Source organism: Pseudomonas sp. LAIL14HWK12:I7 (assembly GCF_000483465.1).
Lineage (GTDB): Bacteria > Pseudomonadota > Gammaproteobacteria > Pseudomonadales > Pseudomonadaceae > Aquipseudomonas > Aquipseudomonas kermanshahensis.
Genome location: NZ_AXYZ01000022.1, coordinates 54,685 through 109,410 on the forward strand (window position 1 = coordinate 54,685; position 54,726 = coordinate 109,410).

General features: G+C 61.9%; 50 protein-coding genes (1 of these 50 only partly in view). 25 read left to right on the forward strand and 25 right to left on the reverse strand.

The annotated features are described in order from the left end of the window. Positions 1–135, reverse strand: the start of a protein-coding gene (locus tag D886_RS0118260) for a LysR family transcriptional regulator (RefSeq protein ID WP_027595283.1). 813 nt of this gene lie to the left of the window's left edge; only the first 135 of its 948 coding nucleotides appear in the window; the start codon lies at positions 133–135; the stop codon falls past the left edge of the window. Between the two features lie 191 nt (positions 136–326). Between D886_RS0118260 and D886_RS0118265 the strand changes: the two genes are divergently transcribed. From D886_RS0118265 to D886_RS0118280, 4 genes are read left to right on the forward strand one after another with little or no spacing between them, the layout of a single operon-like run. Continuing rightward, the gene (locus tag D886_RS0118265; protein WP_027595284.1) at positions 327–1,856 is read left to right on the forward strand and encodes an efflux transporter outer membrane subunit; all 1,530 of its coding nucleotides are present in this window, start codon (positions 327–329) and stop codon (positions 1,854–1,856) included. Then, the gene (locus D886_RS0118270) at positions 1,853–4,030 is read left to right on the forward strand and encodes an FUSC family protein (RefSeq protein ID WP_027595285.1); all 2,178 of its coding nucleotides are present in this window, start codon (positions 1,853–1,855) and stop codon (positions 4,028–4,030) included. Before D886_RS0118265 ends, D886_RS0118270 begins: the two co-directional genes overlap by 4 nt. Before the next feature lie 4 nt (positions 4,031–4,034). Next, the gene (locus D886_RS0118275; protein ID WP_027595286.1) at positions 4,035–4,235 is read left to right on the forward strand and encodes a DUF1656 domain-containing protein; all 201 of its coding nucleotides are present in this window, start codon (positions 4,035–4,037) and stop codon (positions 4,233–4,235) included. A 10-nt stretch (positions 4,236–4,245) separates the two neighbouring features. Next, the gene (locus D886_RS0118280; RefSeq protein ID WP_027595287.1) at positions 4,246–5,106 is read left to right on the forward strand and encodes an HlyD family secretion protein; all 861 of its coding nucleotides are present in this window, start codon (positions 4,246–4,248) and stop codon (positions 5,104–5,106) included. Between the two features lie 42 nt (positions 5,107–5,148). On the opposite strand, the gene D886_RS0118285 is transcribed toward D886_RS0118280, so the two are convergent. The 3 genes from D886_RS0118285 to D886_RS0118295 form a co-directional block, all read right to left on the reverse strand. After that, on the reverse strand, positions 5,149–5,643 hold the full coding sequence (locus D886_RS0118285) for a type II toxin-antitoxin system YhaV family toxin (RefSeq protein ID WP_027595288.1): 495 nt from the start codon (positions 5,641–5,643) through the stop codon (positions 5,149–5,151). After that, positions 5,640–5,966 carry a type II toxin-antitoxin system PrlF family antitoxin gene (locus D886_RS0118290; RefSeq protein WP_027595289.1) on the reverse strand — a complete coding sequence of 109 codons (327 nt, stop codon included), beginning with the start codon at positions 5,964–5,966 and terminating at the stop codon, positions 5,640–5,642. The genes D886_RS0118285 and D886_RS0118290 overlap by 4 nt, the downstream gene beginning before the upstream one ends. A gap of 90 nt (positions 5,967–6,056) precedes the next feature. Next, on the reverse strand, positions 6,057–6,503 hold the full coding sequence (locus tag D886_RS0118295; RefSeq protein WP_027595290.1) for a universal stress protein: 447 nt from the start codon (positions 6,501–6,503) through the stop codon (positions 6,057–6,059). Between the two features lie 269 nt (positions 6,504–6,772). Between D886_RS0118295 and D886_RS0118300 the strand changes: the two genes are divergently transcribed. The 4 genes from D886_RS0118300 to D886_RS0118315 all read left to right on the forward strand — a co-directional run bounded on the left by D886_RS0118300 (position 6,773) and on the right by D886_RS0118315 (position 11,871). Further along, positions 6,773–7,678, forward strand: coding sequence for a LysR family transcriptional regulator (locus D886_RS0118300; protein WP_027595291.1), 906 nt, complete (start codon positions 6,773–6,775; stop codon positions 7,676–7,678). A 114-nt stretch (positions 7,679–7,792) separates the two neighbouring features. Next, a complete protein-coding gene (locus tag D886_RS0118305) occupies positions 7,793–9,334 on the forward strand; it encodes an MFS transporter (protein ID WP_027595292.1) in 1,542 nt (513 codons plus the stop codon). 27 nt (positions 9,335–9,361) lie between these two features. Next, positions 9,362–10,423: an HlyD family secretion protein gene (locus D886_RS0118310; RefSeq protein ID WP_027595293.1), complete on the forward strand. Its 1,062-nt coding sequence runs from the start codon at positions 9,362–9,364 to the stop codon at positions 10,421–10,423. After that, entirely contained in the window at positions 10,420–11,871 is a 1,452-nt protein-coding gene (locus D886_RS0118315) for an efflux transporter outer membrane subunit (RefSeq protein ID WP_027595294.1), read from the forward strand. The genes D886_RS0118310 and D886_RS0118315 overlap by 4 nt, the downstream gene beginning before the upstream one ends. Before the next feature lie 131 nt (positions 11,872–12,002). On the opposite strand, the gene D886_RS0118320 is transcribed toward D886_RS0118315, so the two are convergent. Both D886_RS0118320 and D886_RS0118325 read right to left on the reverse strand, forming a co-directional pair. Further along, positions 12,003–12,827 carry an SDR family oxidoreductase gene (locus tag D886_RS0118320; RefSeq protein ID WP_027595295.1) on the reverse strand — a complete coding sequence of 275 codons (825 nt, stop codon included), beginning with the start codon at positions 12,825–12,827 and terminating at the stop codon, positions 12,003–12,005. A gap of 142 nt (positions 12,828–12,969) precedes the next feature. Next, positions 12,970–13,440 carry a hypothetical protein gene (locus D886_RS0118325; RefSeq protein WP_027595296.1) on the reverse strand — a complete coding sequence of 157 codons (471 nt, stop codon included), beginning with the start codon at positions 13,438–13,440 and terminating at the stop codon, positions 12,970–12,972. Between the two features lie 344 nt (positions 13,441–13,784). Between D886_RS0118325 and D886_RS0118330 the strand changes: the two genes are divergently transcribed. Next, positions 13,785–14,267 (forward strand): hypothetical protein, encoded by a 483-nt coding sequence (locus tag D886_RS0118330; protein WP_027595297.1) that lies wholly within the window; start codon positions 13,785–13,787, stop codon positions 14,265–14,267. 178 nt (positions 14,268–14,445) lie between these two features. Here D886_RS0118330 and D886_RS0118335 read toward each other — a convergent pair whose 3' ends face one another. Further along, positions 14,446–14,910 carry a hypothetical protein gene (locus tag D886_RS0118335; protein WP_027595298.1) on the reverse strand — a complete coding sequence of 155 codons (465 nt, stop codon included), beginning with the start codon at positions 14,908–14,910 and terminating at the stop codon, positions 14,446–14,448. Positions 14,911–15,080: 170 nt separating this feature from the next. Here D886_RS0118335 and D886_RS0118340 point away from each other — a divergent pair, with 170 nt between their 5' ends. Further along, positions 15,081–15,866 carry a hypothetical protein gene (locus tag D886_RS0118340; protein WP_027595299.1) on the forward strand — a complete coding sequence of 262 codons (786 nt, stop codon included), beginning with the start codon at positions 15,081–15,083 and terminating at the stop codon, positions 15,864–15,866. Between the two features lie 60 nt (positions 15,867–15,926). Here the strand turns inward: D886_RS0118340 and D886_RS0118345 are convergent, their stop codons facing one another. The 12 genes from D886_RS0118345 to D886_RS0118400 all read right to left on the reverse strand — a co-directional run bounded on the left by D886_RS0118345 (position 15,927) and on the right by D886_RS0118400 (position 32,152). Then, entirely contained in the window at positions 15,927–17,381 is a 1,455-nt protein-coding gene (locus D886_RS0118345) for a mannose-1-phosphate guanylyltransferase/mannose-6-phosphate isomerase (protein WP_027595300.1), read from the reverse strand. 37 nt (positions 17,382–17,418) lie between these two features. Next, on the reverse strand, positions 17,419–18,066 hold the full coding sequence (locus D886_RS0118350; protein WP_027595301.1) for an alginate O-acetyltransferase AlgF: 648 nt from the start codon (positions 18,064–18,066) through the stop codon (positions 17,419–17,421). A 20-nt stretch (positions 18,067–18,086) separates the two neighbouring features. After that, positions 18,087–19,244, reverse strand: a complete 1,158-nt coding sequence (locus D886_RS0118355) for an alginate O-acetyltransferase (protein ID WP_027595302.1) — start codon at positions 19,242–19,244, stop codon at positions 18,087–18,089. 11 nt (positions 19,245–19,255) lie between these two features. Next, a complete protein-coding gene (locus D886_RS0118360) occupies positions 19,256–20,713 on the reverse strand; it encodes an MBOAT family protein (protein ID WP_027595303.1) in 1,458 nt (485 codons plus the stop codon). Between the two features lie 190 nt (positions 20,714–20,903). After that, complete coding sequence (locus tag D886_RS0118365; protein ID WP_027595304.1) at positions 20,904–22,007, reverse strand: mannuronate-specific alginate lyase; 1,104 nt, start codon at positions 22,005–22,007, stop codon at positions 20,904–20,906. Positions 22,008–22,014: 7 nt separating this feature from the next. Then, entirely contained in the window at positions 22,015–23,454 is a 1,440-nt protein-coding gene (locus tag D886_RS0118370) for an alginate O-acetyltransferase (RefSeq protein WP_027595305.1), read from the reverse strand. Between the two features lie 13 nt (positions 23,455–23,467). Further along, entirely contained in the window at positions 23,468–25,027 is a 1,560-nt protein-coding gene (gene algG / locus D886_RS0118375; RefSeq protein ID WP_027595306.1) for a mannuronan 5-epimerase AlgG, read from the reverse strand. Between the two features lie 22 nt (positions 25,028–25,049). Further along, entirely contained in the window at positions 25,050–26,528 is a 1,479-nt protein-coding gene (locus D886_RS0118380; protein WP_027595307.1) for an alginate export family protein, read from the reverse strand. Then, positions 26,525–27,919, reverse strand: a complete 1,395-nt coding sequence (gene algK, locus D886_RS0118385) for an alginate biosynthesis TPR repeat lipoprotein AlgK (protein ID WP_050580769.1) — start codon at positions 27,917–27,919, stop codon at positions 26,525–26,527. The genes D886_RS0118380 and algK overlap by 4 nt, the downstream gene beginning before the upstream one ends. Positions 27,920–28,069: 150 nt before the next feature. Next, on the reverse strand, positions 28,070–29,236 hold the full coding sequence (locus D886_RS0118390; protein WP_027595309.1) for an alginate biosynthesis protein Alg44: 1,167 nt from the start codon (positions 29,234–29,236) through the stop codon (positions 28,070–28,072). Between the two features lie 36 nt (positions 29,237–29,272). Beyond that, positions 29,273–30,754 (reverse strand): glycosyltransferase family 2 protein, encoded by a 1,482-nt coding sequence (locus tag D886_RS0118395; protein WP_172960386.1) that lies wholly within the window; start codon positions 30,752–30,754, stop codon positions 29,273–29,275. An 81-nt stretch (positions 30,755–30,835) separates the two neighbouring features. Continuing rightward, positions 30,836–32,152, reverse strand: coding sequence for a nucleotide sugar dehydrogenase (locus D886_RS0118400; RefSeq protein ID WP_027595311.1), 1,317 nt, complete (start codon positions 32,150–32,152; stop codon positions 30,836–30,838). Between the two features lie 1,259 nt (positions 32,153–33,411). Here D886_RS0118400 and D886_RS27480 point away from each other — a divergent pair. Further along, positions 33,412–34,230 (forward strand): RHS repeat-associated core domain-containing protein, encoded by an 819-nt coding sequence (locus D886_RS27480; protein ID WP_050580770.1) that lies wholly within the window; start codon positions 33,412–33,414, stop codon positions 34,228–34,230. A gap of 122 nt (positions 34,231–34,352) precedes the next feature. On the opposite strand, the gene yaaA is transcribed toward D886_RS27480, so the two are convergent. Then, positions 34,353–35,132 carry a peroxide stress protein YaaA gene (gene yaaA, locus D886_RS0118410; protein WP_027595312.1) on the reverse strand — a complete coding sequence of 260 codons (780 nt, stop codon included), beginning with the start codon at positions 35,130–35,132 and terminating at the stop codon, positions 34,353–34,355. A gap of 136 nt (positions 35,133–35,268) precedes the next feature. Between yaaA and D886_RS0118415 the strand changes: the two genes are divergently transcribed. The 5 genes from D886_RS0118415 (at position 35,269) to moaE (ending at position 39,431) form a co-directional block, all read left to right on the forward strand. Further along, positions 35,269–36,405, forward strand: coding sequence for a polysaccharide deacetylase family protein (locus tag D886_RS0118415; protein ID WP_027595313.1), 1,137 nt, complete (start codon positions 35,269–35,271; stop codon positions 36,403–36,405). Positions 36,406–36,671: 266 nt separating this feature from the next. Next, a complete protein-coding gene (locus tag D886_RS0118420) occupies positions 36,672–38,066 on the forward strand; it encodes a PhoH family protein (protein ID WP_027595314.1) in 1,395 nt (464 codons plus the stop codon). A 200-nt stretch (positions 38,067–38,266) separates the two neighbouring features. Then, entirely contained in the window at positions 38,267–38,737 is a 471-nt protein-coding gene (gene moaC, locus D886_RS0118425; RefSeq protein WP_027595315.1) for a cyclic pyranopterin monophosphate synthase MoaC, read from the forward strand. Next, the gene (locus D886_RS0118430) at positions 38,737–38,982 is read left to right on the forward strand and encodes a MoaD/ThiS family protein (protein WP_027595316.1); all 246 of its coding nucleotides are present in this window, start codon (positions 38,737–38,739) and stop codon (positions 38,980–38,982) included. Before moaC ends, D886_RS0118430 begins: the two co-directional genes overlap by 1 nt. 2 nt (positions 38,983–38,984) lie before the next feature. Continuing rightward, entirely contained in the window at positions 38,985–39,431 is a 447-nt protein-coding gene (gene moaE, locus D886_RS0118435; RefSeq protein ID WP_027595317.1) for a molybdopterin synthase catalytic subunit MoaE, read from the forward strand. Between the two features lie 159 nt (positions 39,432–39,590). On the opposite strand, the gene rhlB is transcribed toward moaE, so the two are convergent. Together rhlB and D886_RS0118445 are read right to left on the reverse strand one after the other, a co-directional pair. Then, positions 39,591–41,054, reverse strand: a complete 1,464-nt coding sequence (rhlB, locus tag D886_RS0118440) for an ATP-dependent RNA helicase RhlB (RefSeq protein ID WP_027595318.1) — start codon at positions 41,052–41,054, stop codon at positions 39,591–39,593. A gap of 101 nt (positions 41,055–41,155) precedes the next feature. After that, positions 41,156–41,812, reverse strand: coding sequence for an alpha/beta hydrolase (locus D886_RS0118445; RefSeq protein WP_027595319.1), 657 nt, complete (start codon positions 41,810–41,812; stop codon positions 41,156–41,158). Positions 41,813–42,143: 331 nt separating this feature from the next. Here D886_RS0118445 and D886_RS0118450 point away from each other — a divergent pair, with 331 nt between their 5' ends. From D886_RS0118450 to D886_RS0118465, 4 genes are all read left to right on the forward strand, one after another. Continuing rightward, positions 42,144–43,172, forward strand: coding sequence for an amino acid ABC transporter substrate-binding protein (locus tag D886_RS0118450; RefSeq protein ID WP_027595320.1), 1,029 nt, complete (start codon positions 42,144–42,146; stop codon positions 43,170–43,172). Positions 43,173–43,239: 67 nt separating this feature from the next. Further along, entirely contained in the window at positions 43,240–44,418 is a 1,179-nt protein-coding gene (locus D886_RS0118455) for an amino acid ABC transporter permease (RefSeq protein WP_027595321.1), read from the forward strand. A 10-nt stretch (positions 44,419–44,428) separates the two neighbouring features. Beyond that, positions 44,429–45,526 (forward strand): amino acid ABC transporter permease, encoded by a 1,098-nt coding sequence (locus D886_RS0118460; RefSeq protein WP_027595322.1) that lies wholly within the window; start codon positions 44,429–44,431, stop codon positions 45,524–45,526. 10 nt (positions 45,527–45,536) lie between these two features. Next, a complete protein-coding gene (locus D886_RS0118465; protein WP_003251792.1) occupies positions 45,537–46,301 on the forward strand; it encodes an amino acid ABC transporter ATP-binding protein in 765 nt (254 codons plus the stop codon). Between the two features lie 116 nt (positions 46,302–46,417). Here D886_RS0118465 and algW read toward each other — a convergent pair whose 3' ends face one another. After that, positions 46,418–47,578 carry a Do family serine endopeptidase AlgW gene (gene algW, locus D886_RS0118470; RefSeq protein WP_027595323.1) on the reverse strand — a complete coding sequence of 387 codons (1,161 nt, stop codon included), beginning with the start codon at positions 47,576–47,578 and terminating at the stop codon, positions 46,418–46,420. Positions 47,579–47,792: 214 nt separating this feature from the next. Between algW and D886_RS0118475 the strand changes: the two genes are divergently transcribed. From D886_RS0118475 to cysN, 3 genes are all read left to right on the forward strand, one after another. Then, complete coding sequence (locus D886_RS0118475; RefSeq protein ID WP_027595324.1) at positions 47,793–48,551, forward strand: Nif3-like dinuclear metal center hexameric protein; 759 nt, start codon at positions 47,793–47,795, stop codon at positions 48,549–48,551. A 266-nt stretch (positions 48,552–48,817) separates the two neighbouring features. Beyond that, entirely contained in the window at positions 48,818–49,735 is a 918-nt protein-coding gene (gene cysD / locus D886_RS0118480; protein WP_003251799.1) for a sulfate adenylyltransferase subunit CysD, read from the forward strand. A gap of 15 nt (positions 49,736–49,750) precedes the next feature. Further along, positions 49,751–51,652, forward strand: a complete 1,902-nt coding sequence (gene cysN, locus D886_RS0118485; RefSeq protein ID WP_027595325.1) for a sulfate adenylyltransferase subunit CysN — start codon at positions 49,751–49,753, stop codon at positions 51,650–51,652. Positions 51,653–51,737: 85 nt separating this feature from the next. On the opposite strand, the gene D886_RS0118490 is transcribed toward cysN, so the two are convergent. Next, positions 51,738–52,217: an Lrp/AsnC family transcriptional regulator gene (locus D886_RS0118490; RefSeq protein WP_027595326.1), complete on the reverse strand. Its 480-nt coding sequence runs from the start codon at positions 52,215–52,217 to the stop codon at positions 51,738–51,740. Positions 52,218–52,344: 127 nt separating this feature from the next. On the opposite strand from D886_RS0118490, the gene D886_RS0118495 reads away from it, so the two are divergent. Next, complete coding sequence (locus D886_RS0118495; protein ID WP_027595327.1) at positions 52,345–53,541, forward strand: methionine gamma-lyase; 1,197 nt, start codon at positions 52,345–52,347, stop codon at positions 53,539–53,541. A 57-nt stretch (positions 53,542–53,598) separates the two neighbouring features. Here D886_RS0118495 and D886_RS0118500 read toward each other — a convergent pair whose 3' ends face one another. After that, positions 53,599–54,297 carry a hypothetical protein gene (locus tag D886_RS0118500; protein ID WP_027595328.1) on the reverse strand — a complete coding sequence of 233 codons (699 nt, stop codon included), beginning with the start codon at positions 54,295–54,297 and terminating at the stop codon, positions 53,599–53,601. A gap of 175 nt (positions 54,298–54,472) precedes the next feature. Between D886_RS0118500 and D886_RS27945 the strand changes: the two genes are divergently transcribed. Continuing rightward, on the forward strand, positions 54,473–54,726 hold a 254-nt coding region (locus D886_RS27945), incomplete at its 3' end, for a helix-turn-helix domain-containing protein (RefSeq protein ID WP_155951447.1).

A 54,726-nucleotide genomic window follows, 5' to 3' on the forward strand; every position in this document is an offset into this window, starting at 1 on the left:
TTGCAGATGGGCTTCCAGATTGGAGACCGCCCGCGACACGTTCGCGGTGGTCGTATCCAGTTGCGCCGCGGCAGCCGTGAAGCTGCCAAGCTGGGCTACGCAACTGAAAGCACGCATATTTTGCAGGGTGTCCATGGGTCACTCTCAAGGTAGAGGACAAAATTGTGTCACGAAGTAACGACGAAGTTATTAAAAGATGCCTTCGACCAAAGGCTGATTATCGCGCGTTTGGTAACAAAGATTCGCAGGAATATGCGCTTATCGCCAGTCCTGCCGCCCCCTAGAATTGCCCGGCCCCTCCACCTCTTCCTCGGGAAATCGCAGCTGTGCCGCGTCGCATCATCAGAACGCTTCAAGTGTTCAGTGCCTGTGCCCTTACCCTCACCTTGAGCGGCTGTATCGGAACCTGGGGCATTGCCCCGCAAAGCAAGACATTACACGCCAATACCCTGACCACCGACGCGGCGATACGCGAAGCGGCCACCGACGCGCACTGGCCCGACCAGCAGTGGTGGCAGGCCTATCGCGACCCGCAGCTGAACCGCTGGGTCGCATTGGCCGTCGAGGGCAGCCCGAACCTGGCCATGGCCCTGGCGCGGGTGCGCGAGGCCAAGGCCATGGCCGGTGTGGTCGAGTCGGCAGAAAAGCTGCAAGCCAACGGCCAGGCCACACTCAAGCGCCACAACTGGCCCGAGGATCAGTTCTACGGGCCTGGTGCGCTGTCGGGCGCCAATACCTGGGACAACAACGCCGCCATCGGCTTCAGCTATGCGCTCGACCTCTGGGGCCGCGAGCGCAATGCCAGCGAGCAGGCTGTGGACCAAGCGCACATGAGTGTGGCCGAGGCCCGCCAGGCACAGCTCGAGCTGCAGAACAACGTGGTGCGTGCCTATATCCAGCTAAGCCTGCACTTTGCCCAGCGCGATATCGTCAAGGCTGAACTGGAGCAGCAGGAGCAGATCCTGGCCCTGGCCAAGCGTCGGCTGGACGCAGGCATCGGCACCCATTTCGAAGTCAGCCAGGCCGAAGCGCCGCTGCCCGAAACCCATCGTCAGCTCGACAGCCTTGACGAAGAGATCGCCCTGACCCGCAACCAGCTTGCTGCGTTGGCCGGCAAGGGGCCAGGGGAGGGCGCGCAGATCCAGCGCCCGACCCTGACCCTCGGCGCCCCGCTCACACTGCCGTCGGCGCTGCCCGCCGAGCTGGTCGGCCAGCGCCCGGACGTGGTTGCCAGCCGTTGGCAGGTGGCCGCGCAAGCCCGTGGCATCGACGTCGCGCATGCCGGCTTCTTCCCCAATGTCGACCTGGTCGGCAGCCTCGGTTTCATGGCCACGGGCGGCGGCCCGCTGGAGTTTCTCACCGGGCGCAAGTTCAACTACAACGTCGGCCCGGCAATCAGCCTGCCGGTCTTCGACGGCGGCCGCCTGCGCTCGCAACTGGGCGTCGCTTCAGCGGGCTATGACATGGCCGTCGCGCGCTACAACCAGACCGTGGTCGGTGCGTTGAAGAACATCTCCGACCAGTTGATCCGCCGCGAGTCGATGAAAGAGCAATCGCACTTTGCCGCCGAATCGGTCGCCGCCGCGCAGAAGACCTACGACATCGCCATGGTCGCCTTCCAGCGTGGCCTGACCGACTACCTCAACGTGCTCAACGCGCAGACCTTGCTGTTCCGTCAGCAGCAGGTACAGCAGCAGGTGCAGGCCGCCCGCCTGATCGCCCATGCCGAGCTGGTCACCGCCCTCGGCGGTGGCCTGCAAGCGGGCAAGGACGTGCCGGAGCAAGAGCGCCAGGCCGCACCGAAAACCCCGGCCACCCTGGCCATTTTCGACAAGCAGCCGGATAACGCCGAATGAGCACCTCAAGCCTGCCCGTGCGCTGGCTGCAGAGCCTGGAGTGGCGCCGGGGCTTCTTTGCCTGGGCGCGCACCGATGGCGTGACCTGGGTCTACATCTTCAAGGTGCTGGCCGCCGCCTTCATCACCCTGTGGCTGGCCATGCGCCTGGAACTGCCGCAGCCGCGCACGGCAATGATCACCGTGTTCATCGTCATGCAGCCGCAAAGCGGCCACGTGTTCGCCAAGAGTTTCTACCGGGTGCTCGGCACCCTGGCAGGCTCGGCGATGATGGTCGCGCTGATCGCCATCTTCCCGCAGAACACCGAGCTGTTCCTGCCCAGCCTGGCCCTGTGGGTCGGCCTGTGTTCGGCAGGCGCGATGCGCTACCGCACTTTCCGCGCCTATGGCTTCGTGCTGGCCGGCTATACCGCGGCGATGATCGGCTTGCCGGTACTGGAGCACCCCGATCAAGCCTTTATGGCGGCCGTGTGGCGGGTGCTGGAAATCGCCCTGGGGATTTTGGTTTCAACGTTCGTCAGCGCCGCGATCCTGCCGCAGTCGGCCAGCGCCGCCATGCGTAACGCCCTCTATCAGCGCTTTGGTGTGTTCGCAGGCGTGGTGGTCGAAGCCCTGCGCGGTGATAGCCAGCGCGACCGTTTTGAAAGCAGCAACGTGCGTTTCATCGCCGAGGCTGTGGGCCTTGAAAGCCTGCGTAACGTCACCGCCTTCGAAGACCCGCACATGCGCAGGCGCAGTGGCCGGTTGGTGCGCATGAACAGCGAGTTCATGGCCATCACCACGCGCTTCAATGCCCTGCACCGGCTGCTCGAACGCCTGCGCGCCCGTGGCCCGCTGCAGATCGTCAGCGCCATCGAGCCGGGCCTGGACACCTTGGTCGAACTGCTTCAGCCCTACGTGGGCCGCGCCTTGACCGACTCCGACGCGCTGCGCCTGACGCTAGAGCTGGCCGCCTACAAGGAGGGCCTGCAAGCCCAGGTGCGTGGCTTGCGCGCCGAGTATCAGCAAACCAACCCCAGCGAGTCCGACCTGCTCGACTTCCACACGGCCTTCGAGCTGCTGTATCGCTTTGTCGACGAGATGTTCAGCTACGCCGAGACCCATGCCTCGCTGGCCGTGCACAAGCACGAGCGCGAGCAGTGGGACGAGCCCTATGTGGCGCAGACCAGTTGGCTGGTGTCGTTGGCTGCTGGCGTGCGCGCCTCGGCGGTGCTGTTGCTGCTGGGCAGTTACTGGTTGCTCAGCGACTGGCCCAGCGGCGCCATGATGACGCTGATCGCCACGGTCACCGTGGGCCTGTCGGCGGCGTCGCCCAACCCTAAGCGCATGTCATTCCAGATGGCCTGTGGCACGGCGATCGGGGCCTTCGTCGGGTTCTTCGAAACCTTCTTCGTGTTCCCCTGGATCGACGGATTCCCGCTGCTGTGCATGGTCCTGGCACCGGTCTTCGTGCTGGGGGCGTTCCTGTCTTCGCGGCCGGCGTACGCCGGTTACGGCATCGGTTTGCTGGTGTTTTTCGCCATCGGTTCGGTGCCCAACAACCTGACCGTCTACGACCCTTACACCTTCATCAACGACTACATCGGCATGGTCATCGGCATGTTCGTCTGCGCCGCGGCCGGGGCGATCATCCTGCCGCCCAACAGCCGCTGGCTGTGGAGCCGGCTGGAGCAGGAACTGCGTGAACAGGTGCTGTTCGCCATCAGTGGTCGCTTGCGCGGCCTGGGTTCGGCCTTCGAGAGCCGCACCCGCGACCTGCTGCACCAAGCCTATGGCCTGGCTGCCGGCAAGCCGAAGGTGCAGAGCGAGCTGATGGGCTGGATGTTCACCGTGCTGGAAATCGGCCACGCCATCATCGAGCTGCGCAAGGAACAGGCCCGCGCCCCGATCCACCCGGCCTACGCCGAGTCGCAGCCATGGCGCCAGGCCATCCGCGTCATGGGCCGCGCCCTGGCGCGTTTGTTCCTGCAGCCCAGCGCCAGCAACCACGAGCGCGCACTGGTGGCGGTGGACCATGCCATCAGCCGCGTGCAGGCCACCGACGAACCCTTCGCCCGGCATTTCGACACCTCGGTGCTACGCCGCGCGCAAAGCTACCTGCACTTCATCCGTTCTTCCCTGCTGGACCCACAGTCGCCGCTGGCACCGGCGAAAGGACTGCACCATGCCCCGTGAAATCATGCCCCGTGAAATCGCCTTCCATGGCGTGTACATGCCCACCATGACCTTGATGTTCCTGTTCGCCCTGGGCCTGGCCTGGGGCCTGGACCGCTTCATCGCCAGCCATGACGGCTACCGCTTTTTCTGGCACCCGGCGCTGCTGCGCCTGAGCCTGTTCGTCTGCCTTTTCGGCGCCCTCGCGCTGTCTGTCTACTGGTGAGAAACCTTCGATGAAAAAGTTCTTCAGCCTGATCGCCACCCTGCTGGTGCTGGTGGCCGCCGTGGCGATCGGCCGCCAGTTGTGGCTGCACTACATGACCACGCCCTGGACCCGCGACGGGCGCGTGCGTGCCGACATCATCAACGTCGCTGCCGACGTGCCCGGCTACGTGGTGGGTGTACCGGTCAAGGACAACCAGCGGGTGAAGAAGGGCGACCTGTTGATCCAGATCGACCCTGAGCACTACCAAATGGCCGTCGACCAGGCCAAGGCGCTGGTTGCCTCGCGCAAGGCCACCTGGGAGATGCGCAAGGTCAACGCCAAGCGCCGCGCCGACATGGACAACCTGGTGATCTCCAAAGAAAACCGCGACGACGCCAGCAACATCGCCAACTCGGCCCAGGCGGATTATCAACAGGCCCTGGCCGAACTGGCGGCCGCAGAGCTGAACCTCAAGCGCACGCACATCGTGGCCACGGTGGACGGTTATGTGACCAACCTGAACATCCACAAGGGCGACTATGCGCGCACCGGTGAGCCGGTGATGGCGGTGGTCGACGAGAACTCGTTCTGGGTTTATGGCTTCTTCGAAGAGACCAAGCTGCCGCACGTGAAGGTGGGTGACCAGGCCGAGCTGCAGATGATGAGCGGCGAGCGCATCAAAGGCCACGTAGAGAGCATCGCCCGCGGTATTTATGACCGCGACAACCCCCAGAGCCGCGAGCTGATCGCCGATGTGAACCCGACCTTCAACTGGGTGCGGTTGGCGCAGCGCGTGCCGGTGCGGATCCACATCGATGAAGTGCCGGAAGGGTTTTTGCTGGCGGCGGGGACGACGTGTACGGTGGTGGTGAAGCCTAGCGAGGAATGAATACCGATAGCGGCTCTCAGTCACATGCCAGTGAGAGCCGCACTAGATGTTCAGTGAAGATTTAAATCTGTGTGTTGCCGCGCCTGCCTCTCGCAGTAACGCGTCCCAATCATCAGGAGGGTGGCCGGTGAGCAGCATCTTCTGGAAGACTTTGTAAGCATCGTCAGTGCGCTCGTAGGCTCGCTTGCTCGTCTCGTCATTTACCCATGCCAGCACGATTATCCTGCTGGGGGTGTGGTAGCGAAAGAACAGCCGGTATTGCTGAAAGAACTTCGCTCGAAACCAGTGCTTGTGGTCGCCTCCTAGCGCTGAACCTTGACGGTACTCAGGCTTGGTCGGGTCTTGCGGGATGACGTCAAACGCCAATCGTTTGATCGCGGCCAGCCGCTTGTACGCGTTCTTTTTCGTGTAGCCGATCGGGTCTTTCTGCAGCTGTGCCGCGACTTGCTCACTGAGCGCGTCCAGTTCGGCTAAGAACAGCGGGTGAGCAAATACAGTCCATCCATGAATAGTTAAAGGCTTCCTCGCATCACTCATTCATCTTCCGCCGATAGAGGTTGATCCAGGTCGATCTCGGCGTCGCCCACGAGGCTGTCGAGGCGAGCGATGAGGTCAGCATCGACAACTTGCAGACGTTGCGGATGGGTGGCGATATCGTGGGCCAGAAAATTCAGGAACTGGCCTAGCACAGGGTCGTCTTCGGTTGCCTCTGCGCGGGTGAGTATCACCTCCCCGTCGGGTTGAATCGAGTAATGGATCTTGTCACGCTTTTTCAAGCCCAGCGCGCGACGCACTGTTTCGGGTACGGTTGTCTGGTAACGATCGGTCAGGGTGGATTCAACTTCGAAGGTGGCGGCCATGGCCATATCCTTTGCATTGCAACAATGAATGCAAGGTAATGCGATTGCATTACGCGGTCAATGCAGTGCATTGGGGAGCTGATGAATGGTTCAGGCCGCGCCCACCAATACCGGCACTTCTACCCGGTCAATCACCTTCGCGCTGATCGAAGGATCCAGCAATCGCCCCAATCGTGACAGGTGGCGATGACCCATGATGATCAGTTCGCAACGCAGATCTTGCGCCTTGCTGACGATGGCCTCGACCGGCTGCCCGGCCACCATGCAGCCCTGGCTGGTGAAGCCGGCGTCCTGCAGCTCGCGCACGGCCTTGGCTACCGCGTGGTCGGCATGCTGTTGCTCCTCGCAGGCAGCGGGGTATTCCTCCAGTTCTTCGGCGGTGTAGGGCGCGGGTTGCTCGTGCACGGCGAAAGTGCTGTCGATGGCCAGCAGCACATGCAGCTCGTGTTCGGCGGGGCGGCAGTAGCGGCGGGCGAGGGTGAGCAGGGCAGCGGATGCGGGGGAGGCGTCGATGGCGATGAGCACGGAGCTGGGCATAGGGATCCTTGTTGCGGCTGGCTAAGGTTTTGCCTGTCCGGGCCTCTTCGCGGGCAAGCCCGCTCCCACAGGTAATGCACAAACTTGTGAGCATGTGACATTCCGGTGGGAGCGGGCTTGCCCGCGAAGAGGCCGGACCTGCCAATGCTTCATTTATGGCCGAACCCGGCTGCTGAATAAATGCCCCACCACGCACGACCTTATTGCGTCAGACGCAATCCTCCAACCTGCTACCATCGCCGTTCCCACAATCGCCACGGAAAACGGCCATGCAACTCCCGGACATGAACCTGCTCGTCGCCCTCGACGCCTTGCTTGACGAAGGCAGTGTGGTGGGCGCCGCGCAGCGCATGAACCTGAGCCCGGCCGCCATGAGCCGGACCCTGGGGCGCATTCGCGATGCCTTGGGCGACCCGATCCTGGTGCGCGCCGGCCGTGGCTTGGTGCCGACACCCCGTGCGCTGGCGCTGCGCGAGCAGGTGCATGGGCTGGTGGAGCAGGCCGGGCAGGTGTTCCGCAGCCGTGACGATGTCGACCTGGTCAACCTGGACCGGGCCTTCAACATCCGCACCAACGACCTGTTCATCGCCCTGTACGGCGCCCAGCTGTTGCGCATGATGCTGGCCCAGGCACCGCGTACGGTGCTGCGTTTCGTGCCCGAGGGCAGTGGCGACGATGATGCGGTGCTGCGCAACGGGCATATCGACTTGATCATCAGCTCGGCCGTCGAGCTGGGCCCGGAAATCAAGGTGCAGAGCCTGTTCAACACCTACTTCGTAGGCTTGGCGCGCGAGGGCCACCCGATCTTCGATGCCGAGATTACCCCTGAGCGGTTCGCCGCCTACCCGCAGATCAGCGTGTCGCGCCGGGGCAGAGCCAACGGGCCGATCGATGTGGCATTGGCCAACCACAAGGTCGAACGGCGGGTGGCGCTGATCACCACGAGCTTCCACTCGGCGATGTTTTCGCTGCCGGATTCGGACCTGATCCTGCCGATACCGGCCAACATCCTCAACAGTGTGCAGCGCTTGAAACTGCCCCTGCGCTCATTCGAGATCCCGGTGCCACTGGAGAAGGTCAACGTGATGCAGGCCTGGCACCCGCGGTTCGACAATGACCCGGCCCACCGCTGGCTGCGCCAAACGTTGAAGGTGTGTGGCAGCATCGACCCGTAACAGAGGCCGATTGCGTCTGGCGCAATATAAACCTGCCAACAAGTCAGTTTTCGTAAGCATTCGACCTTCTTAGACTTGCTCCAGCCCTGAAATTGTTGCTGGAGATGTATTCCCATGAGTTCCCTGACCGCGCCTTCTGCTGCGCTGGCTGCCGCCCCCGCGCCGGCCGCCCCCGTGCAGACGGCATTCGGCCTGCAGGTGGTGGTGGGGTTGTTTGGGGTGTTGCTGGCAGTACTCTGCGCTGGCCTCAACGAGGCGGTGACCAAGATTTCGCTGGCCGATATCCGCGGCGCCATGGGCATCGGGGCCGACGAAGGCGCCTGGCTGCTGGCCGCGTACAGCGCGGCTTCGGTGTCGGCGATGGCCTTTGCACCCTGGCTTGCCACGACCTTTTCCCTGCGCCGCTTCACCTTGTCTGCCATTGGCGTGTTCGCCGTGCTGGGCCTGCTGCAACCGTTCGCCCCCAACCTGCACAGCCTGATGCTGCTGCGGGTGCTGCAAGGCTTTGCCTCGGGCGCATTGCCGCCGATGCTTATGAGCGTCGCGCTGCGTTTTCTGCCACCGGGCATCAAGGTCTATGGCCTGGCCTGCTATGCCCTGACCGCCACTTTCGGGCCGAACCTCGGCACACCGCTGGCGGGCCTGTGGACCGAGTACGTCGGCTGGCAGTGGGCTTTCTGGCAGATCATCCTGCCGTCGCTGCTGGCGATGTTCTGTGTCGGCTGGGGCCTGCCCCAGGACCCGTTGCGCCTGGAGCGCTTCAAACAGTTCGACTGGCGTGGCGTGCTGCTGGGCCTGCCTGCCATCAGTTGCATCGTTCTCGGCCTGTCGCTGGGTGACCGCTGGGGCTGGTTCGACTCGCCGCTGATCTGCTGGCTGCTGGGCGGCGGCCTGCTGTTGCTGGTGCTGTTCCTGTACAACGAGTGGTCCGAACCGCTGCCGTTCTTCCAGTTGCGCATGCTCTCGCGGCGCAACCTGAGCTTCGCCCTGGTGACCCTGGCCGGTGTGCTGGTCGTGCTCTCCGGGGTGAGCAGCATTCCGTCGGCGTACTTGGCGCAGATCCAGGGCTACCGGCCGGCGCAGACCAGCCCGCTGATGATGCTGGTGGCCATGCCGCAACTCATCGCCCTGCCGCTGACCGCAGCGCTGTGCAACATCCGCGCGGTGGACTGCCGCTGGGTACTGGCGATGGGGCTCGGCATGCTGGCGCTGTCGTGCGTGGGCAGCAGCCTGCTGACCTCCGAGTGGATACGCGGCGACTTCTACCCGTTTTACCTGTTGCAGGTGTTTGGCCAGCCAATGGCCGTGCTGCCGCTGCTGATGCTCTCCACCAACGGCATGACCCCGCAGGAGGGCCCGTTCGCCTCGGCCTGGTTCAACACGGTCAAGGGGCTGTCGGCGGTGATTGCCGGCGGCTTGCTGGATGTCTTGGGCACTGTGCGCCGGCATTTCCATTCCAACCACCTGGTCGACAGCCTGGGCAATGCGCCGCTGATCGATGACAGCGTCGCCGGCCTTGCCCGGCGCATTCATGAACAGGCCCAGGTACTGACCTCGGCCGACCAGTACCTGGTGATGGCGTGCATCGCCGTCGCGTTGATCTGCCTGATTCCCTTTGTGCCTACCCGGATCTTCCCGCCGCGTGCGGTGGCTTGAGCCCGTGACTGAATTCGAGACTTAGAAATGACCAACAACCGCAAAACACTTTTCATCGGCTCGGTGCTCGCCGTGGCCGTGCTGGCCGGCATCGTCGGGCCTTGGATGCTGGGCAGCGATCACCGCCAGCGCACCAACGACGCCTATGTGATCGCCGATTACACCGTGGTCGCGCCCAAGGTCGCAGGCTTTATCAAAGAGGTACTGGTCGAGGACAACCAGCAAGTCACGGCAGGCCAGTTGCTCGCGACCCTCGATGCCCGCGACTACCAAGCCGCGCTCGACGCAGCCCAGGCGCAATTGCTGGTGGCCAAGGCGCAGAGTGCCGATGCCCGCGCCACGCTGGAGCGCCAAGCCGCCTTGATCGCCCAGGCCGAAGCCGCCGTGAAAGCCGCCCAGGCCGAAGCGGCGTTTGCCGATCATGAAGTCAACCGCTACAGCCGCCTGGCCGAGCAAGGTGCCGGCACCGTGCAGAACGCCCAGCAGGCGCGCAGCGGGGTCGACCAGGCCCGTGCGCGCCTGGCCAATACCCAGGCGGCGTTGGTGGCCGCACGCAAGCAGGTGGACATCCTCAGCGCCCAGGTGGCCAGCGCCGATGGCCAGCTCAAACGGGCCGAAGCGGGGCTGGAGAAAGCCCAGCTCGACCTGTCTTACACGCGCATCATCGCACCGGTGGACGGCATGGTCGGCGAGCGCGCCTTGCGTGTCGGCGCCTATGTCAATCCGGGGGCCCGGCTGTTGTCGGTGGTGCCGTTGCAACAGGCCTATGTGGTCGGCAACTTCCAGGAAACTCAGCTGACCCATGTGCAGCCCGGCCAACCGGTCAGCATCAGTGTCGATACCTTCTCGGGCGAGCAACTGCATGGCCATGTCGAGAGCATCGCACCGGCCACCGGTGTGACGTTCGCGGCGGTCAAGCCGGACAATGCCACCGGCAACTTCACCAAGGTGGTGCAGCGCATCCCCGTGAAGATCGTGTTCGATGATGGCCAGCCGCTGCTTGCACGGCTGCGCGTGGGCATGTCGGTGGAAGCCACCATCGATACCCGCGGCGACAAACTCGACGGCAAAGAGGTGAGCGCGCGATGAAGCCGGCATTACGCTTGAGCCCGGTGTTGCTGGCGTTGCTGATGGCCGGCTGTACCCTCGGGCCAGATTTCAAACGCCCGGACAGCCAGGCCCCGCAACAGTGGGCAGGCTTGCAAGGCGAGGCCGCGGCCAGTCAGCCGCAGGCCGAACCGCTGGAACTGCGCTGGTGGGAGAACTTCCACGATGCCCGGCTCAGCGCGCTGATCCAGCGGGTCGCCGAACGCAATCTGGACTTGCAGATGGCCAGTGCGCGGCTGCTGCAAAGCCGTGCCTTGCGCAGTACGGTAGCAGCGGATGAAGCGCCCTCGGTCGATGTGAACGCAGGCTACAGCCGCGCTCGCAACAGCGCCGAAGGGCTGAGTGACCCCTCGGGCCACGCGGGCAAATCGGCATTCAACCTGTGGCAGGGTGACCTGGTCGCGGGGTGGGAGCTGGACCTCTGGGGCCGAGTACGCCGGCAAGTGGAGGCTGCCGATGCGACGGTCGAAGTGGCCGAGAATGACCGCCGTGGCGTGTTGCTGGCGCTGTTGTCGGAAACCGCTGGCAACTACATTCAGCTGCGTGCGGTGCAGCACACCCTGGACGTCACCCGTGACAACCTGAAGGTGGCGCAGCACAGCCTGAAGTTGTCCGAGAATCGCCAGGCCGAAGGGGTCGCCACCCGCCTCGACGTGGCCCAGGCCAGTGCCCAGGTCGCCTCCATCGAAGCCCGCCTGCCCAGCCTTGAGGCCAAGCGCGACGACTTGATCAACGCCCTCAGCCTGCTCGCGGCCGAGCCGCCCCGCAGCCTTCAGGCACAGTTGCTCGAAGGGGGTGAACTGCCCGCGCCCCAGCAGCAGTTCGCCATCGGCCTGCCGTCGGAGTTGGCCGAGCGCCGGCCGGACATTCGCCAGGCCGAGGCGCGCCTGCATGCGGCCACCGCCAGTATCGGCGTGGCCAAGGCCGACTTCTACCCGAGCATTCGGCTGTCGGGCAGCCTGGGCTTCCAGGCCATGCAGCTGTCTGACTTCGGCGGCTGGGACTCGCGCCGCTTCGCCTTTGGCCCGCAACTGTCACTGCCGATTTTTGAAGGTGGGCGGCTCAAAGGCACGCTGGAACTGCGTGAGGCGCAGCAGCAGGAAGCCGCGCTCAACTACCGCAAGGTGGTGCTCGGTGCCTGGCATGAAATCGACGATGTGCTGCGCCTGTATAACGCCAGCCAATTGCGTCGCGACCATTTGGCCGAGGCGGTGCGGCAGAACCGTATCGCCTTGGAGACTGCCCAGCGCCAGTATGTGGAAGGGGCGGTGGACTTTCTCAATGTGCTGACCGTGCAAGGTGCGTTGCTGGCCAGCGAAGAGCAGTGGATCGACAGCTCGGCGGCGGTTTCCCAGGCGTTGGTGGGGCTGTACAAGGCGCTGGGTGGGGGCTGGCAGGCGTTTGATACACAGCCTGCGAACAAGGTTTGATAGGTGTTGTGGCTGTACCGGCCTCTTCGCGGGTAAACCCGCTCCCACAGGTACCGCACAGATTTTGAGCACTGTGCAGTACTTGTAGGAGCGGGTTTACCCGCGAAGAGGCCAGTACAGCCACTCAAAAATCAAAGCGGCCGCAGCAACCCAAACCGCTTGCGCAACACCCAGTCCAGCAACCGCCGCGGCAACAGCCTGGCAATCAGCGGCAACGCCGTGCTGCCATTACCCAGCCTGACCACTGCAGGCACCGCTGTTTTGCGTGTAGCCGCCAACACCCCTTGGGCAAACACCGCCGCAGGCGTCGGCCGGTCCTGCGATGCCCGCGCCCGTGCCTGCACATATTCGCGCAGTGGCCACCACGGCGAATCCGCAGCCAACACCTGATCGGCCTGGCGCTGGGCATTGCTGGCGAACTGCGAAGCGATCGCCCCCGGTTGCACTTCCATCAGCCGAATGCCAAACGGCGCCAGCTCCAGGCGCAGGGCATCGCTCAGGGCGTTGACGGCAGCCTTCGACGCGCAGTAGGCCCCCGCGAACGGCGTGACCAGCACCCCAGAAACGCTGCCGATATTCACCACCAGCCCACGCGCGCGGCGCAGCAGCGGGAACAACGCGCGGGTCACGCCGACCACGGCGAAAACGTTGGTTTCGAATTGCTGGCGCATGGCGTCCACACCCCCGTCGAGCAATGGGCCCATGGCACCGTAGCCGGCATTGTTGATCAGCATGTCGAGGCGGCCGTGGCGTGCTTCCAGCTCCTGGGCCAGTTGGGTCAGGGCTTGGCCATCATTGACGTCCAGTTGCCGGGCGGTGAAACCGGCGGCGGCTAAATGCGCGACGTCTTCAGGTTTGCGGGCGGTGGCCCAGACTTCATGGCCGGCATCGCGGAAGGCGTCGGCCAGGGCGCGGCCGATGCCGCTGGAACAACCGGTGATCAGGACAGTGGGCATGAGGGAGGCCTTGGGTCAGGGGAAAGTTGTCGTCTTTACCGGCGCGAAAGGGCCGGTAAAAACAGCAGATCAGTTGGCGAATGTACCTTGCAGATGCGCTGCACGAAACATCAGCGTCTGCGCCTTGGGCCTAAAGCGCCGTTTAGTGGGTGGGGGAGGGATTGCCCAGTGTGATATCCACAGAGACTTCAAAGTCTGAGTTGTTTGAGGTGAAAGTAAATTCGCTTTTGCCTTTGAGGTAGGTCGGCGCTCCCAAAGGGTCTATTGGGTTGAATTTAAGTTCTGTCACCTCCAGCCAGCCCGTGCCCTCGGTGGTCGGTATGGGAGTCCAATCGTCGGTCCAGTTGTCGTAGTGAGCAACAGTCTCGGTTGTATTTGCTACAAGGTCGGTTTTGCCAAGTCTAAAATTATTAAACATCGAAATGTAAAACACGTGCGTCACGTGCCCCGATTCGATGAGAATTGCACTAATAAATCCTCTGTGCAAAGACAATTGCGAATAGGTTTCAACGGTGCGGGTTTCATGGGTGTTTGTATTGGTGATCGTTAATTCGACTTTGCCGTCTACAAGGTTGCTGCGCGATAATGCTCGGTTGAATGATGGATGGCTCATGATATATTCTATTTGTGGGTTAGGAGTGGCCAATTTAAACGTGATGCTGAAAGCTAGATACTCTTATAAGTACTAGGTGGGCACCTTGGCCGATGCTGAGCGACTGTAGGTTCGAGCTGCGTAGTATCGGGCAGATCTTCAGTCAGGTCCGCCTTTTCCCAATGCAACGCTTGCAAACTGGTCGGGTTCGACATGCTCGGCAAGTTGATCGGAGCATACCTCGCATATGTACCAGTACCGCAATCCTTCCTGTGGCGTTAACGTAGTTTCAGGCGACACGCTAATCGTGCGCTTGTCTATCAAACAGTCCTAACTATTAGGAAATCCGTAGGGGAGCTGGATAAATGTTAAATTTTTACGATTACCAAAAGCGGGCGCTGGTGGAGTGTGTCGAAGATTTCAATGCCAGTGCCGTTGAACAAAGTGTCTATAAATATTACCAGGGCGCAGTGGTGGGCGAACTTAGTGTCAAAGGTAAAAATGAAAATAATGAAGGGTCTTGGCCGTTTCGTAGCTCGAAAATCGGGGTGCGATATAATGATCTACCCCCCACTTCTCTCTGGGGCGGTGCAAGTGTCGAGGGTGTCGGAACAGTGGGCGCTATGGTCCATCCGTATTACCGAGGCGGAGAGTTTGCAGGGTTCAGTGTGTTGGCTTTGAAGGGGGGTGGCTTCCACCCCAGTAGATTCATGGATCCCCCTGTTGTCGCGCCGGGGGGGAAGGATAGCTTTTCCTGTAGTTTTGCGGTGAGCTTTAAAATCAACCAGACCGAATACAAGCTGGTGGTGGATAAGTTTGAGGTTGATTTCACCAAGGCGGACATTTGAAATATGCCCGGGTAAGGAATGCAAGGTTCGCTAAGGCGTGCAATAGCGAACCCCGGGTTAGACGGCGCGAAAGTTTTGACCGATTGCCCATGCTCAATCGGCGCCGAAGTGCACGCATATACACCCTCACAGTGCCCGATATAGTCCTCGTCCAGGTGGCTCCCGGATTGCACGTCGATCAATTGGCGAATGTACCTTGCAAGTGCTCGGCGCGAAACTCGAGTGTCTGCGGCCGATAGCCAGAGCGCAGTGGCGGCAAGGGCAGGCAATCCTTCCACTCGGCACCCGGCTGCAGCTCACCCGGCCCCCGGTAACGCGGCGCGCTGTAGGTGTTCTCGGCCAGGTTGACGGTATCGCCCGGCGCATACGCCCCCACCCGCCAACGCAGTTCGGTCAGCGGGGCCTTGTTGCCGTTCTTCATGTGAACCTGCAGCGCACGGTCGGCGGGGCATTGATCCGGGGCATAGCTCAGGCGCAAGTCCAGGCGTGCCAGTTGCGCGGCTTCGCGGGTGTCTTGCCAGGCCACGAATAGGGCGACCAGGCCGATGCCGCACACGGCGGCCAGGGATATCGGCAACGCCTTCGCTGGGTAACGCAGCAGCAGTACCAGCCAGGTGAGAATTAGCAGGGCGCCGATGATCATGGAGACAACCTTGATTGGACTGATCTGGCCATCCTAGCACTTCTGCGAGTACCGCCGCAGCGGCCCCCATCCTAATCTGAAAACGCATTAAAACTGGCTGCCTTAGTTGGCATCTGTGCGACAGGCAGCGTGTTATCACTCATTAAAATCATCAGTTTTCGGAGTCAATCATGAGCGTACTTAATACCAAGACCGGCAACGCATCGGGTGCGATGACTGCCACCCTGCCAACAGGCGAGCAGTTCATTGCTCAAGGCGTCTGGTGCGACCCGCTCGGCGGTGTGCTGGGTATCCGCAACCCCGCGCAGGGCGTTGAAGAATTCATCTACATTGGCTTCCCGTTGGGCATCAAGGATGGTGACCATACCCTCGGTGAGGGGGGCACATCGGCTTACTTGGGGAGTGACGTATCAGGCCATGCGCACAGTGGCGTCATTCAAAACCTGGTATGGAACCGAGAGGAGTGTGGGGTCGCGGGTCAGTTTGACTTCAAAGGCAAAGATGAATATGCGCGTGACTTTCACGTCTCAAAGGGTGTGTTTGATATTGCCTATGAAAAGCCCGCCTCTACGCTGCAGCGCAACATCGCAAGTGCTGCCTCTGCGGTGATCGTTCCAGCACTGAAAGATAATGCCGAGTTCGACGCTAATGAACGGGGTTACAGCGGTGACCGTGAGCGCCCGAACTTTGTCGCAGTCAAGCAGTCCATCGGCCTTGAGGGTGGCCTGCTGGCCCTGGGGGCGGTGTTCCTTCTGGAGTACGATCAAAACAACCAACCTTCGGTCAAGCGCGCCTTTGCCAGCGTCAATCACGGTTTGATCGCGGCTGAAAATTACGCCATCACCCAGTTGGCGTGGGAACCAGGTAAAGCCTTGTCCTTCGCCTTCACGCTTGCATTCCACTACAACGCTCAGCCTTTCACATTTCAGGCAGGCCGTGTCGACCTGAAGCTGTAAATCAGCAAAGCGGTCACCCGAAAGCCCCGCCTCTTTGCAGGAGGCGGGGCGGGCTTCGCATTACTGCGCGATGGTCTTCACCGAAACCCCACGCTCGACCGGCGTGGAAGTGCGCCCATACACATCTTCGAAGCGCTCGATGTCATCTTCGCCCAGGTAGCTGCCGGACTGCACTTCGATGATCTCCAGTGGGATCTTGCCCGGGTTGCGCAGGCGGTGCACCGAGGCGATCGGGATGTAGGTCGACTGGTTCTCGGTGAGCAGGAACACGTTCTCGTCGCAGGTCACCTCGGCGGTGCCGGACACCACGATCCAGTGCTCGGCGCGGTGGTGGTGCATCTGCAGCGACAGGCTGGCGCCTGGTTTGACGGTGATGTGCTTGACCTGGAAGCGGCCGCCCATGTCCACCGAATCGTACGAGCCCCATGGGCGGTACACTTCCAGGTGGTTCTGGGTCTCGCTGCGGCCTTGCTCGTCGAGGGTCTTGACCATCTGCTTGACGCCTTGGACCTTGTCCTTGTGGGCAATCATCATGGCGTCCTTGGTCTCGACCACGACGATGTTCTCAAGGCCGATCACCGACACCAGCTTGCCGTTGCCGTGGATCATGCAGTTGCGGCTGTCTTGCACCACCACATCGCCCTTGGTGACGTTGCCGTTGTCGTCCTTCTCGTGCACATCCCACAGCGATGACCAGCAGCCCACGTCGCTCCAGCCGGCCGACATCGGCACCACGCAGGCGCGCTGGGTCTTTTCCATCACCGCGTAGTCGATGGAGTTGTCCGGGCAGCAGGCGAAGGTGGCTTCGTCGATGTTCAGCACATCACCGTCTGCCTGGCTGCGCTCCAGGGCCAGCACGCAGGTGTCGTAGATGTCGGCGTCGTGCTTTTTCAGCTCTTCGAGGTAGCGGCTGGCGCGGAACAGGAACATGCCGCTGTTCCAGAAGTAGCCCCCGGCCTTGACGAACTCGGCGGCGCGTTTCTCGTCGGGCTTTTCAACGAACTGCGCCACCCGCGCCACACCTTCAGGCAGCAGTGCGTCCTGGCTGGAGCGGATGTAGCCATAGCCGGTCTCGGGTTTGGTCGCCGGCACGCCGAACAGCACCATCTCGCCACGCTCGGCGGCCACGGTGGCCAGGGCCAGGGCGCGCTGCAGGGCTTTCTGATCGTCGATCACGTGGTCAGCGGGCAGCACCAGCATCAGGTCGTCGCGGCCTTCGCTGACCAGCTTCATCGCGGTCATCGCCACGGCTGGGGCGGTGTTGCGGCCGAACGGTTCCATCAGGATGCCCTGGGTTTTCAGCTTCAGTGCCGAGAGCTGTTCCTGAACGATGAACGTGTGGTCCTTGTTGCAGACCACGATCGGCGCGTCCATGCCTTCGAACACCAGGCGTTGGATAGTTTGTTGGAACAGCGTGTGCTCACCGGTCAGGGCCAGGAACTGCTTGGGGAACTGCTTGCGCGACAGAGGCCACAGACGCGAACCGCTACCACCAGAAAGAATTACCGGGATCATGATGTTTCTCCAATAAGGTCGTTAATGAGGCAGGGGATCAGTTAGTGGACACTGGGCGGGTAACCCAGACCGGCGACAGGCTGCTGCCGGAACCGGTGACGTACAACACGGCAGCTTCGCCGCGCTCCAGGGCGACGGGTTTGACGTCGCTGACTTTCTTGTCGCCGGCATACAAGGCGAGGTTGACCTTGACCGGGTTGATCTCACGCTCGCCACGGCCTTTGGCGGCGACCGGCGTTACCACTTCGGTCTTGCCGTCGGCGGTCTTCAGGGTCAGCGACTGGTCGCTGAGGTTCTGTACGCGTACCAGGGCTTTCTGCTTGTTCTTGAACGGTGGCTCTTCGATCAGTTGCGGGTTGCCGCTGCCGCTGTTGACCAGGGTGTAGTACTTGTCCGAGGCCAGCTTGACCGGCACGCTCTTGCCGCCCACCTGGGCGGTGTAGTCACCGCCTGGGAGGAAGCTGAAATCGCTGCTGGCCTGGGCGCCGACCTGCTTGATCTGGGTGTTGCCGACCGAGGCGGCGGCAGGCGCGCTGGCGGCGTTGTACAGGCGCACGAAGGTCGAACCTTTCGGTGCGGTCGGGCCGTACAGCGCGGCGTCGGCACCCGCGAAGGCCTGCATCGAGGCAAGGGACAGGCCTGCTGCGAGGGTGAGGGCTTTGGCAATGGAAGTCTTGGTAGTCATGTGCATTTCCTCTCTTTCGATCAGTGGTTCGTCCGGGTGGACGACAGGGCCAGGTTTTCTTCGGATTTACGGGAGTTCTTCAGCTGGGCGATCCACTGCGGATCGAAGCTGCTGAGGTCGTTTTTCATGGGCAGATAACGTTCGGGGAATTCCCACACCACGACTTGTGGCGCGGCATTTTTGAAGGCATCGCTTTGCAGGTACTTGAGCATCGGCAACAGTGGGCCGTGGCCGTCTTCGGCGTAGTTGGCGACGTCGCTGCGCAAGGCTTGCTGCAAGGCGCCGAGGAAGTTCCAGTGCGGGTTGGCGCTGTAGCTGGTGCCGACCAGTGCGACCGGGATCTGGCTGTCGGCGAACAGCGCGTCGCCCGCATCGCCAGCGGCTTGGGCTGGGCGCGTGGTGCGTTGCTGCAGGTTGTCCGGGCTCGGCAGCAGGTTGCTGAACAGCGGGTCCAGTGGCAGGAAGTTGGTCAGGTCGCCTTTGTAGGGCGCCGTGTTGCCGGCTTCGGTGATGAAGGTTTGCGGGTCGCCATTGAGCAGGCTCTGGCGGCTGACCGCTTCGGCCAGGGCTTGTGCGGCGACTTCGGCGCCCATCGGCGTCCAGTGTGTGTCGGTGCGCAGGAACACCTGGCCGCGGGCCTTGGCCTGTTCCATGGGCGCCATCAGGTCTGGGGCGAACACGTTGGCCTGGCGGGCTTGGGCATGGAAGCGGTTGTACAGGTCGTCGTGCAGGCTGGCGGGCAACTCCTTGCCGACGTATTCGGAATAGACCCGCGCCTTGGCCGGCACGATTGCCAGCACCAGCTGGCTGCCGTGTTGTTGCAGGGTGTCGCGCACGCCACGGATCAGCGCCAGGTTTTCTTGCATCAGTTGCTCGGCACCGGCGGTGGGTTTGAACTCTTCATCGCTGAACAGCCACTGGTCGCGGCCCAGCACCACGCCCGGGCGGCCTTCGTTGAACAGCTTGAAGTCCAGCGCCGCCCAGAGGTTGGTGCCCAGGCGCTTGATCGGGAACTGCTCGTCGTAGTGGGTCTCGGCAGCCTTGGCCAGCTTGCCGTTGAGCAGGGTCATTTGCGCGGTGCGCTGGAAGCTTTCCAGGCCGCCGGTGGACCAGGCGCCCATGCCGACCAGCAGGCCGAGGAACGACAGCGAATAGGTAATGCGTAATGTCCGGGTCATGGTCATCAACCTCAGAACTGGAAGTAAAGGAACGGCGAATAGCTCTGCGCCGAAAGCTTGAGGATCGAGGCCACGAACAGCAGCAGGACCAGGGCGCGGGTCAGCACCCGAGTCCAGTCCAGGCCGATCGAGCCGTCGGCGTTGACCTGCACCGGGGTTGCCTTGGGTGTCGGCTTGGCATTGCGGTAGAAGTCGCGCAGGCCGAAGAACGCCAGGGTGAGGTAGGCGATCACCAGGGTGGCCACCTGCAAGCCGGTCAGCTGGGCGCGGTTGAGCTCCGACAGCTGCCATTCACCAAAGCTGAACATGGCGGCGTACATGCGCCCGGCCACGTGCAGGTTCTCGGCGCGGAAGATCACCCAGCCGACCACGACCAGCAGGAAGGTGAAGGCCCACTTGACCGGGTTGAAACGCTGCGGGTTGGTGTCGATGCCCAGCGCCCGCTCGATCGCCAGCCACATGCCGTGCCAGGCGCCCCAGAGGATGTAGGTGAAGTTGGCGCCGTGCCACAGCCCGCCCAGCAGCATGGTCAGGAACAGGTTGCGGTAGGTGTTGAAGGTGCCTTTGCGGTTGCCGCCCAGGGTGATGTACAGGTAGTCACGCAGCCAGGTCGACAGGCTGATGTGCCAGCGGCGCCAGAACTCGGTGATCGACTGGCTGATGTAGGGCTGCTTGAAGTTCTCCATGAAGCGAAAGCCCATCATCAGGCCCAGGCCGATGGCCATGTCGCTGTAGCCGCTGAAGTCGAAGTACAGCTGCGCGGTGTAGGCCAGGGCGCCCAGCCAGGCATCGCCGGTGGTCGGGTTCTGCAGGGCGAAACAGTGGTCGGCCACCACCGCCAAGGTGTCGGCGATGAACACTTTCTTGATGAAGCCCTGCATGAAGCGGGTGCAGCCTTCGGAGAATTTGTCCAGGGTGTGGGTGCGGTTGTTGAACTGGTCGACCAGGTCTTTGAAGCGCAGCACGGGGCCGGCGATCAGGTGCGGGAAGATCGCCACGAATGCCGCGAAGTCGATCAGGTTGCGGGTGGCCGGGGTGTCGCCGCGGTACACGTCGATGATGTAGCTGATCGACTCGAAGATGTAGAACGAGATACCGATCGGCAGCAGCACGTGGGTGAGGATGAACGGCTCCAGGCCGAACGAGGTGATGATCGCATTGAGGCTGTCGACGCCGAAGTTGGCGTATTTGAAGTAGCCAAGGATGGCCAGGTCGACGCCCACGCCCAGCAGCAGCCAGCGCTGGGCCGGTTTGGTACGCACGCCGGCGGCGCCGACTTTCAGGCCGATCCAGTAGTTCCACAGGGTGACGCCTGCGAACAGGGCGAGGAAGTCCACCCGCCACCAGGCATAGAAGATGTAGCTGGCGATCAGCAGCAGCAGGTTGCGATAGCGTTGCCCGCTCAGGTAGTACAGGCCGAGAAAGATCGGCAAGAACAGGAACAGGAACACGTTGGACGAGAAGACCATCCCGGTTCTCCTAATTTGTTCACAGCATCCAGGGCAAAGCGCCCCCCAAACCCCCCACGCAATGTGGCGGGCTACCTAGATTCCTGTAGGAGCTGGCTTGCCTGCGATGCAAGGCGAAGCCTTGCCCAGCGATAGTCAGGGGCCGCTTCGCGGCCCATCGCCGGCAAGCCGGCTCCCACAGGGTTTTGCGTTATTTCTTCGAAGCCGCGCTCGGGTCATAGACCCGGGTCAGGTTGCCGCCGAGCCTGAAGCTGTCGAACGGCTGCATACCGTGCTTGCGCTGCAGGGTGTCGCCGACGCACTGGTACAGCGCGCACCAGGGCTCGAGCCAGGCGTACTTGCTGTCGACCTTGAGGTCTTTCATGTCCTGTTTTGTACCGGCGCGTTCAGCGAAATGGCGCGGGTCACGGGCGCCGGCCAGCACGCCTTCACCCAGGCGCTGCAGAGCGAAGTTGTTCTCGCTGCGCAGGTCCACGCCATTGACCTTGGCAAAGCTGGCGATCATCGCCAGCGGTGGCAGGGCATAGTTGTGATAAGCCAGGGCGCGCTGCTTGCGTTTGATTTCGTTGGGCAGGAAGCCTTGGTCGTCGATCTGGTTGGCGCCGACCTTGTATTCCTTCACAGCCCAGTCGAACAGGTCGCGACGGTCGGTGGCCACGGCCGTGGCCATCACCGACCAGGCCGCCCAGTAGCTGTGGTTGTTGATCTTCTCCAGCGGCAGGTCGCTCCAGTCGCGCACGGTCTGCTCGGCCAGGCGGGCGAACCAACGCTCGATCTGCTTGGCCTCGGCCTGGTGCGCGGCCAGGGGCTGCGCGTTGGAGAACTTCAGGCGCAGCCACGATCCGCTCATGCTGCCCAGCGCCCATTTGCGCATCGACTTGCCGGTGTGGTTGTAGTCGGTGGACAGCAGGGCGTCGGCCCGCGCCCAGGTTTCGAGCCAGGCCAGCGTGCAGTCGAGCTGCGCCGGGCGGCCGTCACGCATGTACTGGCCGACCATCTTGCTGACGCCTTTCTCCAGCGTGGTGATGTCGGCCGTGGAGTCGCGGAAGGCTTTTTCCGAGGCCACATTGAGGGTCGCCCGAGCCTTGTCGGAGCCTTCGTACTTGCTGCGAAACTGCAGCGCGCCGGTGTACGGCTTGGGGGCGGGTTCGCAGCGGAACTTGCCATCGCTGGTCTTGAGCTTTTCGATCCCCTCGTAGTAACCCAGGGGCGGTACCAGCGCGGCGTGCGCGGCGCCGCCGAACAGGGCCAGGCTGAGCAGGGCGGGGCTGATGAGTCGCTTGAATGGGGTCATGGTCGCCTCACTGGCCGGCTTGCGCGGTTTGCGCAGGCACGGCGAAGTTGTTGCGTTTGCAGAGTTTGGCCTCGACCTTCTGGGTGCCTTTCTCCGGCCCCTGGACCTCGAAGGCCAACAGGTTCTGGCTGGCCCAGTCTTCGTCTTCGCGCATCTGGAAGACGAAGCGGCCGTCGGTGTCGGAGGTTTCCGGTTTCTCCAGCTTGATGTCCTCGTGGCGGCCGTTGAGGTACCAGAGGGTGGCCTGCAGCACCTTCACCGAAGGGTCTTCGAACTTGACGTCCATCTGCAGGTTGCGGTTGATCAGGTCTTTGATCACACCGCCCTTGCCGTTGACCATCAGCTCGTTCTTGCCGGGCTTGAGCGTGGTGCTGGCGCTCATCAGCGCCGGGCGCGCGTCACAGCCATCGTCGAGCAGGCCGAGGATCTGCCGCCAGATGGTTTCCTGGTCCAGGCGATACAGCGGGGAGAACTCCCAGATCAGGATCTTCGGCGGGTTTTTCTGGAACTCTTCGCTGCCCAGGTACTGGATCATCGAGCCTTCCAGGCCACCGCCAGGGAAGGCGACGTTGAGCACGTCGGCGCCGATGTACTGTTCGAGGAAGCCCGAGAAGTTGTAGTTCTTGCCGCTGTGGCTGGTACCGACCAAGGTGATCTGCGCGTTGCCGCCATCGCCGAACAGGTCGTCGCCGCCGCTCGCGCCTTTTGGCTCGGTGGCGAACTGGTCCATGTACTGCACGGCGTAACTGGTACCGCAGAGCTGGCCGGCGACGTTGTGCAGGGTGCCGGTCTTGCCCATGCGCCCGGACTTCTTGGTTTCGAATTCCTTGCGTGGGATGCCTTCGAAGGCCGGCATGTGGTGCACGGTGTCGGCCACGATCTTGGCGGCGCGCTCGGCGCCATACGGCGTCCAGTGCTGGTCACCGCGGAAGTAGAAGTCTTTGCCCTGGTCGGCGGCGGCCAGTTGCTCGTTGGTCAGCGGCGACAGGTCGGGCACGTTGTAGCCCATCTTGCTGAAGCGCTGGAGCATGGCCTGGTAGTTGCCCAGGGCCTTCTCGTAGTCGAAGGCGGCTTTTTCTTCCGGCTTGAGCATGTTGCGGTTCACCAGGCCACGGGTCGGCTGGTAGACCACGACCAGTTCCACGCCGCGCTTCTTGAACGCGTCGTGCACCTGCTGCAGGCGCTTGTAGCCGGCGGGGGTGGTGTTGAACTCGGTGCGCAGGTCCTCGCGGGTACGGAATAGCCAGTCGCCCTGGGCCTGTACCAGCGTGGTGAAGTTCTGCTGGTAGCGGGTGGTGTAGCGGCTGGCGTCGTGCGCCTCGGGGCACAGTTGGCAGCAGGGTTCGGCGCTGAACGTCGGAGCTTTCACCTCGTCGGCGCGCACGCCCTGGCTGATCGCCAGAAGGGCGGCGGACAGGCCCAGCAGTTTCATCAGGTGTGGAGTCATGGTCTGGGCTTCCTTAATCGATCATTTCGGTCTGGCGTTCGACCGGGTCGATCAGCACAGCCTTTTGCTGGCGCACCAGCAGGTCGAGGATTTCGTCCTGGCGCTCGCCGAGGATGCCGTTGAGGCTGATGCCGTTGGCCTTGCGCGGCGCGAGCATCGACACCTTGTACAACTCGACCGACAGCGGCGAGTCGATCGACAGCGGCCCGGAGCCGTTGGCCGCCAGCTCACCGCCCACCACGATCAGCGAGACTTTGGTGTCGAACGGGTCGAGGGCGATGTCGCGGTCGGTGTCGGACAAGTCTTTGATGTGCCCGTAGACACCCACCAGGCCATTGGCCATGGCGACGTTTTCGTACAGGCGGATGTTCACGCTGTTGCGCACCCGGATGCCGTGGCGGCGGTTGTTGATCAGCTTGTTGCCCCAGATCAGGTTGTCGCCGCTTTCATACAAGGTGATGCCGTCGGTGTGGTTGCGGTAGATCTCGTTGTAGGCGATCAGGTTGTTGACGCTGTTACGGTCGATCACCACGCCCGAGAGCTTGTTGTCGTAGCTCTTGTTGTTGATGATCCAGCTGTCGTTGACCTCACGCGAGACGATGATCCCGTGCTTTTTCTTGGTGCCGTACACCGTGTTGCCGGCGATGATCAGGCGGTGCGAACGGTCGTGCGGGTCAATGCCGTAGACGATGTTGTCGCGGTAAGTGTTGTCCTTGACCACGAAGTCCTGCGTCTCGTAGCAGTAGAAGCCGTACCACATGTCGCTGAACTCCGAGCCGATGATCCAGCCGGTCGGCTCCGGGCGGCCCATGCGCTTGGCCATGTTCGGCGTGTACTGCGAGATGCTCACACCGTACGACTTGGACTTGGCGTAGCCGAAGCTGGCCATCTTGGTGTTGACGATGTAGGTCTCGGTGCCGCCCCACGACAGCAGGAACGGGCGGAATTCCTTGGGCGAGCGGAAGGTCGCCGGGCCGTTGTCCTTCTCGCGCCAGCCGGTGACCTGGGTGTCGCTGACGAACAGCTTGCCGTCGTTGACCAGAAACGCGCCGCCCTCCTGGGACAGGCGCAGTTGCTTGACCTTGCCGTTGATTTCGAGGATGCCCTTCTGCCCGACCACGATTGGCAGGCGCGCCAGGTACACCCCCGGCTCGACTTCGCTGAGGTACTGCTTGGGTACCTTTTTGCTCAGCTCGACCAAGTCGACATGGCCGTCATCGACGAATATCGCCTGGGGGATGCCGTGCTGGCGTTGCACCCATTCGGCGGCCTTGTTGTCGCCACCGATGAACTCCTTCAGCGACTCTTCCTGCAGCATGCGGCGCACGCTGACTTTGCCTTTGTGGCGGCGGTCGATCTTGTTCTGCACCGCCTCGGCAGTGAAGCCGCTGAGGTCGGGCAGTTTCGGTGGGTCCATGTGCAGCGGCTCGGTGGGCGCGCTGGACACGGTGTAGGTCTTGGCCTGCTGCAGTTCCTTGGCGATCACCGTGGGTTCTGCGGCGACGGCAAGGCCTGAGGCCAGCAGCAAGGCGCTGGCCAGGAGGCTGTGACGTAGGTGCGGGTGAAGGGGCATGACAAGAAATCCTCTACCGGCCTCAGAAGCGCCAGATCACGTCGACAAAGGCACGGTGCATGTACGAGTCCGCTTCCTTGCCATAGGCGTCACCTGGCTTGAACACACCGGCGCGCAGGCGCACCAGCGCGGACGGTTCGTCGATTGCCTGGCTCATCGAAGCGGGCAACAGGCCCTGCTTGAAGTACTTGGTGACGACCACGTCCATCTCCTGGCCGAGGTCTTTTTCGCCATTGATCAGCGGGCGGTTCACGCCGTTGTCGTTGACCGCAGCGTTGATGCCGCTGGAGCCAATGTTCTGCTCGCCATCGACGCGCCAGAACTTGTGGTAGATCAGGCTGGCGTCGTAGTCGTCGCGCAGTTGCCACGAGGCAAACAGGGTGGCCGCCTGCAGGTTGCCCAACTCGCCACGGAAGGCCTCGCCGAAGCGGTGCACGCGCGAGCGGGTACCGGTGAAGTTGGAGCGGTTGCTCTCAAGGCCGGTCTGCTCGAAGTTGTTCGAGCCGTCATCGCCACCGCCGCCGCTGCCACGGGCGTAGGCCGCACCGACTTGCCAGTTGGGGTCAAGGCGCAGGCGGATGCCGAGGTCGGTGGCCCAGGCGTTGACGTCGCCGCTCTGCTTGCCGGTGGCCACTTGATCGTCGCCAACTTGCTGGCTGCTGAGCTTGTCGCGGTCACCGGTCAGCCAGGTCAGGCTGCCCCAGTAATTGACGGTGTGGTCGTTGCGCCAGTTGTAGGCGTCACTGTTGGCTTCCAGGCCCAGCCAGGTGAGGTCGCCGGTGCGGGTCTTGTCGAGCGCGTCGATCGTCTCGCCGGGGCTTTTCAGGCTGCCGCTGTCATGGGTGTGGTGGGCACGCAGGCCGACCCAGTGGCCGGGGGTCCATTGCGTGGCGACGTTACCGTAGAGGTGCGTGCGGTCTTTGTCTTCCGGGGCCAGTTCGGTGAGGTCGGTGCGGTACTCGCTGAAGCGCTGGGCCACGCCCAGGTCGGCCTTGAGCAGGGTGGTGTCGAAGGTCCAGTTGAGGGCTTCGATGTTGGTGTCGCGCCACATGCCGTCGTCGCTGCGCAGGCGCTGGCGGCCTAAGCGCAGTTGCTCGCCAGGGTACTGGGTGAGGCCGCTGTAGCCGACCCAGAACTCGCGCATCGCCAGGTAGCTTTTGTCCGGCTTGCGGCTGTCGTCACCGGTGTCGGTGGTGGTGCCGTCGTCGTTCTGGCGCAGGGTGTCGGTTTCGATGGTGTCGGTGGCCGCGACGGCCTGGCCCATGGCGTAGGCGCTCCAGTTGCCGCGCTCGCCGTACACCCAGGGGCGCAGGTCGAGACCGAGGCCGTTGACGTCACCGCCGGGCCGGGTGCCGAGGTCGCGATCGTCTTCCGACTGGCCGGTGATTTTCACGTCCAGGCCGACGTTTTTCTGCGCGGTCATGTCGGCCAGGGTCGGGCAGGACCACAGCAGGGCGAAGCTCAGGCCGATGCCGGCTTTCACGAAGGGATTGAGCGTCATAGCGAGTCCTCACCGTCTACTTCTTGTTCGTCGTCTTGCAGGGCTTCGAGGGCCAGGGTGCTGTTGGCGCCTTGGGCCATGCTGCCGCGCGCCTGTTTTTCCTGCGTCAGCAGGGTTTGCGCCTGGCTGCGCTGGTCTGGCGTGAGTTGCTGATCGAGTTGCTGCAGCAGTTCGGCCGACTGTGGCGTCGGGTTGGCCTGCGACAGTTGCGCGAACACCCAGGCGTTGCCAGGTTGCGGGCGGATGCCATGGCCTTCGCTGAACAGCTGGGCCAAGGCATAGTCGGCGCTGTTCTGGCCGCCACGGGCGGCAGCGAGCAGGTGGTCGACGGCCTTCTGTGGCTCGACATTGCCCAGGTAACCGCGGCGGTACAGCTGGCCCAGGTAGTAATGGGCGCTGACCTCGCCAGCGTCGGCGGCGGCCTGCAGGTGCTGTTCGGCTTTTGCCGCATCGGCGGGCAGCGTCTTGCCTTCGTAGTAGAGGCGGCCCAGCAGCAGTTCGGCGCGTGGCTGTTCGGCGGCGCGGCCTTTGTCGATGTAGGCCAGTAGCTGGTCGGTGTCGCCCAGCTCGGGGAAGTCGTAGACCAGTTGCGCAAGGCTGACCCACGACGCCGGGTTGGCCGGCGCCACCTGTTCGAGCAGGTCCTTGGCGGTTTTTTCGTCGGTCTGGCCGAGGCTGCGGTCAGCCAGCACACGGGCGACGCTGTCGACCCGGGTGGCCGGTACGGCGCCGCGGGCATAGGCCGCCTTGAGCTGGCCGAGCAGGGCGGCTTGCTGGTCGGGCTGGCCGCGCTTCTGGTACACGGTGGCCAGTTCGACGTAGCAGATGTCGGTGGTATTGAGCGCGGCTTTGCAGATGCTCTCGACCTCGCCCAGGTGCTGGTCGTAGGTGCCTTGGGTGCGATACAGCAGCACCTGGGCCAGGCCCGCTTCCGGGTTGCCGGCGGCGCGCCACTGGTCGATCTGTTGCTGCGCGTTGACGTTGGGGAAGCTCTGCGGGTATTGCAGGTAGAGCATCGCCAGCGGGATCAAGGTATTGCTTTCGCCTTGCTGGGCGGCGCGTTTGAGCAGCGTTTCGGCCTCTTCACGTTCAGCCTGGGTGCTGTCGGGCTTGGCCACCAGCAGGCGGCCTAGCCGAGCCTGGGCCCGTGGCGACGTGGAGGCGGCGACGCGGTAGGTGGCTTCGGCTTGCTTGATCTGCGCGGGGTCGCGGGTGGCGACCTTGATGTCGGCCAGGCCGACTTGCGCATCGCTGTAGCCGAGGTCGGCCAGGGCCTTGTAGTTGCGCTCGGCCAAAGCGGTGTCGCCGCGCTTGAGGGCTTCGTTGGCCAGGCGCTGGTCAGGCAGGCCGGCACAGCCGGCGAGCGTGATGGCGGCGGCTAGGGCGCACATCCCAAGGTTCACACGGACCCTGTGGGAGCCGGCTTGCCGGCGAGAGGCCTGCGCGGGCGACACATCTGCTGGGCGAGTGCTGCGCACTCGATCGCCGGCAAGCCGGCTCCCACAGGTATCGGGTTGTGTGCTAATCATCGGCTTGTCCTCTTACAGCCCACGGGCCACGGCTTTGTCGATCAGCCAGTTGAACGACGGCCCGCGGTCGCTGCTGACCGACGCAGGGCGCCCGGCAAGTTCTGCTGGCAGGCCGCTGTCAGGCTTGATCTGCACACGGATGTCGGAGGCCAGGTCTTCGCTGTTGAGGCTGGCGCTGCTGACGATCTGGCCGGTGCGCACTTCGTCTTCGCCGGCCACCTGGAAGTTGACCCGGGTGCCGGGCGTGACCTCGTCGAACTGGCGGTAGCTGAAGCGCGCTTCGACCATCGGGTTGGTGGTGCGTGGGATCAGCTGAAAGATCGGTTGGCCCTTGGCGGCGTACTGGCCGTCATCCACCAGTTGGCGGGCGACCACGCAATCGCAGGGGCTGGTGAGGGTGCCGGAAAGCTGCTTGCCGAACAGTTCCTCAACCTTGGCCGGCTCCAGTTGCGAGTCGTCCAGGTGGCCTTTGAGCATGTCCAGCATGCTGGTGCTGAAACTCGCCAGGGGCGCGCCCTTGACCACTTGGCCGCCGCTTTCAACCAAGCTGTTCACGGTGCCGTCGCGGGGCATGGTGACGCTGGTGGTGGGCACTGCGACCACGCCAGCTTCGGCGTGGCTGACGAAGTACATGCCGTACAGCGACTTGGCAACGAAACCGAAGGCGGCCACGCCGATCACGAACACGCCGAGGGTCACGCTGACCGCCTTGAGGCGGCCGAAGGCGGTCAGGCCGGCACCGCCATCCTTCTGCTTGCGCGCCTTGGTGAAGTTGTCGCGCTGCAGCGTGCTGAGCACATCACCGATGCTGATCAGCTCACCCGACAGGTGGCTGGTGATGATGTGCCGCAGGGTGGCGATGTCGCGCGGCTCCAGGTTCTGGAACTGCGCGCCGGTACGGCCATTGCTGGGGTTGAAGGAGCGCACCTGGAACTCGATGTCGATCGACAGGCCCAGGTTGTCGACCACGAACTGCAGCCGCCCGCGCAGCACATCGCCCACCGACAGTTGCTGTTTGGTGTGGAAGCTCAGGCCACCGGCGGACAGGTCATCGACCTTCACTTCGTGGGTTTGGCGCTGGTTATCCAGGAAGCGCAGCTTGGCTGGAATGCGCACCCGGGCGTGTTGGCGCTGGGCTTCGGACTCATGCACGACGTTGACGTTCACGGCGGTATTCATGGTGGTTTGTTCCTGTTAGATCCGATCCGGTTGGGCTCACACGACCATGAACAGCACAGCAACGAAGATGCTGGCCGCCGAGAAGGTCATGGTCCGCGAGGACCAGGTGTTGAACCATTGTTGAAAGCTGGCGAGGTCACGTTTGAGGGCAGTGGGCTGGCGGGTCCAGGACTGCTTGTCGAGGCGGAAGAACACGTAGATCTTCATCATCGCGCCGACGATCTGGTTGTAATAAAGGATCAGCGGATAGGCCGGCCCGACCTTGTGCCCGGAGCACAGCAGCATCACGGTCAGGATCAGGCGAGTGATGCCGATCCACAGCAGGTACACCAGCAGGAAACCCAGGCCAAACTTGAGGCTGGCGATCACCGCCACGGTCAGGCCCAGCAGGCTGGTCCACATCGACACGCGCTGGTCGAACAGGACGATGCTGGTGAACAGCCCAAGGCGCCGCAGGCCCAGGCCCAACGCGCGGGAGTTCTGCCGCAGGTTGTTGCCGTACCAGCGGTACATCAGTTTGCGGCTGGCCTTGAGGAAGCTTTTTTCGGGCGGGTGCTCGACGGTGTTGATGGCGGCATCCGGCACGTAGAAGGTGTCGTAGCCCAGGCGCATCAGGCTGAACCAGCTGGACTTGTCGTCACCGGTGAGGAACTTGAAGCGGCCCAGGCGCCAGTGCATCAGCGAGTCGCTTTCGACGTCGGCGATGAACTCGGGGTTGGTCACCACACTGGCGCGGAACATCGACATGCGCCCGGTCATGGTCAGCACGCGCTTGGACAGGGCCATCGAACACATGTTGATGTGGCGCTGGGCGAAGCGCAGCTTGTGCCACTCGCTCATGATGTAGCCGCCGCGCACTTCGCAGAATTCGTTGGTGGTCAGGCCACCGACATTGGGGTAGAGCTTGAACCACGGCACGGTCTTGCAGACCACGCCATCGGCCAGCACGGTGTCGCCGTCGATCACGGCCACCACGGCGTTTTCGTCTGGCAGCATCCGCGAGATGGCGCGAAAACCATAGGCCAGGCCGTCACGCTTGCCGGTGCCGGCGATGCGCACGATGTCCAGCTTGACGTGTGCCGGCGGGTTGTATTTGGCCCACAGGCTTTTCACCAGCAGCTCGTCCGACATCTCCACCAGCGAGCAGACCACGGTGGTGGGGAAGCCGCAGTTGATGGCTTCGCGGATCACCGAGCTGTACACCTGCGCGGTGGTCAGCGCATCGATACGAAAGCTGGTGACCATCAGGTACACGTGGGACGGGTCCGCAGCCTTGCCCAGCTTCTGCACTTTGCGGCGCAGGTACGGGTAGACGGCGTACAGGAAGATCATGCCGCGGATGAAATGGGTGGCGCCCATCGAGTAGCGCCAGATGCCGACTGCGCCGACCAGGAAGATGAAGTGCTTCGACTGCGAGTCGAAGATATCGGCCGGCAGGGCCAGGGCGATCAACATGAGCAGGCTCATGTAGAGCAGCCACCCGGCGCACTGCAACAGCACTGTCTGGAGCCTTTGCATGTTCAGCATCCGTCGCGAAATCAGGGAAGGAAGGGCAGCGCGTGTTCCCTGAGGAGCACCTGCGCTGCCCGGCCAAGGGTGTTACCAGCAGATGCCTTCGGTACGGCTGGTGCCGCAGGTGGCTTTGCTCATGAAGCCCACCAGGTCGATCACCTGTTTGCCTTCCGGCGCTTGCTGGGCAAGGGCGCGGAACTGCTCGTCACGGTTGCCCAGGACGATGATGTCGGCGTTGTCGATGACCTGCTGGAAGTCGGCGTTGAGCAGCGAGGAAACGTGCGGGATCTTCGATTCGATGTAGTCCTTGTTGGCGCCGTGAACACGGGCGTACTGGACGTTCTCGTCGTAGATGCCCAGCTGGTAGCCCTTGCCGATCAGGCGTTCGGCCAGTTCCACCAGCGGGCTTTCACGCAGGTCGTCGGTACCGGCCTTGAAGCTCAGGCCGAGCAAGGCGACCTTGCGCTTGTCGTGGGCTTCGATCAGCTCGAAGGCGTTCTGCACCTGCGACTCGTTGCTGGCCATCAGCGAATCGAGCAGTGGCGCTCGCACGTCGAGGCTGGCGGCGCGGTAGGTGAGGGCGCGCACGTCCTTCGGCAGGCACGAGCCGCCGAAGGCGAAGCCTGGGCGCATGTAGTACTGCGACAGGTTCAGTACCTTGTCCTGGCAGACCACGTCCATCACGTCGCGACCATCGACACCCACTGCCTTGGCGATGTTGCCGATCTCGTTGGCGAAGGTGACCTTGGTGGCGTGCCACACGTTGCAGGTGTACTTGATCATCTCGGCCACTTCGATCGGCTTGCGGATGATCGGTGCGTCGAGCTCTTCGTACAGGCTTTGCAGCACGTCGCCGCTGGCGCTGTCCAGTTCACCGATGACCGTCATCGGTGGCTGGTCGTAGTCCTTGATCGCGGTGCTTTCGCGCAGGAACTCAGGGTTGACTGCAACACCGAAGTCGACCCCAGCCTTTTTGCCCGAGCAGTCTTCGAGGATCGGGATCACCACGTTCTTCACGGTGCCCGGCAGCACGGTGCTGCGGACCACGATGGTGTGGCGGCGGGTGGTGTCACGCAGCACGTAGCCGATTTCGCGGCACACCGACTCGATGTACTCAAGGCCCAGGTCGCCGTTCTTCTTGCTGGGCGTACCGACGCAGATCATCGACACATCGCTGGCGCGGATGGCCTCGGCGAAGTCGGTGGTGCCGCGCAGGCGGCCATTGGCGATGCCCTGTTGCAGCAGTGCTTCCAGGCCAGGTTCGACGATGGGCGACTTGCCCTGGTTGATCAGGTCGATCTTGGTGCTGGACACGTCCACACCAATCACTTCATGGCCTCGCGCCGTCAGGCAGCCTGCACAGACCGCCCCTACATAACCCAAACCAAAGATGCTGATACGCATCGCTATCACCTCATGTGTGTTTATCACGCCGGCTCCTTCGGAAAGAGCCGGGCCAGGTTGATTAACAACAGTTTTTGGGCGCACGGGTCCATGGCGAATGCACACTTCGCCGAGCGCAGGCAAAATTATTCCGGAGCGCGAAAAGTTGTGCGCTCAAACTTGGCAGTAAAAAGCCATTATTAAAAAACGTGCCTTGGCGTGCAGCCGTCTTTATTGCAATGCGCTACGTGGCGCGCTGCTGTGCTTGTTTTTTCAAGTGGATAAATCCTTTGAAATCAACCACTAGGACGATTTGTAAGGGCGCGTCTCTCCTGCGTGGACAGGGCTCTTGGGGGGTGCCCGTTATACCTGTCGAAGTTGCTGTGGCGGGCAGTGGATACCTGCCGTTGTCATCTGTAAGTCATCTCTCACAGCCCAGGGGCAGGAAAATCGTTACGGCACTATGAGCGATCCGGTATGACAGAAGTTCCTGGCTGGGTTTTGCCCGGATGAAAGATTTCTAAATAATTCTTCAGTGATAAATAGTTTCAATCTGATAGCACTGGGGCGTTTCGTCCCGGTATATAAAGGGCGAGATTGAGGGGGGATGTTTTAATGCCAGTATCGAAAAATATTTTTCAAAAAACGTCAAAAAAGGTACGAACGGTCTTATGGCGTTTGGCGATAAAGGGTGGGCTGGTGGTTTTTTGGCGTCGGAATTGTGGCGTGGTGGCGGTTGATGGCTATTTGCCGTGATGGATTGTGTGGGGGTTGGTGCCTGGCGGGGGATTTTCTGGGGTTTCGAGATCGAGCGCCGCCCGCGCGGCGCATCGCGAGCAACGCTCGCTCCTGCGTTTGTTTCGGGCCAGTCACGCCTGTGAAGGCGGCGCGCGACCGCCTCCCACAAGGTTAATTGGCCCGAAACAACTGTAGGAGCAGCCTTGTGCTGCGAAGCGCCGCGGGGCGGCGCTCGGTCTTGAAGCCGCAGATGTCATGTCGGGCAACTGGCTGCCTCTGCCCCAATTTCAGATATGTACCCCCGTATCAAAATAATACAGTGATTACAGTCAGGTTTCGCTGAGCGCTGTAAGTTATTTCTCCGTACAGAGTAATCCTGTCTTTTACGCCATCGCGATACTTGCTCGCTAAAGCGCCAAATGCTTGAGGCCGTTTGCTAAAGGCTCTTACAAGCTATCAGATCTGTTAGTAGTTTCACGGGTAAAACTTATAAACACTGGCAGGCAAATCGGGGGTGTGCACGGTAAAAGAAGGAGTTAACGATGGAGTGTGATAAACGCACGGCACGGTATTTCTATCAAGGAAATAAGTTGGCTAGCGTAAAAAAGGCTACACAGGATTGTACAATTGTCCGCGTCGCGAAACAGCCGTTAGCAGAGTGTCGCTCCAGCGATAGTTTCGTAGGTTTGCTGGCGGTTGATAGGGCAGGGTCTGTAATTCAACACATGCAGAGAAGCGACGGGGAACATTGTGCCTATTCAGTGTATGGGTACGCCCCGCAGCCCCTAACGCACCTAGCCCTGGGGTTCAATGGCGAGCAGCTGGAGCAGAGCACCGATCGCTATTGGTTAGGCCAGGGCTATCGGAAATACGATTCACGGTTAATGCGATTTCTTTCCCCTGACCGAATAAGCCCTTTTGGCGCGGGCGGGCTGAATGCCTATGGTTACTGTACAGGCGACCCTGTTAATTATAGTGACCCTAGCGGACGCATGAGAGATTGGGTCGCATTTTTGCTTTACAGGAAGAAGCTGGCGAGTATACGTAGTCATCTGAAAATGGTAAAGCGGAGGCTGGAGGATGAAAATGAAAGGTATGCCAAGCGATTGGAGCGTTTCGACAAAGAGTCGACTACGGAAAACCACAGAAGGTTAACGAAAACAGAAGATAAGCGTGATAAGGCTCAGGGAGAGCTGGACTACTATCAAGAGCAAGAAAAACACTATAGATATAAAAAGGCGAAGGCCCGATACGCGGGTCACACTGAAGAAGCACTGCATAAGAAGCTGCTAGATAAGAGAGGCTGGAATATCGGTGCTGCAGAGCTTCAGCGAATAGCTACAGCGGTACGTAGTTATTAGAGGTTGGGGTGAGCGTGCGTAGGTTTCGTGGTAATGGAACAGAGTGAGCGTATTGACAGAAATGTCCGAGATTGTGACGAAAGGAGCAGCTAGAGGTTCTGCTCCTTGCATCAAATGTGTCTCTAGACGTCCGGCTGATCCCGCAAAAACACCAGATGATCCGCCTTCGACTGCTCGGCACTGTAGTAGTACCCCTGCACGTCGAACTGCTTCAACTGCTCTGGGTCGCTGATGCGCTGCTCGATCACGAAGCGGCTCATCATCCCGCGGGCTTTCTTGGCGTAGAAGCTGATGATCTTGTACTGGCCGTTCTTGAAGTCCTTGAAGTCGACGTTGATCACGCGGGCCTTCAGGGCGCTGCGTTTTACCGCGCTGAAGTACTCATTGCTGGCCAGGTTCAGCAGCACGTCATCACCTTGGTCGGCCAGGGCCTGGTTCAGCCATTCGCTGATGCGCGTGCCCCAGAAGGCATACAGGTCCTTGCCGCGGGCATTGGCCAGCTTGGTGCCCATTTCCAGGCGGTACGGCTGCATCAGGTCGAGCGGGCGCAGCAGGCCGTACAGGCCAGAGAGCATGCGCAGGTGGTCCTGGGCATAGCTGAAGTCGTCTTCGCCAAGGCTCTCGGCGTCGAGGCCGGTGTACACGTCACCTTTGAACGCCAGTAACGCTTGCTTGGCGTTGGCCGGGGTGAAGTCTGGGGTCCAGCTGCCGAAACGGGCGGCGTTGAGGCCGGCGAGTTTGTCGGACAGGTGCATCAGTTCACTGATCTGGGCGGGCGACAGCTCGCGCAGTTGCACGATCAGTGCCTGGGAGTCGTCCAGGTACTGGGGCAGGGTGAAACGCTCGGTCACCGGCGGGGTGTCGTAGTCGAGGGTCTTGGCGGGGGAAATCACCGTCAGCATCGGGTCGGCTCCTGGAATCGTTGCCGGGGATTCTACGGGCTGGGCCTGGCAAGTCCAAACTATGCCGACGATAGTCACAGACCATCGCCAAGCCAGGCGCTATAGTGCGCGTTTTGCTGTTGCGGAGCTTCCCACCGTGCGCATTGCATCGGCCTTGCTGGCCACGTTGTTGAGCCTGGCCGTGCAGGCCGCCCCATCACCCCAGGCAAGCCTGGACCGCAACCTGTGGCCCGAGCAGTTGGACAGCCCGGCGCTGTTCGATGTGGCCTCGCGGGCCGAGATCCTCTCGTTCGCCCAGGTGCTGCACGAGAGCGAACTGCTGGACGATGGCGCACTGGCGGCCCGGTTAGGGTTGCGGCAGATCAACCTGCAAAAGGTCCGCTTGGTGCGGGCACGCCTGTGGCAGCGTTTGTGGCAGGGTTATCAACAGGCCCAGCGCAGCTGCGAACAGGATGCTTCGTTCTGCTACCCGGTCACGTCGATGGCGGAATTGCGTACGCAGGCAGCGACTTTCGCTGCAGATGTCGGCACGTTTTATACCGGCTGGGTCGAGCCGAGCCATCAGTTCCATGTCCGTTACCTGGATGAGCAACTGCGCAAGGCAGCCCTGTTGCCGAACACCAGCAGCGAGGTCGAGCGCCTGTCCAACCGGGAACGCAATGGCGATGAGCTCAACGATCGCATGTTCCTGCTGACCTTCGTGGGGGGCCCAGGGCCCGACGGCGGCTATACCGATACCCTCACCCATTACCTGCGCCGGCAAAAGCTTGAAGGCACGTTCTTCGTGCTTGGCAATCGCCTGCAGCAACGCCGTGACGCTGCCACCGTGGAGGCCCTGCGACAGCTCTATCGCGGGCAATGCGTGGGTATTCAGGGCTGGGAGTACCGCTCTCATGCCCAGTGGCAGGGCTGGCAGGATTCGTTGCGGCGCAGCCAGGCGCGGGTACAGGCTGACCTGCCGGCGCAGTACGTGCCGCTGTTCCGTCCGCCTTATGGCCAGCGTCGAGCCGATGGCGAAGCGTTCATGGCCAGCCAGCAGTTGCAGGTGTCGTTGTGGGATATCGATGCCCAGGATGAGGGCCCGTTGAGCGCAGAGGCCTCGGCGCAGCGGGTGATGACCTTGATGCTGCTGTGGCGCAAGGGGGTGATCCAATTCCACGACAGCCTGCCCAAGGCACAGCCGGCGGTGGAGTGGTTGTTGCGCAACACCGCGCAGAGTGGCATTGGCTGGGAGGGCTGCCAGGCTTATGGGCATCGTGAGCAGGGGGACTAATATCTGACTGTAGACCTCACTCGCCCCCTCGCCAACCCCTGTTCGTCAATCGGAAAAATAAACTTCACCTGCGCGTAAAAATGCTTTTTTTAGTCATCGTTTATGCGGTATGAAGAAACCAGACAGCCGAGCCCTGCAGCACAGGTGGCGTCATCCACCGTGTCAGGTTCGCTTCCCGCCCGTAGCAACGCGGATACGGGAAGACCGGCAGTCACTCTGCGGCGCAGCAGACCGCGCCGTGTGGCTTCGACATAAGGTGACCGAGTATGGATGACCAAGGACGCAACCCTTCCTCCAGCAAGCCAATCCTGTATGTGCTCGATACCAACGTCCTGATTCACGACCCCAACGCATTGCTCAACTTCGAGGAGCACCACGTCGCCATTCCGATGACGGTGCTGGAGGAACTCGACAAGCTCAAGACCGGTAAACAAAGCATCGCCGCCGAATGCCGCCAGGCCATTCGCCTGATCGACCAGACCTTAGGTAACGCCTCGCCCAGCGATGTCGAGCAGGGCGTGCCGATCCAGCGTAACAAGAGTGGGCCCAAGGGCTTCCTGTCCATCCTGATGACCCCGCGCAACGAGCCGAACAAGCTGCTGCCGGAAAACCTCAACGACAACATCATCATCAACCAATTGCTCGAAGTACGGGCCCGGCGCACCGACCTTGACGTGGTGCTGGTCACCAAAGATATCAACATGCGCCTGAAGGCGCGTGCTTGCGGTATCGCGGCCGAGGACTACAGCACCGACCAGTTGGTCGATGACGTGTCGCTGCTGTCCAAGGGCTACCATTCGGTCACCGGCTCGTTCTGGGACCGGGTCAGCAAGGTCGACACCCGCCAGGAACGGGGCCGAACCTGGCATCGTGTGCAAATGATCGACAACCTGCCGGCAGTGCACATCAACGAGTTCATCATCGATGAACAAGGCTTCGTCGGCTGGATCAAGGGCATCCGCGATGATGAACTGCTGCTGCTCGACCTGCATCAGGAACCCCTGTTGCACCAGGAAGCCTGGGGCCTGAAACCGCGAGACATCCATCAGAGCCTGGCCCTGTTCGCCTTGCTCGACCCGGATATCCACCTGGTCAACCTGACCGGCGCCGCTGGCTCGGGCAAGACCATCCTGGCCCTGGCCGCGGCCATCGAGCAGACCATGGTCAGCAAGCGTTACCGGCGCATCATCGCTACCCGCAGCGTGCAGGGGCTGGACCAGGAGATCGGCTTCCTGCCGGGCACCGAAGCGGAGAAGATGGAGCCCTGGCTGGGTGCCATCACCGACAACCTCGAAGCCTTGCACATGGATGACGAGAGCACCCACGGCAGCGTCGAGTACATCCTTGAGCGGGTGCCACTGCAGTTCAAGTCGCTGAACTACATTCGCGGTCGCAGCTTCCAGCAGAGCCTGATCCTGATCGACGAGTGCCAGAACCTCACGCCGCACCAGATGAAAACCATCATCACCCGTGCCGGCTCCGGTTCCAAGGTGGTCTGCCTGGGCAACCTGGCGCAGATCGATACCCCTTACCTGTCCGCGACCAGCTCGGGCCTGACCTACCTGACCGAGCGCTTCAAGGACTTCCCCCATGGCGTGCACATCACCCTGCAGGGTGTGCCACGGTCGGTACTGGCCGAGTACGCCGAGTCGCATCTGTAACCCACCCAGCCGGGCGGTACGCCGCCCGGCCTCTTCGCGGGGCAAGCGCGCTCCCACAGTAGATCCACTCGATTCAAGGCCAGTGGAGATCCTGTGGGAGCGGGCTTGCCCCGCGAAGAGGCCAGCACCGACAGTACATGCCACTGCTCAAACCTGACCCACAGGTTTACACTCTGTGTTCCCTTCACAGGAGCAGAGCAGTGCTGACACATCTTGATTCCCAGGGGCGGGCCAACATGGTCGACGTCACTGAAAAGGCCGTGACCGAGCGCGAGGCGATTGCCGAGGCGCGGGTGCGCATGTTGCCGCAGACCTTGCAGATGATCGTCGACGGTGAGCACCCCAAGGGCGATGTGTTCGCCGTGGCGCGCATTGCCGGTATCCAGGCGGCGAAAAAAACCAGCGACCTGATCCCGCTGTGCCATCCGCTGATGCTGACCAGCGTCAAGGTCGAGCTCAGCGCCGAAGGGCAGGACGCAGTGCGCATCGTCGCCCGCTGCAAGCTGGCCGGCCAGACCGGCGTCGAGATGGAGGCACTGACCGCTGCCAGCGTTGCCGCGCTGACGATCTACGACATGTGCAAGGCCGTGGACAAGGGCATGGTGATCGAGCAGGTGCGCCTGCTGGAAAAACTCGGCGGCAAGAGCGGCCACTACAAGGTGGACGCGTGATGAAGGTCAAGGTGATGTATTTCGCCCGTTACCGGGAATTGCTCGGGCTCGATGCCGAACGCGTGGAAGGTGACTTCGCGGTGATCGACGATGTGCGCAAGGCGCTGGTGGCCAAGGGCGGGCAATATGAATTGCTGGCGGAGCAGAACCTTATGTGCGCGCGCAACGAAGAGCTGTGCCGGCTCGACGAGCCGCTGCAAGAGGACGACGAAGTGGCGTTCTTCCCGCCGGTGACCGGAGGCTGAGCATGACGGTGCGAGTGCAGCACGGGGCGTTTGACCCGGGTGTCGAGGTCAATGCCATGCATGCCGCGAATGTCGGCGTGGGCGCGGTGGTCGGGTTTGTCGGCTACGTGCGTGATTTCAATGATGGCCGCGAGGTGGCCGGGATGTTCCTTGAGCACTACCCGGGGATGACCGAGAAGGCGTTGGCCAAGATCGTGGTCGAGGCCGAGCAGCGCTGGCCCTTGCTCAAGGTCGAGGTGTTGCACCGGATTGGCGCGTTGGAGCCTGGCGAGCCGATCGTTTTCGTCGGTGTGGCCAGTGCCCATCGGCAGGCGGCGTTCGATGCCTGCAACTTCATCATGGATTACCTGAAGACCCGGGCGCCGTTCTGGAAGAAGGAAAACACCCAGGACGGGCCGCGCTGGGTGGAAGGGAAGCAGAGTGACCAGGATGCGGCGGGGCGCTGGTAAGCCGATCGGTGTACTTCGGAAGCAGCACGGCCTCTGTAGGAGCAGCCTTGTGCTGCGAAAGGGCCAGTGCTAACACCAACGATGACTGTGTTGTCACCGGCCTCTTCGCAGCGCAAGGCTGCTCCTACAGAGATCGCGAATTACTGGGCTCTGCGTGCCTCAATGATGCTTGCGCGGCACCGGCTTGAGCAGCTCATCCGGCGGCATCTCGCATTTGATCTTGCGCCCCAGCAGCTCTTCGATCGCCGGCAGTTGGTAGGAATCGTCCTCGCCGGCAAAGCTGATCGACACGCCACTGGTCCCCGCGCGGCCGGTACGGCCGATGCGGTGAACATAGTCATCGGCATCTTCGGGCAGGGTGAAGTTGATCACGTGGCTGATGCCATCGATGTGGATACCGCGGCCCGCCACGTCGGTGGCCACCAGCACGGTAATCCGGCCTTCACGGAAGCTCTCCAGCGTACGAATGCGCTTGTGCTGCGGCACGTCACCCGACAGTTGGGCGGCGTTGATACCGTCGCGCACCAGCTTCTCTTCGATACGCCGCACTTCATCCTTGCGGTTGGCGAACACCATCACCCGTTCCCACTTGTTCTGGGTCACCAGGTTGTACAGCAGCTTGTACTTGTCGCTGCCGGCCACCGCGTAGACGTGCTGCTCGACCGTCTCGCTGGCGACGTTTTCTGGCTCGATCTCGACGATGGCCGGGTTGGTGGTCCACTGCTTGGCCAGGTTCATCACGTCTTCGGTGAAGGTGGCGGAGAACAGCAGCGTCTGGCGTTCGCTTTTCGGCGGGGTCTGGCGAATGATCTGACGTACCTGTGGGATAAAGCCCATGTCGAGCATGCGGTCGGCTTCGTCCAGCACCATCACTTCGACCATGTCCAGGTGCACTTCACCGCGCTGGTTGAAGTCCAGCAGGCGGCCCGGCGTGGCGACCAGGATGTCGCAATGACGCGCTTCCAGGGCCTTGAGCTGCTTGTCGAAGTCCATGCCACCGACAAAGCTCATGACGTTCAGGCCGGTGTACTTGGTCAGGGCGGCGGCGTCCTTGGCGATCTGCACCACCAGTTCGCGGGTTGGCGCGATGATCAGCGCGCGCGGTTCGCCCATGAAGCGTTCTTTGGGCGGCGGCGTCTGCTGCAGCTGGGAAATGATCGAGATCAGGAACGCGGCGGTCTTGCCGGTGCCGGTCTGGGCCCGGCCGATCGCATCCTGGCCGCGCAGGGTGTAACCCAATACCTGCGCCTGGATCGGCGTGCAGTAGGGGAAGCCCAGGTCGTGGATCGCGTGCATCACTTCACTGGACAGCTTGAAGTCGTGGAAGCGGGTTTTACCTTCCTGCGGCTCTACCACGAAATCTTCCAGCTTCCACAGGCTGGCCTGCGGCTTTGGCTTGCGTTCGCGGCGCGGTTTGTCCTTGGCCGGTTTGTCGGTGGCGGCAGGCGCTTGGGCCTCAGGGCTGGCGTCGGCGAGTGTTGGGGCCGGCTGAGGCGCTGGCTGAGACTGGGGCTGAGCCACAGCAGCGGGAGCAGGCGCGGGCGTTTTCACGCTGGCAGCGGGATCGACGGCCTGAGGCGCGGCGTCTCCTTTGCCGAATATTTTTTTGAGTGCCTTGAGCACGATCGTCTCATCAACTGGTTAAGGAATGTACGCCGGGCAGTGTAAAGCAAGAACTGGACACGGCGTAGCGGAATACACCTACAACGACGGGCGAGCCTGGCTTATTGCAATTGCTGGCTCAACCAGCCGTGGATGTCGCTCAGTTCGTTGATGGCCACTTCATGCTCCATCGGGTATTCGTGCCATTGGGCGGCAACACCCCAAGTATTCAGGTATTCGAAGGCCGTGCGCCCCATCGAAGGGATCACCACCGGGTCGTGCACGCCATGCAGGCACAGGGCCGGGGTGCGTTGCTGGCAGGCGCTGAGCTCGTGGGCATCGTTGAAGGTGGGCGCGTAGGTGGACAGCGCGATCACCCCGCCCAAGGCTTCTTGCCACTTTATATAGGCAGTGTGCAGCACCACAGCGCCACCTTGGGAGAAACCGGCCAGGAAAATCCGCGACAGATTGATGCCCTTGGCCTGTTCGGCCTTGATCAGGGCGATCACCTGTTCGGCCGATTCCTCCAGTTGCGCCTCATCGATGGCGCGCGCCGGGGTCATGGCCTTGATGTCATACCAGCTGGGCATGGCATAGCCGCCATTGATGGTGACTGGGCGGGTAGGGGCCTGGGGCATGATGAACCGGGTACTGAGCAGTCGTTCCTGCATGAATTCGGCAACCGGTAGGAAGTCGTAACGGTCGGCGCCCAGGCCGTGCAACCAGATCACACAGGCGTCGGCGGTTTTCTGCGGTTCGAGAATCAGCGGGTTGGTCATGACTGCTCCGAAAGTGTGCGTGTCTTGTTTTCGTGTGCGTAAAAAGAAGGCGCTGCAAATGATTGTCGGAAAAAGAATGTCGCAACGATACAACTTTCCCTACTTGACGAGCGCTTAAACGCTTTAGCCGTCAACTGTGGTACGCCCTTTGCTATGAATCATCCGATGCAAGGGTCAGGCCGTGACGGTAACACCCTTTGCACGTGAAGGCTGTCATAGAACAGCCCATTGCGCCATTGACCCAATAACAAGCCAACACGGGTCGGATACGCCTCAAAAGGGTGCGGTGCAATTCCGGCTCGGTACAACAAGAGCGATTTGGAGGTTGTGAATGAAGATGTTGAAAACCACCCTGGCAGTCCTGACCGCTGCCGCTGCGCTGGGCGCTGTGACAACCGCCCAGGCCGGCGCCACGCTTGATGCGGTAAAGAAGAAGGGCTTCGTCCAGTGTGGCGTGAGCGACGGTCTGCCAGGCTTCTCGGTACCTGATGCGCAAGGCAAGATCGTCGGTATCGACGCCGATGTCTGCCGCGCCGTCGCTGCCGCCGTGTTCGGCGATGCGACCAAGGTCAAGTTCAGCCAGCTCAACGCCAAGGAACGCTTCACTGCGCTGCAGTCTGGCGAAGTCGACGTGCTGTCGCGCAACACCACCTGGACCAGCTCGCGCGATGCCGGCATGGGCCTGGTGTTCGCCGGTGTCACCTACTATGACGGCGTCGGCTTCCTGGTCAACAAGAAGCTGGGGGTTTCCAGTGCCAAAGAGCTCGATGGCGCGACCATCTGCATCCAGGCCGGTACCACCACCGAACTGAACGTTTCCGACTACTTCCGCGCCAATAACCTGAAGTACACCCCGATCACCTTCGACACCTCCGACGAAAGCGCCAAGTCGCTGGAGTCCGGCCGTTGCGACGTGCTGACCTCGGACAAGTCGCAGCTGTTCGCCCAGCGTTCCAAGCTGGCCGCGCCGACCGACTACGTGGTGCTGCCGGAAACCATCTCCAAGGAACCCCTGGGCCCGGTGGTGCGCAAGGGCGACGAAGAATGGTTCAGCATCGTCAAGTGGACCCTGTTCGCCATGCTCAACGCCGAAGAGGCCGGCATCACGTCGAAGAACGTCGAGGCTGAGGCCAAATCCACCAAGAACCCGGACAACGCCCGCCTGCTGGGTGCGGATGGCGAGTACGGCAAAGACCTCAAGCTGCCCAAAGATTGGGTAGTCCAGATCGTCAAGCAAGTGGGCAACTATGGCGAAGTGTTCGAGAAGAACCTGGGCCAGAGCACTGACTTGAAGATCGACCGTGGCATGAACGCCCTGTGGAACAACGGCGGCATCCAGTACGCGCCACCTGTGCGCTGATGGCTGCACCCTGCGGCGGCATCCCGCCGCCGCAGGCTGTTCGAATCCCTACTGTCCGGGGCACTTCATGCAAAATCGAATCGGCGCACAAAAGGGGCTATCCCTGAACGATCCGCGTGTGCGCGCGTGGTTGTTCCAGGTTCTCACGATCGTCTTCGTGGTGGGCCTGGGCTGGTACCTGTTCCACAACACGCAAACCAACCTGCAACACCGGGGCATCACCTCGGGCTTCGACTTTCTCGACCGCAGTGCCGGCTTCGGCATCGCCCAGCACCTGATCCCTTATGTGGAATCCGACAGCTACGCGCGGGTGTTCGTCATCGGCCTGCTCAACACGCTGCTGGTGACGTTCATCGGCGTCATCCTGGCGACCGTTTTGGGGTTCATCATCGGGGTGGCACGGCTGTCACCGAACTGGATGATCAACAAGCTGGCGACCGTGTATGTGGAGACCTTCCGCAACATTCCGCCTTTGCTGCAGATTCTGTTCTGGTATTTCGCGGTGTTCCTGACCCTGCCAGGGCCGCGGGGCAGCATCAACATCAACGAGCTGTTCTTCATCAGCAACCGTGGCCTGAACATGCCCGGCGCCTCGATGGCCGATGGCTTCTGGCCGTTTGTCATTGCCCTGGCGCTGGCGATCGCGGCCATTGTGGTGATGGTGCGTGTTGCCAACAAACGCTTCAACGAGACCGGTGAGCCGTTTCACAAGTTTTGGGTGGGGCTGGCGCTGTTCATTGCCATCCCTGGCCTCTGCGTGCTGCTGTTCGGCAGCCCCGTGCACTGGGAAGTGCCGCAGTTGAAGGGCTTCAACTTCGTCGGTGGCTGGGTGCTGATCCCGGAACTGCTGGCATTGACCCTGGCGCTGACGATCTATACAGCGGCGTTCATTGCCGAAATCGTGCGTTCCGGCATCCGTTCGGTCAGCCATGGCCAAACTGAAGCTGCGCGTTCGCTGGGCCTGCGCGAGGGCCCGACCCTGCGCAAGGTGATCATCCCCCAGGCACTGCGGGTGATCATTCCGCCGCTGACCAGCCAGTACCTGAACCTGGCGAAGAACTCGTCGCTGGCGGCCGGTATCGGCTACCCAGAGATGGTCTCGCTGTTCGCCGGTACGGTGCTCAACCAGACCGGCCAGGCCATCGAGGTGATTGCCATCACCATGAGTGTCTATCTCGCCATCAGCATCAGCATTTCGCTGCTGATGAACTGGTACAACAAGCGCATTGCGCTGATCGAGCGGTGAGGATACGCCCGTGAATGCTCACGTTTTCAAACCTGACATGCCGCCACCGGTGAAGACCGTCGGCGTGCTCGCATGGATGCGTGCCAACCTGTTCTCCAGCTGGCTCAATACCCTGCTAACCCTGTTCGCCCTTTATTTGGTGTGGCTGATCGTACCGCCTTTGCTGCAATGGGCGCTGATCGATGCCAACTGGGTCGGCACCACCCGCGCAGACTGCACCAAGGAGGGCGCCTGCTGGGTGTTCGTGCAGCAGCGCTTTGGCCAGTTCATGTACGGCTACTACCCGACGGAACTGCGCTGGCGCGTGGACCTGACCGTGTGGCTGGCCGTGCTCGGCGCCGCGCCGCTGTTCATCAAGCGCTTCCCGCGCAAGGCCGTGTATGGTCTGGGCTTCCTGGTGCTGTACCCGGTTCTCGCCTACACCCTGCTGCATGGCGGCTACCTGGGCCTGGAAAGCGTGCCGACTAGCCAGTGGGGCGGGCTGATGCTGACCCTGGTGATCGCCACCGTGGGTATCGTCGGTGCGTTGCCGCTGGGCATCCTGCTGGCATTGGGGCGGCGTTCGCGGATGCCGGCGGTGAAAGTGGTCTGCGTGACCTTCATCGAGTTCTGGCGCGGCGTACCGTTGATCACCGTGCTGTTCATGTCCTCGGTGATGCTACCGCTGTTCCTGCCTGAAGGCATGAGCTTCGACAAGCTGCTGCGGGCGATGATCGGCGTGATCCTGTTCCAGTCGGCGTACATCGCCGAGGTGGTGCGCGGTGGCCTGCAGGCTATCCCCAAGGGGCAATACGAAGCGGCTGCGGCCATGGGCCTGGGCTACTGGCGTGCGATGGGCCTGGTGATTCTGCCCCAGGCGCTGAAGCTGGTGATCCCCGGCATCGTCAACACCTTCATTGCCCTGTTCAAGGACACCAGCCTGGTCATCATCATCGGCCTGTTCGACCTGCTCAACAGCGTCAAGCAAGCGGCGGCCGACCCGGCCTGGCTGGGCATGGCCACCGAGGGCTACGTGTTCGCTGCGCTGGTTTTCTGGATTTTCTGTTTCGGTATGTCCCGCTACTCCATGCACCTGGAGCGCAAGCTGGACACTGGCCACAAGCGTTAGGAGTTTCGAAATGAGTGAAGCGATCAAGCAGCCTGCTGGCCCCGAAGGCATCATCCAGATGCAGGGTGTGAACAAATGGTACGGCCAGTTCCATGTGCTCAAGGACATCAACCTGAATGTGCGCCAGGGCGAGCGCATCGTGCTGTGCGGGCCATCCGGGTCGGGCAAGTCGACCACCATCCGCTGCCTGAACCGGCTTGAAGAGCACCAGCAGGGGCGCATCGTCGTCGATGGCGTCGAACTGACCAACGACCTCAAGCAGATCGAGGCGATCCGCCGTGAGGTGGGCATGGTGTTCCAGCACTTCAACCTGTTCCCGCACCTGAGCATTCTGGAAAACTGCACACTGGCGCCGATGTGGGTGCGCAAGATGCCGCGGCGCAAGGCCGAGGAAATCGCCATGCATTATCTGGAGCGGGTGCGTATCCCTGAGCAGGCGCACAAGTACCCGGGGCAGTTGTCGGGCGGCCAACAGCAGCGTGTGGCGATTGCCCGGGCGCTGTGCATGAAACCGAAGATCATGCTGTTCGACGAGCCGACGTCGGCGCTCGACCCAGAGATGGTCAAGGAAGTGCTCGATACCATGGTGGGCCTGGCCGAGGACGGCATGACCATGCTCTGTGTCACCCACGAGATGGGCTTTGCCCGCACCGTGGCGAACCGGGTGATCTTCATGGACAAGGGGGAGATTGTGGAGCAGGCGGCGCCGGATGATTTCTTCGACCGGCCGCGCAGTGATCGGACCAAGTTGTTCTTGAGCCAGATTTTGCATTGATGCTGGTGGGGCCGCTTTGCGGCCCATTCGCAGCACAAGGCTGCTCCTACAGGGGGATCGCATTGCCTGGTAGGAGCAGCCTTGTGCTGCGAATGGGCTGCAAAGCAGCCCCAGTGTTACTTCTCTTCCTGCGTCGTCGCCGGAGCAGGCGGCGGCCGCAGCCCCACCTCGGCGACCAGCTTCAGCTGCTGCCCATTGCGCATCACCTCGATGGTGATCTTCTCGTTGGGCTTGATCCGCGCCACCTGGTTCATCGACTTGCGCCCGTCACCCGCCGGCTCGCCGTTGATGCTCATGATCACGTCACCCAGCTGCAGCCCGGCTTTTTGCGCCGGCCCTTCGCGGAAGATCCCCGCCACGACGATGCCTGGGCGATTCTGCATACCGAACGACTCAGCCAGTTCCTGGCTCAGCGGCTGCACTTCGATGCCCAGCCAGCCACGGATCACCTGGCCATGTTCGACGATCGACTTCATCACCTCCAGCGCCAGCTTCACCGGGATGGCGAAACCAATGCCCTGAGAGCCGCCGGACTTGGAGAAAATGGCCGTGTTGATGCCGATCAGGTTGCCGTTGGCATCGACCAGTGCACCGCCGGAGTTGCCCGGGTTGATCGCCGCGTCGGTCTGGATGAAGTCTTCGTAGTTGTTCAGGCCCAGCTGGTTACGGCCGGTGGCACTGATGATGCCCATGGTCACGGTCTGGCCGACGCCAAAGGGGTTGCCGATGGCCAACGAGACATCACCAATGTGGATGTTGTCGGAGCGGCCGATGGTGATGGCCGGCAGGCTCTTCAAGTCGATCTTCAGCACCGCCAGGTCGGTTTCCGGGTCGCTGCCGATCACCCGCGCCAAGGTTTCGCGGCCATCCTTGAGCGCTACCACGATCTGGTCGGCGCCACTGGTGACGTGGTTGTTGGTCAGCAGGTAGCCCTCGGGGCTCATGATTACCGCCGAGCCCAGGCTCGACTCCCAGCGCTTCTGCTTGGGCAGGTTGTCGCCAAAGAAGCGGCGGAACTGCGGGTCTTCGAACAGCGGATGGGCGCTCTTGTTGACCACCTTGGTGGTGTACAGGTTGACCACCGCCGGTGCGGCCAGGGTCACGGCGTCGGCATACGACACCGGGCCCTGCATGATCCGGGTGGTTTGCGGGGCCTGCTGCAGGTTGACGTCCTGGCTGGGCAGGCCGACCCATTGCGGGAAGCGCTGGATGATCAGCATGGCGATCAACACACCGGTGAGCAGGGGCCAGCCAAAGTAACGCAGAGCCTTGAACATGAACGAATCCTGGGAGTAGGGCGGGAGCCAGATAGCAGCGCCACGGGGCGCGAGCGCGCGCGATCATACACCTGAAACCGCTGATCGGCGAAGGCTTGTCTGGCCTGCACCCAGGCGGCTGACGCCGGTTTCCCCAAGGCCGGCGACGGCTCATAATGGCGGCCAGTATACGGGTGTTGAACCCGGCAAAAACGCAGATTTCGAGGAGATTTTCATGGCCGTCGCTCTGAACACCTTGGTCGAGGAAGCCGAGCGCTACCTGGGCAGTGCGAAGATCCAGGATTATTGCCCCAACGGGCTGCAGGTCGAGGGCCGCCCGCAGGTCAGCCGCATTGTCAGCGGTGTCACGGCCAGCCAAGCGTTGCTGGATGCTGCGGTCGAGGCCGAGGCCGACCTGGTGCTGGTGCACCATGGCTACTTCTGGAAGGGCGAGAACCCGTGCATCACGGGGATCAAGCAGCGTCGTTTGAAAACCCTGCTCAAGCACGACATCAGCCTGCTGGCGTTCCACCTGCCGCTGGATGTACACCCGGAGGTGGGCAACAACGTGCAGCTGGCGCGCCAGTTGGATATCACCGTCGAGGGGCCGCTGGACCCAGAAAACCCGAAAGTGGTTGGCTTGGTCGGTTCGCTGGCCGAGCCGATGACTGCACGGGATTTTGCCCGGCGGGTGCAAGAGGTGATGGGGCGTGAGCCGTTGCTGGTTGAAGGCGAGCAGATGATCCGCCGCGTGGGCTGGTGCACCGGGGGCGGGCAGGGGTATATCGATACCGCGATTGCCGCAGGGGTGGACCTGTTCATCAGTGGCGAGGCGTCGGAACAGACCTTCCACAGTGCTCGCGAAAACGGCGTCAGCTTCATCGCCGCCGGGCACCATGCCACCGAGCGCTATGGCGTGCAGGCCCTGGGCGACTACCTGGCCCGGCGCTTCGCCGTCGAGCATCTGTTCATCGATTGCCCGAACCCGATCTAACCCTTCCGGATCGCCCACAGCCCCTGTAGGAGCAGCCTTGCGCTGCGAAGAGGCCGGTACAGGTAAAGTGCCACCACTGGCCTCTTCGCAGCACAAGGCTGCCCCTACAACGACCGGTGGTGGGTAGCCAGAGCCCAAACCCCCAGTCATATCGTTAGATTGTTTCGATCTAGCCCGCCTCCTAAATAGAATCAGCCGCTGTGATAAAGTGGCTCGCTCGAACACGGCCCGCAGGCCGTCCATAAGATCGTTTTTCGTGAGTAGCCATGGTCGACAAACTGACGCACTTGAAACAGCTGGAGGCGGAGAGCATCCACATCATCCGCGAGGTGGCCGCCGAGTTCGACAACCCGGTGATGCTGTACTCGATCGGCAAGGATTCCGCCGTGATGCTGCACCTGGCGCGCAAGGCCTTCTTCCCGGGCAAGCTGCCGTTCCCGGTGATGCACGTCGACACCCAGTGGAAATTCCAGGAGATGTACAGCTTCCGCGACAAGATGGTCGAGGAAATGGGCCTGGAGCTGATCACCCACGTCAACCCTGAGGGTGTGGCGCAGGGCATCAACCCCTTCACCCATGGCAGCTCCAAGCACACCGACATCATGAAGACCCAGGGCCTCAAGCAGGCGCTGGACAAGCATGGTTTCGACGCCGCCTTCGGTGGTGCCCGCCGCGACGAAGAGAAGTCGCGCGCCAAGGAACGCGTCTACTCGTTCCGCGACAGCAAGCACCGTTGGGACCCGAAGAACCAGCGCCCCGAGCTGTGGAACGTGTACAACGGCAAGGTCAACAAGGGCGAGTCGATCCGCGTCTTCCCGCTGTCGAACTGGACCGAGCTGGACATCTGGCAGTACATCTACCTCGAAGGCATCCCGATCGTGCCGCTGTACTTCGCCGCCGAGCGTGAAGTCATCGAGAAGAACGGCACCCTGATCATGATCGACGACGAGCGCATCCTCGAGCACCTCTCCGAGGAAGAAAAGGCCCGCATCGTCAAGAAGAAGGTGCGTTTCCGTACCCTCGGTTGCTACCCGTTGACGGGTGCTGTCGAGTCCGAAGCCGAGACCCTGACGGACATCATTCAGGAAATGCTCCTGACCCGTACGTCCGAACGCCAGGGCCGTGTCATCGACCACGATGGCGCCGGCTCCATGGAAGACAAGAAACGCCAAGGCTACTTCTAATTTCAGGGTTACTCCATGTCGCACCAATCTGATCTGATCAGCGAGGACATCCTCGCCTACCTGGCCCAGCACGAGCGCAAGGAACTGCTGCGTTTCCTGACCTGCGGCAACGTCGACGACGGCAAGAGCACCCTGATCGGGCGCCTGCTGCACGACTCGAAGATGATCTACGAGGACCACCTCGAAGCCATCACCCGTGATTCGAAGAAGTCCGGTACCACCGGCGAAGAAGTCGACCTGGCGCTGCTGGTCGACGGCCTGCAGGCCGAGCGCGAGCAGGGCATCACCATCGATGTCGCCTACCGCTACTTCTCCACCGCCAAGCGCAAGTTCATCATTGCCGACACCCCGGGCCACGAGCAGTACACCCGTAACATGGCCACCGGTGCATCCACCTGTGACCTGGCGATCATCCTGGTCGATGCCCGCTACGGCGTGCAGACCCAGACCCGTCGTCACAGCTACATCGCCTCGTTGCTGGGCATCAAGCACATCGTCGTCGCCGTCAACAAGATGGACCTCAAAGGGTTCGACGAAGGCGTGTTCGAAGAAATCAAGGCCGACTACCTGAAGTTCGCCGATGCCATCAACCTGACGCCGAGCAGCCTGCACTTCGTGCCGATGTCGGCGCTCAAGGGCGACAACGTGGTCAACCGCAGCGAGCGTTCGCCGTGGTACACCGGCCCTGCGCTGATGGAAATCCTCGAGACCGTGGAAGTCGCGGCCGACCGCAACTTCACCGACCTGCGCTTCCCGGTGCAGTACGTCAACCGTCCGAACCTGAACTTCCGCGGCTTTGCCGGCACCCTCGCCAGTGGCGTGGTGCACAAGGGCGACGAAATCGTCGTGCTGCCGTCTGGCAAGAGCAGCCGGGTCAAGTCCATCGTCACCTACGAAGGTGAGCTGGAAAACGCCGGCCCAGGCCAGGCCGTGACCCTGACCATGGAAGACGAAATCGACATCTCCCGTGGCGACCTGCTGGTGCATGCCGACAACGTCCCGCCGGTGACCGACCAGTTCGACGCGATGCTGGTGTGGATGGCCGAAGAGCCCATGCTCCCCGGCAAGAAATACGACATCAAGCGTGCCACCAGCTATGTGCCGGGTTCGATCGCCAGCATCACTCACAAGGTCGATGTGAACACCCTCGAAAAGGATGCGGCCAGCGCGCTGCAGCTGAACGAGATCGGTCGCGTCAAGGTGTCCCTGGACAGCGCCATCGCACTGGACGGCTATGACAGCAACCGCACCACCGGTGCGTTCATCGTCATCGACCGCCTGACCAACGGCACCGTTGGCGCCGGCATGATCATCGCACAGCCAGTGCTGCCGCACGGCAGCACCGGCCAGCATGGCAAGCAGGCTCACGTGTCCACTGAAGAGCGCGCCCTGCGCTTCGGTCAGCAGCCGGCTACCGTGCTGTTCAGCGGCCTGTCTGGCGCTGGCAAGAGCACCTTGGCCTACGCCGTGGAGCGCAAGCTGTTCGACATGGGCCGTGCAGTGTACGTGCTCGATGGCCAGAACCTGCGCCACGACCTGAACAAGGGCCTGCCACAGGACCGCGCCGGCCGCACCGAGAACTGGCGCCGCGCCGCCCATGTGGCGCGCCAGTTCAACGAAGCCGGCATGCTGACCCTGGCCGCCTTCGTCGCCCCGGATGCCGAAGGCCGCGAACAGGCCAAGGCGCTGATCGGCAAGGAGCGCCTGGTGACCGTTTACGTCCAGGCCTCGCCAATCGCCTGCCGCGAGCGCGACCCGCAGGGCCTGTATGCTGCCGGTGGCGACAACATCCCGGGTGAAAGCTTCCCGTTCGATGTGCCGCTGGACGCTGACCTGGTGATCGATACCCAGAACACCAGTGTCGACGAAGGCGTGAAGCAAGTGCTGGATGTGCTGCGTCAGCGTGGCGCGATCTAAGCGCTGAGGCTGCATGAAAAACCCCGCTTCGGCGGGGTTTTTTGTGGCACCTGTTTAGCGTGCATTTGCAACGGGTAGCGCTGACTCAGATGTGCTTTTCCGACACAGGAATCACGCGCCTCTCTTTGACTGCCTTGTACGAAAAGCTCGAATAAATTTCTTTAACTCCCGGCAACCGCTGCAGCACTTCCCGGGTGAATTCCCCAAACGATTCAAGGTCCCGCGCCAGTATTTCCAGCAAGAAGTCATAGCGCCCGGAAATATTATGGCAGGCAACGATTTCGGGTATTTCCATCAACCGCTTCTCAAAGGCCAAGGCCATGTCTTTGGTATGCGAATCCATCATGATGCTGACAAAAGCGGTGACGCCAAACCCCAATGACTTAGGGGAAAGAATGGCCTGGTACCCGGTGATATAGCCGTTATCTTCCAGCAATTTGACCCGCCGCCAGCAAGGCGAGGTAGTCAGCGCTACCTGGTCGGCAAGTTCGGAGACGGTAAGGCGGGCGTTGTCCTGCAGGGCAGCGAGCAGGGCGCGGTCGGTGCGGTCGAGGCTCGAAGGCATGATTTGCCCTCCTGATCGAATAATTGTTGTTTTTGTTCCAAAAAGTGCTCGATTGCGTGGGCTATTTTGGAAAAACTCAGGCAGCTCGGTGGCATAAGCTTATAACAAACCACCAGAGGCTGTTGCCATGCGCGACTCCCATAACAACACCGGTTTTTCCACACGGGCCATCCACCATGGTTATGAACCGCTTTCCCACGGGGGCGCCCTCGTGCCGCCGGTGTATCAAACAGCGACCTATGCCTTCCCCACCGTTGAATATGGCGCTGCCTGCTTTGCAGGGGAGGAAGCGGGGCACTTCTACAGCCGTATTTCCAACCCGACGCTGGCCTTGCTGGAACAGCGCATGGCGTCGTTGGAAGGGGGCGAGGCCGGGCTGGCGCTGGCTTCTGGGATGGGGGCCATCACCTCGACGATCTGGACCCTACTACGGCCGGGTGATGAGCTAATTGTCGGGCGCACGTTGTACGGCTGCACCTTCGCCTTCCTGCACCATGGCATTGGCGAGTTCGGGGTGAAAATCCGTCACGTCGACCTTAACGACACTAAGGCACTCAAGGCGGCGATCACCAGCAAAACACGGATGATCTACTTCGAAACACCCGCCAACCCCAACATGCAACTGGTCGATATCGCGGCGGTGGCTGACGCCGCGCGTGGGCATGATTTGCATATCGTGGTCGACAACACCTACTGCACGCCTTATTTGCAGCGGCCCCTGGAAATGGGAGCCGACCTGGTGGTGCATTCGGCCACCAAGTACTTGAGCGGCCATGGTGATCTCACCGCAGGGCTGGTGGTGGGGCGCAAGGCGCTGATCGACCGGATACGCCTGGAAGGCCTCAAAGACATGACGGGCGCGGTGCTGTCGCCCCATGATGCTTCGCTGTTGATGCGCGGTATCAAGACCCTGGCCCTGCGCATGGACCGCCATTGCGCCAACGCGCAGCAGGTGGCGGAGTTTATCGCGCGCCAGCCGCAGGTCGAGTTTATCCACTACCCAGGGCTGCCCTCGTTTGCCCAGTACGAACTCGCTCAGCGGCAGATGCGCCTGCCGGGTGGCATGATCGCCTTTGAGCTCAAGGGTGGCATCGAAGCCGGGCGGCGCTTTATGAATGCCCTGCAGCTGTTCGCGCGGGCGGTGAGCCTGGGCGATGCCGAGTCGCTGGCGCAGCATCCGGCGAGCATGACCCATTCCAGCTATACGCCGAAGGAGCGGGCGCATCACGGGATATCGGAGGGGTTGGTGCGTTTGTCGGTGGGGCTTGAGGATGTGGAGGACCTGCTTGAGGATGTTGGCCAGGCGCTGATGGTTTGCAGTTGAAGCGGCTGTAGGGGCCCTGACATTGGCATAGCCGTGTCAGGGCCTTACGCCTGGAGATCAAACTTCATCAGGGTCGTTCAGGTACGCGGCGTTTCTTTCCAGAATATTCAGGCGCAACTCAAGAGGAGACTGGCCTTGCGTGCAAACATAGGTGTAAGGCACACCTTTGAACGTGCGCAACATCAAGGGCGTTTGCCGGCCTGCTGGGGCCAGACGCACAATTGCCTGGTCTTCAAGGCTGGCGAAAGTGATGGGTATGTTGTCGCAATCCAGCAACTCGAAGAGCGTTGGGTAGGTGTTATCGAAGGGGGAGGGTAAGGCGCATACGCAATTTTCCTTATGGATGTAAAGTGCGCGTGCGTAGCGAACCGAAGACCGAACGAACAACCGGTAGCCCTTTTCCACGCTGCGAAAGTAAAGGTGCAGCGGCGCGACATCGACTGCCTCAGCAACATAGCCAAGGTAATTCGATTCATCGCGCTTGCTGGGTTCAACCGGTTTTACAACTGGCGTGGGATTCTGCACATAGATAGGTTCCCGGCTTCCTCGGTTTCCACGGGTGGTTATCACGGTGTGGCGGAAAAAGCGGCCGGCCCATCCCGCGTGGGCAATGCCAGCCATCGTTGGTTTTTGCGGGGAGGAGGTAGAAGTGCCGCCGATCTCGGCTGGTCTGCCCAGCAGTTCATCAAGGAAATTGAAGCTACCGTTCACGGCCTCGACGGTGGCGATGAACGAGCGTTGTCGGTGAGTCAGCATAAGCGTTCTCCTGGGTTGAGTAGGCTTATGCAGGGTCAGGTAATGCCTGATCGATAGGCACTTGGAAATGCGTGCTGAGCATGTCAGATCAACCTGTTGCTAGTCTGGTGTTTCAGAAGTACCGCTGAAAATCTGAGCTAGGCTCTGTAGAAGCTCACTATCCAAGGGCATCGACATGGGTCGACCAGCAACCGTCATTATCCTTTCCGAAACTGAAAAGTCAGAGCTGCTACGCCGCATCAAGCTCCGTAAAGGCGCTCAGGACGCTCGATTGCGCGCGGAGATAATCCTCGCCTGTGCCGCAGGCGAGTCAGGAAATGACATCGCTCAGCGCTTGGGTACCAGTAAGGATGTGGTGTCACGATGGCGACAGCGTTTCTCTAAGTTGGGGCTGTTGGGGTTGAACGATGAACCGCGCTCTGGCCGACC

Coding starts and splice junctions, on each gene's coding strand:
- D886_RS0118270 (WP_027595285.1), top strand. CDS start 1,853: ATGAGCACCTCAAGCCTGCCCGTGCGCTGGCTGCAGAGCCTGGAGTGG.
- D886_RS0118275 (WP_027595286.1), top strand. CDS start 4,035: ATGCCCCGTGAAATCGCCTTCCATGGCGTGTACATGCCCACCATGACC.
- D886_RS0118280 (WP_027595287.1), top strand. CDS start 4,246: ATGAAAAAGTTCTTCAGCCTGATCGCCACCCTGCTGGTGCTGGTGGCC.
- D886_RS0118285 (WP_027595288.1), bottom strand. CDS start 5,643: ATGAGTGATGCGAGGAAGCCTTTAACTATTCATGGATGGACTGTATTT.
- D886_RS0118290 (WP_027595289.1), bottom strand. CDS start 5,966: ATGGCCGCCACCTTCGAAGTTGAATCCACCCTGACCGATCGTTACCAG.
- D886_RS0118295 (WP_027595290.1), bottom strand. CDS start 6,503: ATGCCCAGCTCCGTGCTCATCGCCATCGACGCCTCCCCCGCATCCGCT.
- D886_RS0118300 (WP_027595291.1), top strand. CDS start 6,773: ATGCAACTCCCGGACATGAACCTGCTCGTCGCCCTCGACGCCTTGCTT.
- D886_RS0118305 (WP_027595292.1), top strand. CDS start 7,793: ATGAGTTCCCTGACCGCGCCTTCTGCTGCGCTGGCTGCCGCCCCCGCG.
- D886_RS0118310 (WP_027595293.1), top strand. CDS start 9,362: ATGACCAACAACCGCAAAACACTTTTCATCGGCTCGGTGCTCGCCGTG.
- D886_RS0118315 (WP_027595294.1), top strand. CDS start 10,420: ATGAAGCCGGCATTACGCTTGAGCCCGGTGTTGCTGGCGTTGCTGATG.
- D886_RS0118320 (WP_027595295.1), bottom strand. CDS start 12,827: ATGCCCACTGTCCTGATCACCGGTTGTTCCAGCGGCATCGGCCGCGCC.
- D886_RS0118325 (WP_027595296.1), bottom strand. CDS start 13,440: ATGAGCCATCCATCATTCAACCGAGCATTATCGCGCAGCAACCTTGTA.
- D886_RS0118330 (WP_027595297.1), top strand. CDS start 13,785: ATGTTAAATTTTTACGATTACCAAAAGCGGGCGCTGGTGGAGTGTGTC.
- D886_RS0118335 (WP_027595298.1), bottom strand. CDS start 14,910: ATGATCATCGGCGCCCTGCTAATTCTCACCTGGCTGGTACTGCTGCTG.
- D886_RS0118340 (WP_027595299.1), top strand. CDS start 15,081: ATGAGCGTACTTAATACCAAGACCGGCAACGCATCGGGTGCGATGACT.
- D886_RS0118345 (WP_027595300.1), bottom strand. CDS start 17,381: ATGATCCCGGTAATTCTTTCTGGTGGTAGCGGTTCGCGTCTGTGGCCT.
- D886_RS0118350 (WP_027595301.1), bottom strand. CDS start 18,066: ATGACTACCAAGACTTCCATTGCCAAAGCCCTCACCCTCGCAGCAGGC.
- D886_RS0118355 (WP_027595302.1), bottom strand. CDS start 19,244: ATGACCCGGACATTACGCATTACCTATTCGCTGTCGTTCCTCGGCCTG.
- D886_RS0118360 (WP_027595303.1), bottom strand. CDS start 20,713: ATGGTCTTCTCGTCCAACGTGTTCCTGTTCCTGTTCTTGCCGATCTTT.
- D886_RS0118365 (WP_027595304.1), bottom strand. CDS start 22,007: ATGACCCCATTCAAGCGACTCATCAGCCCCGCCCTGCTCAGCCTGGCC.
- D886_RS0118370 (WP_027595305.1), bottom strand. CDS start 23,454: ATGACTCCACACCTGATGAAACTGCTGGGCCTGTCCGCCGCCCTTCTG.
- algG (WP_027595306.1), bottom strand. CDS start 25,027: ATGCCCCTTCACCCGCACCTACGTCACAGCCTCCTGGCCAGCGCCTTG.
- D886_RS0118380 (WP_027595307.1), bottom strand. CDS start 26,528: ATGACGCTCAATCCCTTCGTGAAAGCCGGCATCGGCCTGAGCTTCGCC.
- algK (WP_050580769.1), bottom strand. CDS start 27,919: ATGTGCGCCCTAGCCGCCGCCATCACGCTCGCCGGCTGTGCCGGCCTG.
- D886_RS0118390 (WP_027595309.1), bottom strand. CDS start 29,236: ATGAATACCGCCGTGAACGTCAACGTCGTGCATGAGTCCGAAGCCCAG.
- D886_RS0118395 (WP_172960386.1), bottom strand. CDS start 30,754: ATGCAAAGGCTCCAGACAGTGCTGTTGCAGTGCGCCGGGTGGCTGCTC.
- D886_RS0118400 (WP_027595311.1), bottom strand. CDS start 32,152: ATGCGTATCAGCATCTTTGGTTTGGGTTATGTAGGGGCGGTCTGTGCA.
- D886_RS27480 (WP_050580770.1), top strand. CDS start 33,412: ATGGAGTGTGATAAACGCACGGCACGGTATTTCTATCAAGGAAATAAG.
- yaaA (WP_027595312.1), bottom strand. CDS start 35,132: ATGCTGACGGTGATTTCCCCCGCCAAGACCCTCGACTACGACACCCCG.
- D886_RS0118420 (WP_027595314.1), top strand. CDS start 36,672: ATGGATGACCAAGGACGCAACCCTTCCTCCAGCAAGCCAATCCTGTAT.
- D886_RS0118430 (WP_027595316.1), top strand. CDS start 38,737: ATGAAGGTCAAGGTGATGTATTTCGCCCGTTACCGGGAATTGCTCGGG.
- moaE (WP_027595317.1), top strand. CDS start 38,985: ATGACGGTGCGAGTGCAGCACGGGGCGTTTGACCCGGGTGTCGAGGTC.
- D886_RS0118445 (WP_027595319.1), bottom strand. CDS start 41,812: ATGACCAACCCGCTGATTCTCGAACCGCAGAAAACCGCCGACGCCTGT.
- D886_RS0118450 (WP_027595320.1), top strand. CDS start 42,144: ATGAAGATGTTGAAAACCACCCTGGCAGTCCTGACCGCTGCCGCTGCG.
- D886_RS0118455 (WP_027595321.1), top strand. CDS start 43,240: ATGCAAAATCGAATCGGCGCACAAAAGGGGCTATCCCTGAACGATCCG.
- D886_RS0118465 (WP_003251792.1), top strand. CDS start 45,537: ATGAGTGAAGCGATCAAGCAGCCTGCTGGCCCCGAAGGCATCATCCAG.
- algW (WP_027595323.1), bottom strand. CDS start 47,578: ATGTTCAAGGCTCTGCGTTACTTTGGCTGGCCCCTGCTCACCGGTGTG.
- D886_RS0118475 (WP_027595324.1), top strand. CDS start 47,793: ATGGCCGTCGCTCTGAACACCTTGGTCGAGGAAGCCGAGCGCTACCTG.
- cysD (WP_003251799.1), top strand. CDS start 48,818: ATGGTCGACAAACTGACGCACTTGAAACAGCTGGAGGCGGAGAGCATC.
- cysN (WP_027595325.1), top strand. CDS start 49,751: ATGTCGCACCAATCTGATCTGATCAGCGAGGACATCCTCGCCTACCTG.
- D886_RS0118490 (WP_027595326.1), bottom strand. CDS start 52,217: ATGCCTTCGAGCCTCGACCGCACCGACCGCGCCCTGCTCGCTGCCCTG.
- D886_RS0118495 (WP_027595327.1), top strand. CDS start 52,345: ATGCGCGACTCCCATAACAACACCGGTTTTTCCACACGGGCCATCCAC.
- D886_RS0118500 (WP_027595328.1), bottom strand. CDS start 54,297: ATGCTGACTCACCGACAACGCTCGTTCATCGCCACCGTCGAGGCCGTG.